The following is a 47,399-nucleotide window of genomic DNA, read 5'->3' as shown; positions in this document are numbered from 1 at the left end:
GGTATTACCTGTCCCGAATAAGGCGGCTTACCCGCCGGAATTTCAGGACAAAAGTCGGCTCTGTTATTACGCCTCTCTTTTCAATAGTATCGAGATCAACAGTTCCTTTTATAAAATCCCGCAGGCCACTACCATCCGCAAATGGCGCGAAAGCGTACCCGACCATTTTAGGTTTACCTTTAAATTATGGAAGGGCATTACTCACGAGAAGGAGTTACTGTTTAACCCGGAAGATATTACCCGTTTTATGGATGCAATTGGCGAAGCCGGCGAAAAAAAGGGCAGTTTACTGATACAGTTTCCTCCCAGCATCCGCGCAGGTCAATTTCCGCAGATTAGCCGGCTACTGGAGGCGGTCCGTGAGGCAGATGATTCCTGGAACATCGCGGTAGAACTGCGCCACTCTTCTTTGTATCAGGAACAAACCGACCAACTGCTTACCAGTCTGAATATGACAATGGTTATCCATGACCTGCCTGCCTCCGCCGCCCCGCCCGAACCGCTCGATCTCGATTTTATTTACCTCCGGTTTCACGGCCCTAACGGCGGTTATCGCGGCAGTTACGCCGACGACTTTTTAGCCGAATACGCGCAGAATATCAACCAATGGCTCGCTGAAGGCAAAAGGGTTTATACTTATTTCAACAACACCATGGGCGCAGCCGTACATAACCTGGCCACGATAAACCAACTCATACAGGACTTGTAAGTTAAGCACCATGCAAATGAGCCAGATCACCCTCTATCCTGCCCTAATTATCTTACTTGCTCAATTCTGTTTGATATAAAACTGTACCAGCGGCATTTATGGCTTTAACATTTAGCTTGTTTTTGTTGATAGCAAAATACATAAACCCATGGTCTGAAGCCTGAAAACGGCTGTAAGGTATACCTGTGCTTACCCCCGTTAGCTCAGATCCCGCGCCCGATATAAACTGGTGTGTATACCCTTCCGGTTTCAGGTGCTGTAAAGAGTGATCATGGCCGGATAAATAAACATCCACTTTATGTGTTTCAAAAACCCGGGCAAGCTTTGCACGCACCGTTAAGGTGTCATAATTTTTAATACGGGGGCCTACCGTATAATAAGGATGGTGCCCTACTACAATTTTCCATTTAACATCTGCCGATGTATTTTTTAGGGTATCGTTTATCCAGATCATTTGCTTCTCTACCTCTTGCTTTTTGTTGTCATGGAGCATTGGGTCGGTGTCTATCATCAGCATCAAAACTTTATCACCCGTCTTGCCTAACGAAAATTCCTTTGTGTAATACAGTGCCGGCATATTCCACCGGCGACTCACCTTGCTATAACGCACCTGGGCCTCTGGTTCCGAGCCATAATCATGATTGCCCAGAACAGGGTACCAGTCGCATTGTAGGGAGTGCGCCGTATAAATATTTTCAAAGGAATAATGCCATAATGGGTCGTTCTCGCTTACTACTCCTCTCGGATAAAAATTATCACCAACCGATATTACAAAATTGTTTGGATTGGCTGCAGCCCAAATCCCCATTTGTTTAGCAACCTCCTGCTGGTCGTACTCACCATTTCGGCCCCAATCGCCAATAGCTATAAAATGCACATCATATTCATCTTTCAACACTGCCTTTGACAGATCATCACTTTCCAGGTGGGTAACGCCACTACTTTCTGCTAAAGATGCTAATGGTGAAATAAGTGCCGCTCCCAGGGTGGTAAGGGCGGTGTTTTTGATGAAGTTTCTGCGTTTCATTTTCTGTTGATATGTTATAATGATTTATAAAAAATGGAGTATGTCCCGGCTAAATAAGTAAGATTATTGTACCTGTGCAAACAAGGGATTCATCCTGAAATAGCCGCCATCGGGGAAGCGGATGACATAGTCAGATTTAAAAGATTCGCTTTTTTTGTAATAATCTGTAGAGATGATCTGCGCACCCGACTGCATAGCGGCATTAAAGCTGCTTTTGTCATTTTCCCTGGCCTCTTTTGTATCGCTATCTGCCCTTGTACGGATGATGTATCCTTTTTTTACTAACGCCTGGATACCGGCCAGGTCTTTCTTAGAATTGTTCATTACATGTATGGCTGCCTCGGGCGTGCCGGGTTCTGAGTTGGTGAAAAGCACCCTACCCTTTAGCGATGGGTGGCCGGCTATATAAACAGCTGTTTTAGGCCCCCCTTCGTCCAGCAGGAAAATGAATTTACCTTTTGCCTGTTTTAATGTTGGCCAATTTTGGTGCAATACTGCTTCCTCGAGCGTTTTGTATCCGCCTCTTACCTTATCAGGTGTAATTACGTGATCAATGCCCAGGTAATCTGCTATTTCCTTATCCAGTTTATCATATATTGATGAAGTGAACTTGTCCGGAACGGTGAAGCCGCTTTTTTTCAATGGCTCATCCTTAGCATTCATGGTGATAAATACGGGATGATGACCCGGGTGCGCGTCAGACCATTTCCTTAATTCCTGCAGGCATAGCTTAAAGGTGGGGCAATTACTGCGGTAATCTATATCCTGGATATGAAAAACCTTGAAGCCGGGTTGCTTCATTAAGCCCTCTGTATCATAAGCCGGCTGGCCGGGTGCCCAGTCAAGCCCTTTCGGATGCGCGTATTTTCCACCGGCGGTATCCGCATAAACATCTATCTCCAGATCTAACAAGCCTAAATTAAGCTGTTCAGTAAGGCTGATATGGCTGTAATCTATCTTACTCATTGAAGTTGAATCTGCCTTTTGCAAGATCTTGAATAGCTTAGGGTCAATCGCTTTTTTATAGCTATTGTGTGAACCAATAACCTGTATACGGTTAATTGGAATATTATCGCCAGGTTCATTTAAGTTTGAAAGAGGCAATAGTGTGATAAGCAGTAAACCAGATAAATATCTCATATATCTTATATTAAACAGCCGGTTGTTACCCGGCTGTTGTTTCTTAATTTATTTTATTAATAACCAGGGTTTTGAACCAGGTTCGGATTAAGCCTTATTTCTGCTGCCGGTACAGGGTATATCCTGCGGGTAACACTCTTATCCATGGTTAGCACATCGTTAGGCAGCGGGTATTCTACTTCAAATTTCCCAAAACGGATCAGGTCATTACGGCGCCATGCTTCCCACGAGAACTCGCGGGCACGTTCGTCCAGCAAACCGTCTAAATCAATACCTGCAACCGCCGGGGCACCTGCACGCGCACGAATTTTGTTAACCAATACGTCGGGTGTTTGTAATTCGCCATTAACCGTTGTAGCTGTTGCGCCACGTAATATAGCTTCAGCCTTCATCATCATTACATCGGCTAACCTAAAAACAGGCACATCGTTACCATTTAATCGGGTAGCTTGTATAATGGTTGGATCCGGATAGTACTTTATAGATCTGACACCTTCTGACTGGCTGGCAATGGTGTTACCCAAATCCATAGGCTTACCAGGAACCAGGGTTAGTTTTGGCTCGATGTAAATTTGAGTTGTAGTACCCGGGTAATAAACCGGCTGGTTAGTAAAACCGCCGCTGCCATCAGGTGCAAATTGCGGGCCTGCAAGCCAGGTTTTAGTACGTGCATCTCCGGGTAAGTTAAACCTGTTATAAAATTCGGGTGTGGTGCTCATTGCTATGCTTAAGCCCACATTAAACCCATAAGCATTTACCAGATAGTAGAAGAAACCAAACCTGGTAAATTGATTGCCGGGGATTTGCTGATCATAAGGGATGGCAAATATGGTTTCGTTTATCTGCGGGCCGTTATTTGGCAAAAATATATCGCGGTATTTGGCGTCAAGGCTATAATTACTATTCTTTAAAACGCTATCGGCCATAGCAACAGCTTCGGTATATTTTGCCGTACCTGTGTACACTTGCGCATTTAGGTACATTTTTTCTAACAAAGCAAAAGCCATGGCTTTAGTAGGGCGGCCATAATACAATGTAGCATTGCTGCCATTTTTTACAGGCAACTGTGGTATAACATTTAGTAATTCGCTTTCGATAAACTGGAAAGCCTTAGCACGTGATTGTGTTGCCGGCAGGTTGGCAACCGGGAAATCGGTAATGATGGGAATGTTACCATACAGGTCCATCATAAAGTAATTGTAGAGTGCCCGCATTGCCCTTACCTCGGCAATAGAGGCGGTCTTTTTCTCTTCTGAAGATGGTGAAGCGTTTATAACACTTATGATACGGTTACATGTGTTTACACCGCCAAAGCCCCATTGCCATACACCTGTAACGTTGGCATGGTCAAACGTCCAGGTGTGATAATGTAACTGGCGGTACTGCCCACCGTCGTCAAAGTTACCATCGCGGGCGGGTAGTATGGCTTCATCTGTAGATAGCTCCTGCATTCGCCAGTAAGGCACCGCGTAGTTCGACGATAAGTTGGAGTAGATAGTCCCTAATAATGCATTATAATCTGCATCGGTTATGGGGAAATTAGATTTTACGTACTGCGATTCTACAGGCACATCTAATTTAGTACATGAATAAGCGCCGGCAAGCACTGCTAATACGGCACATAATAAAATTATCTTTTTCATCTATGTTATTGATTGATAGTTAAAATGATGCGGTTATACCTACGCTTAAAGTGCGGGTTTTAGGATAAAAATCCTTATTATCGATACCCGGGGTTAAACCGCCTATATTAATCTCGGGGTCGATACCCCTGTAATTTGTGATTATGAATATATTATTGCCAGATAAGTACAGGCGTACACTCTTTATCGTTTTTAGATTTGGCCTGATGGTATACCCTAATGTTGCGTTATCTAAACGGAGGTAAGCACCGCTCTCCAAAAAACGGTCTGACATCAGGTAAGCGTTTATATCCTTAAACGATTCGCCAAGGGTAAACCTTGGGATATTCTGGAATTTAGAATCAGCCGGGTTATTAAGGGAAGCAAGTGTTCCATTTAATATTTTGTTGCCGGTAACTCCCCGAACTAAAAAGTTAAAGTCGAAATTTTTGTAAAGGAAGGTGTTGCTCCATCCGTATATAAATTTAGGTTGTGCGCTGCCGGCGATACGCTGATCTGTACTTAGCGGTTGGCTTGCGGTTATTGACCCATCGGCTTTTTGATATGTACTTACACCATTTTCATTTTTGCCCACGTAATGCCATAAGTTATAAGTACCAACGGCATAACCAGGCTGTATGATCTGGCTACTTAATGACGATTGGCCTTTACCACCTAACTGTGCTGTTTGGATGAAGTTGATGGCAAACTTATCATTAGATAAACTTTCTACCACGTTCTTATTGTGCGACACGTTAAATGATGTACGCCATGTAAAGCTTTGAGATTTTACAGGGACAGCATTTAACACTACCTCGATACCACTATTTTTAATTCTGCCAACATTGGTTGTAAAAAATGGATAGAAGTATTGTGTTGTTGATACCTGGTAGGTATAGATCAGATCTGATGTTTTCTTGATATAATAATCAACTGAACCGGTTAAGCGGTTGTTTAGCAAACCAAAATCTAAACCGATGTTAGTAGTAGATGTGCTTTCCCACTTTAAGCCTGGGTTATCATTACGAACCGGGCCAATAGGGTTGGTGATATTTCCGTTGCTTAGAAATTTACCCCCACCCGGAGGGATACCATAAATTAACTGGGCGGTAAAAGCATCAAAACCCAAACTGTTACCAGATACACCGTATCCAGCTCTCAATTTCAGGTCGGAGATAACAGGCAGGCTCTCCATGAATTTTTCACTTATAATTCTCCATCCCGCAGAAACTGCCGGAAAATAGCCATGTCGCTGATCTAAACCAAAGGCTGATGATCCGTCTTCCCTTAACGATGCCTGTAAAAGGTATTTGTCGTTGTATTTATACTGCACACGACCATAGTAGGATATCAATCGTAAGGTTGATATATAATTTTGGTTGAACTGGATCTGCGACAGGTTGGTTGGGTTTGAAAAGAACAGGTTATTATAAGTAAGGTTATCATTAGAAAACCCTTGTGTTTGTACACCAAACCCATCATTTGTACGATCTTGCTGGTAAGAGTAACCTCCCAATAATTTAATTGAATGCAGGCCAAAATCTCTGTCGTAATTTAAATACGCCTCTGCAACGTTGGTAGTACTGTTAAAAGCACTACGATTTGCAACACCATTTGCGCCTATTGCCAAACCCGATTTGCTGTTTAAATAGGAGTTGATATTGTTTTGATCTTTTTGAGTAGACCCGCTAAGCGTAAAACGTAAACCTTTTAAAATGTCAACCTGAACAATACCGTTAATCAGGGTTTTGTTGTTATCTGTTTTTGTAAAGTTATTATCAATTAACGATAGTGGGTTTAACGGGCCACTGCCTGTACGTGTCAAATTCTCTTTATAGCTTCCGTCGGGGTTATACGGGCTAACAGTTGGCAAATAAAATAATATACCGGGAAGCACCTGGGTTTGAAACACATCGTTCTTTTTGGTAACGCTGTTTGTTAGGGTAAGGCCCAGCTTAAGCCTGTCGTCAAAAAAGCGCTGATTAATGTATCCTTTAAAAACAGTACGCTCCAGATCGGTATTTTTTAAGACACCGTTGTTTTTATAATAGTTTACGCTTGCGCCGTAGTCTGAATTTGTACCCGCCCCGCCATAAGAAAGGTTATGGTTTTGTGAGTAGCTTGTTTTTAAAGCCAGATCTTGCCAATTGGTATTAGAGCCATCGTCATCCAAGGGCTTTGCTAAAGGAGCTACGCCATTATCTGCCAAATATTTACGTAACTCATCGGCACTTAACATATCTATATTTTTAGATACTTTTTCCATTGCGCCATAAGCGCTGTAGCTAAGCCTGGTTTGCCCCGTCTTTGATTTTTTTGTTGTTACGATAATTACCCCGTTAGAGGCCCGTGAACCGTAAATTGCTGTTGAAGATGCATCCTTTAACACATCTATGCTTTCAATATCAGCCGGTGCTAAAAGATCTATTGAAGCGCCCGGTACACCATCAATTACATAAAAAGGCTCTTGAGCTGCGCCTTCACGAAAGGTAGACGGCCCTCTTAAAATAGTAGCAGGCTGTTTGTTAGGGTCGCCGCTTTTAGTAATATTTAAACCGGCAACCTTACCTTGCAAAAGCTCTGCGGGGGTGGTTAATACACCTGCATTAAAATCCTCGGCCTTTACAGAAGTAATAGCGCCGGTTACATCTTTTTTGCTTGATGTTCCGTATCCTATTACCACTACATCTTTTAATTGTTTAGCATCAGGTAACATGTTAACGTTAATTGTAGAGTTTGTGCCAACCCTAACCTCTTTTGAAGTGTACCCAATTGAAGTAAATCTTAACACAGCACTTTCACCGCTTACATTAAGCGAGTAATTACCTTTTGCGTCGGTCATAACACCTACAGTTGTGCCCGCCACTACTACAGAAACGCCGGGGAGCGGCTCATTCTTTTCATCGGTAACGGTACCTTTAATTGTTCTTCCGGTTTGCGAGAATACCGGCGACACACTAAAAATAATGGCGCACAGTAACAGCACCCATTGCCGGGAATGAATGCAGGCGCCATTTAATAAGCGTTTGTAAATTTGTTTCATAAATGATGTGATTATTTGTGATGTAGATATTTAAATTTCATTTAATGCAAAATAACAGATGCCTTGTTATCAAAACATCAACTGATTATTAGCTTATTTGCCATTATCTACCCTACAGATGAACTATCTGGCTTCAATATGAATTTAAAGTAACTAAACGTTTACGTAGGTATGTAATTGGCGAAAGGATGGTATACGATGATGCCGCTTTATTGGTTTCCTATTTATTGAGAGGGGACAATAATGATAACAGGCCTCACCTATTTTACTTATTATTGAAATTGCTTGTTTAAAGCTTAACACAAACTTAATCGGACTGATTGCTGCCCAACCCTATAGCTCATTAAATTTGCGCTGGCTAAAGCGAACCAAGCTCAGCACACTTTTTATCTATGGTATTTAAGATGTTCGTACAGTGAGGACTTTCAGCCTAAATTTTAATAATAAAATTGACATGACATTCGAAAACACCAAGAGCCCGATACTATTTACGGGCATTAAATGTACCGTACTGCTCCTTACTATAGCAGCTTGCATCAGCAACCCAGTATTTGGCCAGTCAAAGAAGATTGCTAAGCTGCCCCCAAATGCCAGCCTTACCGACGGCGTGTGGCTAAAGGGCGATCTGCACGTACATTCCCGCCACAGCAAAGAATCCTCTAACAATCCTGTTGCAAAGATCATCTCCTTTTCCAGATCAGTGGGTATGGACTACCTCTGCATCACCGACCATGATAACCACGTAGATGGTGATGTTGCACATAATACCTGGGCCGATCCGGAGTTTAAGTCAGACTCCCTGTTGCTGCTTTATGGCGCTGAATGGACAACAACCCGTGGCCATGGCAATGTGTTCTCGGCTAAACCTTACGATCATAAGCGATTATATGATGTTCGTGATCAGCGCGATACAGTGATCGGCAGAGTTAAGAACGAACTTGGCATTCACCTGTCGGCTAACCATCCGAGCGGGAAGGATCATTTTGGATATTCTTATGATATTATTGAGTCGATAGAAGTATGGAATTCTGCCGTATGGTCCAGAAATGCCAATGCCATCATGATTTGGGACGACATGCTTTCATCAGGCCGAAAACTTACCGGCAGAGGCGGGAGCGACGCGCATCACGGTAATCCGGATACGCCAGATAAGGCAACTGCGAACAGCGGCCAGGCTAAAGCAAACTATGTTGGTACGCCAACAACCTGGGTTTTTGCGGTAAAACGGACCACACAAGCGGTTGTAGACGCGCTTACAAACGGTCGGGTTTCCATCAGTGCCAACCCGTATGCGCCCCGGGTAGAATTCTACGCAGACCTGAATGTGGATGGTAAAATGGATATGATGATGGGCGATAATGCCAAAGCGACGGGTAAACCTGTAAAGTTTCGCGTTCAGTTAACGGGCAATGCTTTACCGGAGGGGAACTATACCATTAACATTGTAAAGAACGGCAGTAAATTTGGCACCTACCAGGTTACGGGCAAAACGCCTGCAGTGGAGTTTACCGATACGCCGGCAATAACGGGTCGTAGTTACTATCGCGTAACGGTAGAAGGACCGGCTACAAGCTACCCACAGGTTCCACAATCTATGGCTTTAAGTGGATCCATGGTAGGGCTATCTAACCCTATTTGCTTCAATTTCGATCCCAACTTTTGATGATTAACTGGAAAGATCCTTATTATTAAAATTAACCAGTATTGTTTAATGTCTATTTTGCGTGCCTTTTCGAGTAACCACGGCTATGGTACGGACAACACCGACCACAGGGCTAACGATTAAAACTTGTTTAGGTTTAATTTTTTGACAAATCGATCACGTCAGTCTTTCGTGAGGCAGGTGTAACTATCAAATCCGTAAGCTTGCCATTCACTATCCTACCCTGAACAGTGGTATTATAAGGCGCGTTCAGTTTAAACTCCGTATTGCCCCACTCTTTCGGCCAGGCCGGCAGCAGAATGATTTTTTTACCGTCTATCTGCATTAGCATTTCCTGCAAGCCGTTCTCACCATTACCGCCATTGTCTTCATCCGGCGCATAATCATGTCCGGTTGCCCAAAATGCCGGAAACTTAAGGGTAGGTTCCTTACGGGCCAAATTAAAAGTTACATAAGTCCTGGCAATATCTGTTAAACCAAGCATGGCAGCCTGTATCGGGTCCTGTACCCAGCATCCCTTGTCTTTAAATGCGCGCGCATTAAAAGTATTGATCGCTAATTGCAGGTCGGGCTTACTCAGTCCGTATAACCTGAACGGATAAACCGCGTATAATTCCGGATTTTCCAGGTTTCGCCCTTTAACAGTTTGGGGACCAGTATACGGCAACAATACCTGTTGACCGTCTTTCTCACCCACCGGCAGATCAGGAAGTTCACTGTAAAACCTTTTCCAGTTTTCCCGCGATTTCTCATCGGTTAAATTGGGCGGCAGGGCCATTAACCGTGCCACAACTGCATGTAAACCGGCAATATCGGGCGCCGGATCATGCGCTTTCCAGAACATTTCAATGGAATTGTCGGGATCAAGCAATAATTTCCCCCAAGCATCCCGGCCAAAATGTTTGTCAAAAAATTCCACGCCTGCTGATGCTATTGGCAAAAGCATTTCCCTGGCAAATTTTTTGTCGCCAGTATATTCATAGTAATCCAGCATCATCATGCTTAACTCCAGTATCGGGGTAAAGTAGTGTCCTGTCCAATTTTCCTCCACCTCCGGCCCCATGTAAGGCAAGCCGCCCCAAAAAGGCGACGTTTCCTGAAAATAGCAGCCACCGTGATGGTAATAACTCTCTACCTGCGCTTTATTACCCGGTAACATACCAAGGTACATTTTAAACAGGGGCTGCATTTCGTCAAAATCACCAGCCATAAGGCGCGGCCAATACATCGCGCGGGTGTTTTGCATCCAATATTGCCCACCCCATTCGCGGTAATCCGCATCTATCGCTATTACCGGGTCTCTTTCGTTCGCCTTAAATTGCGGATTATCCACGACGAAAATGGAGCCATTAAACTTAACAGGATAAGCTCCCCTGCCGGCGCAAGCTGTAATATAGCGTTGCAGGATATACCCTTGTGTAGTTGTTTTAGCAACATCGTCGCCATTTACAAATATCCAGCTGCGGAGCCAGAATTTACTCCACCATTGCTGATGGGCCAACCTTTCTTGTTCAAGGGGCTGGGCGTCTATTCCAGTAATTTCGCTATTCAGTTTGGCGCGCCATTGGTCTGGGGTCAGGTTCTTTGTAGTTAAAGGATAAACCGAGATTAACTGACTACTAACAGCTTTAATTGTTTGCAGGGTAGTATCATCCCTGGTCGCCAGCCCTTTTCCTTTAATAATTCCGCCAAAAATAATGCCATGCAAGTGCTGGTCGGCATAATCCGGATTTTGATGATACCAGGTAATTTTATTGGCTTGTTTTGGTAAGATGATATCACCCCTGCCAACCCGCCAGTTATCCAGCGTGACTTTTACTGAAACAGGCTTTACACTTTTTGATTCGACCCTTATAACCGGGTGGTTCGCATCCACCCAAACTCTCAATTGAACGGCATTGGCACCGGTACCTTCCTTAACCAATATCTCGCTGTTATGCAGCTTTAGTACTTGCCGGAAGGGGCTTCCCTGTTGTGCCATCGGATTTGGGCTTACGGATATCCGCACTTTTCCCAATTTCATTAACACGCCACCATCTTTTATCCAGTTGTTCTTTTCCGTAGCCGCGGCTGCTCCCCAGGCATCGGTCTTCCCTATAAAAAAGCAAAGGTCGCCGTTGGGTTCAACCCATAAGTTGAGGCCAATATCTCCGTTGCCGATTGGCATCGATTGCATTGATGTTGGCCCGGGTGTGTTCCAATTTACATTATATGCATTCAAAAAGGGAACGATATTAAATTCCTTCTTTTTTACCTGTGCATTGGCCGTTACCTGTAGCAACACGCCTGTCAATAAGGCGAATAAGGCATTTGAAAATTTATTATTCATTTATTACAAGTATTTCCTTTTTAACAGGCGGGTATTTATAGGTTTAATTTTTGATAAGCTAATAAAAAAAGACCGATAACAATATAGCGCACTTCATTTTTAGCTATTAGAAATTATTTTAAGCGATATTAACGAGAACTCATTAATAAACTATTAATTATTGCTTAATTCATACAAATAGCTGCAAGTTAATGGAGTTTGAATAAAATATAATAGGGAGCAGCTTATTGATCAGCTTTAATAATTAAGATGCCAGGATTCGCATCATTTTGGTGATTTACAAACATTTGTACAAATGTTATTATAAAAACAAAAACCGCCTCTAAATCTCTTTAAAGGCGGTTCTCTTGGTATCGTTAGGACGGGAGTACAATTCTCGAACCATTTTTTGCAGGATTTAAAAAAATTTGGCTGCTAAAATTGGACCTGTGTTTATCTGTTCAGGTGAGGCTCAACCATGCACTTCATATTCGATATAAAAATTTTTCTTATCAACAACAGGTTTAAACGGAAGTTTTGCCCATGATTGCTTCGCCGCGCCATTGGGGTCACAATCAGCATCAAAGCCTTTTTCCATTCTTAAAACCCGGTTAAAGGTTTTTTCCTTTAGTTTCTTATACAAGTTTACGGCTGGCATTTTCCAGCCCTTCTTTTTGGTAATATTCGGATCTGTTTCATCAACGGGGATCATAGCAACCAAGTCGGGATGCGTTATTTTATCGTCAAGATATTTCTTTAACGTGGCATTATGGCTGCAATGGTGGCCCACTTTGTACAAAACCGTATTGTTTAGTAAATAATCTAATGAAAAGCCCGGTTTTACTTTGTCCTTGTCCCATTGAATATTTTCCCATGACAACCAGTTACCCGTTTGTGCATCTCCCACAAAAAGCAGCACCTTACCCGATTCTACCAGTTCAAAAGCCATTACCAAACTGCTGTTATTAGTGTATGAATCCAGATACAGCGAAAGCCTTCCCGCCTGGTCGAGCCACTCATCATCAATTTTCCGCCAACTGTCTTGTAAGAAATAGGCACTGTTTAAAAACTCCGGTTTGGTCAAATTCTTTTCAAATTTTTTGTCGAAAGGAAAATTCCTTTCATTCGATCCAACCTCATTACCGCTGTAATTGGTTAATGCCGCAAGGTAACCATCCGCAAGGTTGCTTATAGCGGTAAGCTTGATATCATAAGTTTCATCTTTGCTGGGGTTAATATCAAACAACAATTTTCCGCCCCTTGGCGGGCCAAGTACGTACACTTTAACCGAGTTTGCTGATAAGCCCGGCAAATCCAGCACATTCCCCGGCGACAGGTAGTTTACATTTTTACCGATCTTCTTTAAATTATCAAGCCCCATTTTCGGAATAACGGGCACTTTGGTTTTCTTTCCTTCAAGCGGCTTATCTGCATCTTCTGCGTTATAAAAACCCAGCATATCATTTATCTTTTCTGCGGCCAGGGAATGGTTATCGTTATCGTTCTTGGTAAGCCGGCTGCTTATGGCCTGAAGTTTTTCTGTCAGGTCACGCTGCCCGGCGGCAATTTTACCGGCATCAACGTCTTTTGGATCGTCGAGCCACGACAGCCAAACGTTATCAATACCTGTTTGTTCAAAAATATCGGCCGCATGGACGTATCCCGAAAAATGGTCATTATGCTGGTGGGTACCCACTACTACGTCCAACGCTTTTTCATTTAGATCGCCTTTAATAAATTCAGCAATGGTTTGAAGCCTTTTTATAGACTTATCTGAATTCCGGAAAGATCCACAGTCAATTAATACCGCGCTTTCTTTATTATCCTCTTTAAACTTTAAAAGAAAACAGTCTCCAAGCTCTCCCACCTGGAACATTTTTATGTTTACGTTAACGTTGCTCATGATAGGTTTAATGAAAATGTAAATTAGCGAAGTTAATGGTACCGAAGCCATTATCGTCATCATACATTGAATCTGAGAACGACAAGGCTGCATCATCGCCTCCCTGCTGATATCTTAACTGTTTTAAAAATCTGTCCTGGCTGGCAATATTTTTAGTGACCAGGTAGTTCACTTTAAACTCATCGGCCATGTTAAAAATAAGGGTGCACCCACCCCTAAATTTCATTTCATCCATGATAGGCTCCTTTGTATCTTCATCAACCCTGCCGGTTTCAATTAAAATTGTGGTAGATTGGGTGATGGTTACAACTACCTGCTCGAGTATCATACCCTCGCGCCCCGAACGATAAGCTGGCCGCACTTTATGAATCTCGATAGGCATTGGTTCGCCGGGATTTTTTTGCCTCATTAATTTTCTGTTTTCATCTTGATTGCCGGAATCATAATAATCAACGGATGTGGAGCTTAAACCAAGTTTCGGTAGCAGACTTTCAAGTTCTTTTTTCCCTAAAACCTGTTCTTCATCTTTACAATCATTATTATCATCTGTCTGAACCTTACCAAGCAGAAAATCATGTAAGGCCGCCTGTATTTTTTTAGATTCGTGATAGATAGCTTCCCGGTTGCTTAAGTTATACAGTGTACGTACCCTTCCCCTTAAAAAGTTCGCCACTTTAACTAAAGCTTTTTTATCCGCCTGTGCAAAATTATCGGGGGTACACCATTGCAGGCTTTCTTCCGAAAACGTATTTACATGATCGGGGAATATGCCCCAACTACGGAAAGCATCAATTAATGCTATGCGGTAATTGTTATCATCTGCGGGCGCAAAGTCAATATCGGCCGTAACTAATGCCCGCAGATATTCGCCAAAAGTGATATCAAGCGGCGGGCAATAATCCAGCGCCCGTATGGCTATCCGCATCAGGTGCTGCGCTATTGCGCATACTTCCTGGGCTAGCCGTGTAGCCAGGTCTAACTGCAAAACGCCTTGCGGCAATACACCCGAGCCATTTGTAGCTATCCGGATTAGGTCCTGCGTTTTGTAGTTATACACTTTAATCAGCGCATCGAAAAAGGTAGAAACCAGTACAGATCCGCGGTCATGGGCCTCTGTTTTAGTTTGGTAGAGGGTTGGATCGGCCTTACTGCGTTTCCAGTTGCCATTTTCGTCGCGGCCGCCGATAGCGCTGCGTAAGGCCCCCCTGCCATGCGATAAGGCGCTGCCCAACTGTGTGGCCAGCTCGCCCAGGTAGGTAAATTTATCAAAACTACCGTCCGATTGTGCAAACTGGTTAATCACCAATTCATTAATGGTAAATCTTTGCAGCAGGGCAATAATATCTGCAAATGCTTCATGAAAAGCCGGAACATCGGGGTTGGTATTTTCCAAAAAACGGGGGTGTATACTATCCAGCAATGCATGGGTAACCTCGTGCGAGATAATATCAGGCGAGAGGCAGGCAAACACTGCACCGTTGGGGAAGTTAGTTCCTTGTATTTGTTGTGCCGCCTGGAAATATCCAAATAAAATAGATTTCTTTTCGGTGCTGTAATAAGCATTGGCATCTCTGAACGCGTGCGGGTATAAACGTATCCTTTTTACATAGTGCTCCTGTATCTTACCACTTTCATGGGTAACGCGCGAATTCCAGATCAACTTTCGCCCTAACGACTGCTCAAAATATTCGAGCGTTTTCATCGCTATGGTATACACAAACTGCTGGTGAAACTGGGGGTTGCCTTCGCTTGGCGTTAACCCGTTTTGCGACAATACCTCCCTCGAATCAAGGTTTATCGGCTCATAGTAGCAATTGCTGGGCGGGTCAATGTCTATCACTTCAAAGTATTCGCCGGCAGGGCCTAAATTTTCCGGGGCATTTAAATCCTCCCATAATATCCTGTAGGTGGTTTGGTTAAACTTCATGGTATCCAACTGGGTTGAAAACCCGGGGTCAAGCGTGTATCCCCGTAAATACCGGTAAGCTAATTTAGCAGCCATAATTTTAATTTTGACAGGTTAAACAATAATTACTCTCTTACATCAGCAGAAATATAGCCGAAATACAGGCTATCCTTATGTGTAGTCCTGGAACTTTCGGGCGTAATGATGTCAAACGCGGTGAGTCCTTTTGACTGAAACACAGGAGAAGAAAAAATCCTGGTTTTGATACCTTGCAGTTTAAACAACGGCGTTAAATTGTTTTGTGCAATAATTTTAGTGTCTATCCCTTTACTGAATGCAGCTTTAAAACCAAATTGCGCATCGGCAATGTCTATATCGGCGGCCTGTACATTGGCAGTTGCTTTTAACTCCAGCGAACTGTTGGATGTGCTTGATATTACAATGGTGGCAGTTTCTGTGTTTACCAGCTCTGTAATAATCACCCAGTTTTTGTTCCACTTACCCTGGCCGTAAAGGTCAATCACTTTGTTACCAATGGTTATGGTATCGTCTATCAGGTCTGACATCGCTTTATCGGCTTTAAAATAAACGGCGTTTTCTGACGAAAAATCCAATATAAAACCAACATCGCCCTGTGCCAGCTTGCTGCCCTCCGGTGATACTGTACCTGATAATTTGGATGTAATAGCTACAGCGCCTTTAGAGCTATATTCCAGATCATTTGATGAAGTGTCTGTACGTACCTGAAACGGCATAGTAAAGTTATTAAGGTTTGAAATTTTAGTAAACAAGTTCCCGTTCAGAACACCTATATCGCCTAACTGAAGGGGTACGCCTGGCTGCCAGGCTGCATAATAGCCAAAATGATCCTTCATTTCGTTTGTGTAACGTTCTTGTGCGCCTTTCATATGATTTTGATTTAAGATTATTTGATTTATAGTTAATTATCAATTACTTAAACAGGTAAATTATACTATAAAATTATGATAATTATCAGACCAAAATAAGGGTGTTTTAACGGTATTTTAACGTTTTAACCTCCTTGCCACAAATGTCAGTTACTTTCGGGGGCATGGTGACGGCTGGTGAATATGGCAGGACCCTAATCCCCAAAAAAAAAGATTGTACAACAACGGCTTTTCAAAAAGCCTCAAAAACAACAAAGCCTGCAAATCAATGATCTACAGGCTTTGGATGGTATCGTCGGGATGGCAGGATGCATCCAAAACGCTCTAATGTATTGATTATCAAATGCTTTAATTACACCATATAAACAAGGGTGTGATTTAGGGCATTTTCTGAACTTCTAAGGAACTATTGCGCACGTATTGGCTTTTAATTTGCTGTCAATGCTTATCAAAAATAAGGAAAAAAAAGGATTTTGAGGAATTCATTTTCAAATTGAATTTCATAAAATGTTGTTTGATTGTCTTATTATATTACCCAAAACGTAATAGATTTTTCCTAAATTGTGATATTAAGTATATCAACATCAAAAGATAAATTCAAAGACCTGGAAGGTAAAATAGTTACCGTTACGGGAAGGTGATCGATTACAAGGAAAACCTGAAATTGTAGTAACCGATGAGCAGCAATTAAAGATAAACGAATAAGGCTTCTACGGTTGCCGCGTGGTCTGTATGCGAGTTACTAATACGCGATGGCGCATTACAAAAAAATCTTATATTATCTGTGAAGTCATGAAATTGCTTACGCTAATTCATCCGGGTAATCTTTTCGTCTGCTTGTGCAGCCAAATCTGCGACGTGTCCAATCAAAAAATGTTCGAACATTGTCCATAATTGCTCACGATCAATAGGCAGTATTTCCTCATTTAAAAGATTATCCAAGAAACCTTCTGCATCCCAAAGTTTTCGGGTCGGCTCGGGATGGAGTAGTTCCATACGATTTATGACGTAATCAAAGACATTGTTCGCCACTGCTATAAATTCGGCTCGATCATCACCACTTAATGGTAGTGATGTGATTTTCACAATTGTTTCTGGGTCATAGACTATCGGCGGTTCGTCACTTTCATTGTCAGCCATTTCCTCTAAATTCTTTTCTAAAAGATAGGTGGGATAAAATATGACAGATTCATCATAGTGACTAAGGCAATGTTTGAAGTAATCCAATTCGTCTTCAGGGTCAAAAACCATATGATGTTCGCGCTCGACACGTGCTACTTGAATATCCCATTCAATCAAAGGGATTTTATTCTGATTGACGAATTTAAGCTTTGCTAATTCTAATTCAGGCATAGTGGCGTTTATTAAATCCGACCATTTATTAAACCTAAGCATTTTTGCTAAGAGGTGTTGCGCATTCATCAGACTAAAATCTTCATTGTCTATTTCGTAGTCCTCGAAAATAGCGTCGATATCAAAAAATTTGGGTACATATTTCGAGTATGAATCGCCGTTCTCATCTAAAGCAGTTTTTTGGGTTTTGTAATCGCGAAAGAGATTTTTTGCCTGAAGCTTGAAAAAATCGATGTGGTTCATAATATATCCTTATGTTAACCAAGCTGATTATCTGAAAATTTGCGCCCGTAATCTGTAGTTCGATAATAAGCTTGGCATAAGTTTATATTATCTAAATGTTGGACGATGGGATCTTTGCACGGACGAGCACGCTTACCAACAAGCACATCCAAAAGTAAATTGATTTTTTCTGAAAATCAATAGCCATTTTTTAATAAATGTTAAATTTGAATCATGGGTGCCGCCAACAGCAAATAGCCTGGCACTAAAACTTCATTTTAGCGTTCCTCTTTAAAGGCGCTACTAACTGATTTGGATTTTGTAAATTGCCTAACTAAACCTGTTAAGCATGATCGATCCGTTACCAATGTTCAAATCAGCCGGGCTAGTTGTTTCAGCCGGTCAGATACAGTACAATTTTGTAACGCCTGATATTGCGCACGGTCGAAATGAATTTTTCGATCTGGCGTTTCAGCTATTAAGGGAATTTCCCAAAGACCTGCTACAGCTTAAAGAACCTGCAGAATTTTTCGATTTCTGCTACCATGTAGGGATCAGGAAATCGATCAATCTGTATATGATTCCTAACGAATTATTTAAGGGAACACCAGAACAGGATGTTGAGGCTTTTCAGGGTTATTCCGCCCTTTTTAACAAAGACCTTGTTAAAGTATTTCTTATTGATAAGGAGATCAAAAACCATAGGAATATCGGGGCATTAATTCAAAAGCTTCCGTTTGGGTATTTTGTATTCCTGGGTGATCCGGGAGCTGAAAATGCTGGCTATTATGATAAATCAAAATCCTTTACAAATGGACATGAATTGATAGCATTAATAGAAAAGGACATGGTTGCTATCAACGTAGAAATCGAAAGGGATTACGGTTTTAAAATTGAGGAATTTGATTTTAAAACAAATCCAAAAGCAGATCAACTGAATCCCTATCATCATACACTTTATGCTAAAAGCAACTATTTTACCTTAAACCAAATCCTCGCTAATTTTTGGCTGAAAAAGCCAGCTGAAACCAAAAAGGAAGATATCGAGCTGCTTAGCCAAAAACGTGTTGGCATTCAGTTAAATCAAATTAAAGTCATTGATGGCCTGCATCAGATAATTAAAGATAAAAAACCGGTAACTCCGTTTGAGCCATACTATCCATCCATGGTTATTATTGCCCCCTTTCATTTTCCGCGTTATGGAAAACTATTGACCAAAAAGTTTAACAGTAAATTGGAAAAGATGCTGTTCCGGGTTTCCCAAACAGAACAATTGCTTGACTATAGCTATGGCGTAGAGGAAGATATTGCGACTTTTTTGAAACGTGAACAGATAGGGCAGGTATTGGGTATCATCACAAAGCGATTACTCCTGCTGGATTACCTGGCATATTTACACGCGCAGTTTACCTATTCCCCTGTATTTAGATTGCCGGTGGCGGGAAAATCACTGAATATGGATTTATCCCATTTTCAGCAATCCTTCCAAAACAAAAAAAGCGCGATTTTAAAAATCGGCGGTATTGGAGAATTGATGCGGGAGCGTATGGTAACTGATGAATTAAAAGATTTTTTATTGGAAAGAAACGGACAATTGGTGTTCGTAAGTGACTTACCTATGGAATGGTTAAGACTTGGAAAATATCCCTTATGCCTGACCCATGATATTTGCCGGATACCCGAGTTTAACTTTAACAGCCTCATCAATAATTTCATACATAGTCAGCGATTAACCTTCAGAATTAAGCCGGATATATTAAAGAAAACGCTGATCATCCACTGTGCAAGTGATGACGAAGATGACATGCATGAGATCTTTGAGATGTTCAAAGCTTTGCAGCCCGCACTCGGGTATGTTAGCGTTATCTGTAATACGGTTCAGGATGTCGCGGATGCTGTGAAAAAGCACGAACCACACTTATTGATTTTTGACTGCCATGGTGACGCCGATCCAAAAACGCTCTCCAGTTACCTGGTAATTGATGATAAAAATGATATTCTTTTAACAGGTGATGATATTATTAAACGTGGTATTAGTGCGCCGATTGTTTTCATCTCCGCCTGCAGAACAATGCCTAATTATGGATATGTGAAATTTCTTTCAGACGCGTTCTTTCAGGCGGGGGCATTTGCTGTTACGGCGACCTTTTTGCCTATAAAAATGGGAGACGCTGCGGCCCTACTAATACGATTGTTAAATAATCTAAAGCAACAGGAAACAAAGACGATATTTTCTAATTGGCTGGCCTTTGTTTCCCATGCATTGAGGAGTACGTTAATATTTGAAACAATCCGAAAAGAGAGGGAACGCAATAATCTGCCGGAAGATTTAGATGATAAGGAAATCGCTAATTTCTTGTTGGAAATGATGGTTTTTGAGAGACGAGAAGAAGTCTTTGAGAAATTGAAGCAATATTTACAAGTAATAAATCCGGCCATCAATACCGTATTTGAAAACTTAGAACATGAATGGCTTTCGTACACAACACTTGGAAGAGCGGATCTTATCTATTTTGAAAATTGGATTTTTAAACATCAAACGGAGAATTTCGGATCCACACATTAAATGATGATCAGCAAATTTTATTTAGCTAAGGGGTTGGCTATTTTCAAAACTTTATTCAGGTAATTCAGAACCCGGAGATAATATATAGGTATGACAGACAAGGCAATTCAGGCGATCATCGATCACTTTAACCGAAAAAAATCCCAAGCGTATATTGCATCGCATCCTATCGGGGAAAATGTTGAATATGGTGTAGTATGGAAAGATATTAACTTCAACAAATTGGGTGATGTCTCGCCTTACCGGTTCTATTTTATTAAAAATGACAAAGAAAAATGTATTGGCGCAGTACTTGATATGAACAGGGATCTGCATTGGTATATTACTCCTGTTGCGCGTAAAAAAGGTTTTTTAACTAAAGCATTAAGAAAGATAATTCTACCGCACCTGGCCAGGATCAGGAAAGAGCAAACTATAAGCATTAACAGGGATGACATTGGAGATGAGAATTTTGAGGCATCGTTAAAAACGGCAAAGCTGTCCGGGTTTAAATTGGTTGGAGAAATGGCGGATAAAATTGAATTCAGCCAACGGCTGGCCAAATACAGGAAAGTACCATTGGGCGAAACCTATCCTGGAATAAGTTATGAACAGATGGTGAAACAAAGGGAGAAAATGAACCTGGTAATCGGAAATTTGTGGCAAATAAAATCAGAGGTAGAAATGAAGTTGGGAGAATCAAACCTGACCCATGAGTTAGATCGTTATATCGACAAGTTGGAATTATTCAGGGGGTTAAAGCTGGATGACGCGGTTTATGATTTTGAGCAAAAACTGAAACGTAAAAACCCATAAGCAATAGGAAGCTTGAATTTGCAAGAGGGATAGCAGCGGCATCCTGCGAAGCAGATACAGCGTATAGCCCGGCCGGCAGGGCTTGCCATAATTTCACTAATGCTTAGCTCTACATTAGACAAAGCGGAACAGCGGGGATTATACATTATATAAGGGCCTTTAGATTATTAAATTTCTTATTGAATCTGTGCAGAATAAATATCGATCTTATTTGAACATATGAAAAAAATGAAAATATTAAATACGGTTATTTTCGCCTTTGTTATAACTTCATTAGTGGCCACTGCTTTGGTGATCCTGTTGGTCAATTGCAAACTTTGGAAGGAAACGACGCTCTTATTAACCGCTGATGGATTGCTCAATTATTTAAAGGCTTATGGAGAGTTCAAAGACTTGTTTGTAGTCACCATCGCCGCCACTGCCGCCTATGTCGGCCTGCAAAGCTTACAGGAAACCGTTTTCGCGAACCGGGAGCGCTTAAAGCAGGAACGTTTTAATGAATGGAAAGGAAAAATGGACATCCGCTTACTGGAAGCGGAAAAACATAACCCACGATTACGCTTATTATTCATGGAGCATAGAGTTAAATATTTTAATTGGCTCGATGATCATAACTTTAGCATCAGTAATAAACAGGAACTTGCGTTGAGTTTCGCCATCTTTAGTCATCTTGTTCGCACGTTGGAAGATCAAAATGAACGTACTATTAAGATGGGGCAAATATACCCGGATGCCGATTATTCATACAGCTTTGACGGGTTGCGGTTTATGTTTATTGGTGGCCCTGATCATATGTATCCAGAGTTAGAGATTGATCTTAAGAAATTTTACATCGAATTACTACCGGCCGATAGGCTGATTGACTTAGAAACTTTTAAAGCAGCAAAAATTAACAGCTTTCCCAATTTTGCATGAAAACTTTTGGTGATATACAGGACTGCATGACAGCCATAACATCCGTATTGGTTTCTTATCCTAATATTTCTGTTATGGTAGGTAACCGGGACATAAATAAATGGCAACAATTGTTGGTTGCCTCATCGGGTTTTGAGGGCTATTTGACCTCTGCGCCCACTTTCAATTTGTTGAATGTACTGGCATCAGCTGCCGTTGAAAGAAGGCAGAATCTAATGCCCGGCACTTCAAATACTATACTCAATAACCTGGAGCAATGGTTAAGATTCTTTCCGCAACTATTAAAAGACCGGCCTTTTAAAGGCAAGATCAAAAATTTAGATAAGGATAATTTTCTGTCCACTATGAGTGAACTCTCACTTGCGGCCTTATTGCTGAACCAGGGTTTCAAAGTAAAGTTTGAACATAAATTTAGGTTGGTACTGGATGGCGGTAACCGAGATGTCGATCTGACCATCGAGGACAATAACGGTATAATCGTCCATATAGAGGTTTATGGCCCTACCATCGCTGCCGAAAACGGCTTTCTTGCACCGACCGAACACCATGAACCGTTTCAGCACAAAGTGGACCTAAAGGTAAAGGATAAATTCGGTGCCGGTCGCGTGGCTGGCTTAAATGGAAAAGTACTCCTGGCAGTTGATACGACCAAGGTAGACGCGTTCAGTATCGCTGACCGGCTATTTGGGGCTAATCGGGAGAAATTATACCAGCAAATGGCGGCAAATCTACCAGTAGCGGTTGATGGGATATTATTTTTTCAAACACACGTTACTTTGAATCCGGGTTTTATTTTTGAAAAGTTAATATTGAAAGCATGAGTTCCGAAGAGATAAAAGACCAGCATTTTTTACCGGCATGTTACCTGGATGGTTTTACCAATAAAACCGGTAAGCTTTATGCTCTGGACCTCACCTGGTTTATCAAAAGGGGCAGCAAACCGGTTATCAAATCTTTCTCTCCGGGATCGATCTGCCATGAAGAGCACTTTTATACGCTAACGGAAGAAATGGCTAGGTATAACGTTAATGGTGTTGAGGATAAATACGCGGTCGAAAAGGGTTTTTACACTTACGAAAACATTTATAAAAGTTTGGTGGCAAAAGTGGCAGGAGGCAAACCTTTGAAGCGACACGATGCCGAAATACTGATCCGTACACTGATCGATCTGAAGTTCCGCAACAAGTTTTACCGCGACCATTTTATTGGCGGGCGGCAAATCGAATTGGTAGACGGTACTTTTGATCAGATCAAAACGGCCATTCTTAATGATCCGGCATATCTCGCGGCTTTCGGCGATGTTGACCCCCAATTGCTATTACAATTAAATGAAGATGTTAGACAACGGTATTTGAATGATCCGGAATTTAAAAAGCATACGCACCTTTCATCGATATACCGTAAAGATGATGCCTATGGTTTGGTTGTAGAAGGTTTGGTAAATAAACTATTATGGGTTCCCTGGAGGATTTATAGATCAGCCAACCTATTTCTGGGCACGGACAATCCCGGTTTTTCAATGGATGAACATTCTAAGCTTCATAATACCTATTTTAAAAAGAAATTTATCTTTCATTTCCCGCTCAATGACTCATTGTGTCTAGTGATCGCGGACCCCTTTCCGGATATGCAATTTTTAACAGATCAAACAGTGAAGCATTATTTGACCGAAACAATGGACGAATCAGTCGTCCATGATATTAATAAAATGTCACTATTTCATTTCACCAATCTGCTTTACAGTCCGGACAGGTCTTTGTTAGAGGATATTATCCCACTTATCAAACGAAAAGAGAGCTAACCAGATCTATTCTTACAACTGGATTACGCCATATCAGCTTCAAAGATAACGTGGATTTCATCGGTGAGCCCGGAACTAAGTGTTTGCCATTATTTCCAAATGCTCCGCTCTCCACTTGTCAAAGCGGAACCGCATTGCTTATATTTACAATAAGCGGGGCATTTACTTTATTTGGGGTCTATGGGATTAGTAACTTTCTTACTGAAGCTGTTCAGGATCAAACTTGGATCTATCGGTACGCCGGAAATCTTTTTGGCGATGGTGATGGACAAATGCAGTAGAATAATGATGAGCAGCCGCCCAATCAGTTTCAGGGAAATATGGAGGTGAAAATTTTTGCATTGGATTGATAACGTGCAGAAAACTTGATGAGGTTTTTGTTTTTTATCGTTTTTCATGATCTATTTTACTTGTGTTATGCAAGTATGGGAATCATGATGCCGACTTATCCTGCTGGCGGGATAAGACCTTATCGAGCCTTATAGTGTTGCTGAATATAGGTATCCGCTAATTTTTCATATCGCTGGCTGGTCTGAGAAAAATCCAACTTTGACTTTAACTCCAGGCCAATTTTAACTGCAATCGCGTGGCAAAGTTCATCCAGGCTTTTCAACGGTAAAATGCCATGTTTGCTCAAGGCTTCCACAATCCCGCGTACTGCCCCCTTTTTTCGTTCGCTTAGCGAAGCCCTGCCAGAACGCGTCAGGCCCAAACTCTCCATCATTTCGGCGATAAAAATATCCTGATCCTCATTAAATAAATGATTGCGATCCTGTACCGCCAGTTTTTTTGTCGGTTTGTTCGCAGGTTTTATCGGTGCCTGAAATTCCACGTCGCGTACGTTTCGCATAAATTCAGCTTCCAAATCCAAAAATTCTTTAAAGTGCGTGCTGTAGCGGTCATCATAACTTCCAAATTCACGGTCGTTATCCGTAAACCGGCTAAGTTTTAACTCTCTTTGTTTTAAATCTTTGAGACGGCTCTGTATATAGAGAATCTTGTTATTTGGTACAGCATCATCCAATACACCCTGCAACCTGTCGATCCCGCGATGAAAAATATGATGAAAGTTCTCTTTGTGATTTTGTATAAAAAGATCAAATGGAAGAAAGTAACTTTCGTGCTGAACAAGGGTATTTGTGAGGGTGTCTGACATGGCATTATATAATTCCTTATCAGGAACCATGGTGCTAAGCAGTGACTGAACTGCAAAAAAGCTGTTATCATTGTTAGCAAATTCGAGACGGTGTGTTCCCATCACATCCATATAAATCTGTACGATGACCCATATCATATCCTTAATAATTATCGCTTCTTTTAATTCTTTAAAATTCCCTTCCGCTGCATGTCCAAAAAAAGAGTTAGTAATGACCATGCGGTCGGTATGTTCTGTATCCTTATCGTCTTTTAGCGCAGCGAACAGGAACTTATTTTTAAAGCGGTTGAAGCGTTCCCGGTAATGTTCGAATTGACCGATCAAAAATTGTTTAATTTCCTCCTGAGGAACGTCTTCATTATAGGCTGTTTCTTCAATTTCTAAAGTAAGGGCATCTACTTCAATGGCTGCGGCATTTCGGGTATTGGCAGCGATTTGCGCCCAGTCAAGTTCTTTTACCTGATCGGTCCATATCAATCGTCCTACTTTAATTTCATCCAGCCAGTCGGCCAGTTGATCCAGGGCATAAATTAATGTCAGAATATTGCCGGTGCATCCCGGATAATTTTCAGCTACGAGTAAAAGTGGCCCATCCATTGTAGATGGCATTATCGACATTAAATCCAGGTCAAAATTCCGGAATCGGGTCAACTTTTGCGTTAGTTCATTGGTGTCTATTGGTTGCGGGACCACATTATTCAGAAAGGATAGTTCGTTAAACGCGGCGGAAACGAGTTTTTCTTCCAGTTCCACCCTATCCAGCATAAAACGAACCTTTATCTCCATATCCATAAGAAATAATAAAGGTTCTGTAAATTCCGCCACAATGCTTTGCAATTTACTTGCTAAGAACAAGTATTCATAAGTCACAACCTTTTGCAGTTGAACGAATTGCCAATCCCGAATCGCATAATAATTGGCCTCATCGGTCGTAACTTCTTTTTTAAAATTTTCAAAATAACGGCAACTGACACCGTTTAAGAAATCCTCAAAGGTATATTTTGGAATGGTATCCTCCAGTGGCCGCATGGCCTCAGAAAGTAATTTTTGAAATTGTCCCAGGAAAACGCCTTCTTCCAAAACCGCTGATTCGTCAACACTCAACAAATAGGTCCTGCTGGCAAAATAGCTTAACAAAGTTTCCTCTCCACTGTTATCAGCATAATAAGGATGTTCAAAATCTTCTAATTGCTTTTCTACACCTTGATCTGCCCGATCCAGGATAAGTAAACGGTCAAAATCATCTAAGCCCGCCGCCTGATCTTCGAGCACCTTAAAAGCCGTAATTGCGCGTTGCTTGCCGCTTTCGTAGATTTTTTTAAAAATTGGCTTTAATTCGGAATGGATCGGTTTTGAATGCATAGGATAATATTACGCAGAACAAGGATGAATTCCAACAGCGAAGTTAGCACCTGATCATAAAAAGGCCGGACAAGCCGGCCTTAAAAATTTGCATACCCGGCAACAATTGCTTGTATGCCACCAAAATTACTTTTTGAGTTTTGCCTTCAGATTATCGAATATCTGCAGCAGTATAAAAACTGCAGACACCACATAATAAAACGTCGTCATAATAACTTGCTTTAAAGGGTTCGGAATTCGATTGTGGTTTACGATGACCAAAACTACCGGATGGTATGATGGCGTGTGCGATTTGTTGTGCTTACATACAATGATAAACAGTTTAAACTGAATTAAAAAATGGTAACGCCGCCACGTGCGTTTGGAAGTTACAAGCTAATTTATGGCTCAGGTTCATTAAAATATGCAAATTACCCTAACTCTTTTATCTACGGTTTGCGGTCAAGTAATAACAATTCGCTATCCCCCTGTTTTTTGAGAAATCCCTGCATCGCTTCAGACACAGGTGGCTCTACCAAAAAGTTACCGAATCTCTGACGGAACATCCGCCAGCGCTGCTCAAGATGGCCTTTACGTCGCTCACGGGGACACAACCAAATCCATTGCAAACCCCATTTTTGTATTTCGGGATCGTCTGAGCGGTTCCGAAAAGCGCAAGCGCCTATGATCTCGCCAAACTCACCAGTAAATAAATATCCTTGAACGTCGGGATCCTCGCGGCCGCTATTAGGGCTTTTCCACTGAGTAAAGTCATAATGAAATTCACGTTTAAAGGCAAGCGCACGGTTGTACATTTCGCTATGCTTCCATGCAGGTGAATCGCAAGTTACCAACTCAGCAAATGGACCCTTTTCGGCACGTTCTAAGAGCATCGCAGGAAGCGCCTGTGGCTGTAGCCACGTCATACGCTTTTTATGCTCTTTGCGGTGGAGCATACTGGATTCCGGGTCACCCTTGTGATAATTATGGCCGCAACCTGGGCATGACACTTCTACCGGCGCGCGCTGAGGTTTATATTTTGGGGCGCGAATCATCAAAAGGAAAGGTTTATCCTCCGCATCCAGGCCAAGGGTTAAGGTAAATCCGGAATTTAATTTCAATGGATCGCCATATTCCTCATAGCGCAGTGACTTGTCGGTATATAAAACAACATCCTCTTGCTTATGACGGGTGCGTTTGTACCAAAATATTTCCAGTTCAGCGACTGAAAAGAGTTTGCGATTACGTGGTAATATGGATGGCAACATAATATCAACGTAGCGGGCGGTATCTACAGCAAGTCCAACCCGTTCTAACTGGATCAGCAGGTAAACATAATATTCGGGGCGCAGCGCATCAAAGCGCATGGCACCGCTGGATATCGCCCTCGGACGAAAATAAACTTCTTCAAAGCTAATCCCCATGTGTTCAACAAGGGGCATAATGCGAAAGCCGCCGCTATCCACGCGGCTATCCATGGCGATCAGCATGTCTTCTATGTCTGAATAAAACAGCCACCCACGTTTAAGGCTTTCGCAAAATTTTTGTTCCGCCCAGTGATATCGCGGGCGGCGCGGTTCGGTCTGTAGTGCTTCCCATAAATATTGAAGCGTTTGCTCATCTGTGGTGATTTCCATGATCATATTTGTTATTGGTCTATACACCTAAGATAAATTTTTGTGAAAACGTCCTAATTTATTACGTTAAGTGATTGCTGGGGAGCTTCAAACGGAAGATATAGCAGCAAGCAAATTCCGCAGGGTAGCGCCATAATTATAAAAATAATATTTTCTGACGGAAACTTGCTGGTTTCAGATAAAGATAATGGCATTTATAAGCGGTTAACTCCCACCGGAGTGATCACATGACCACCTAAGCTGCCGATCGATGCTCCGCCTGTATGCAAGGCATTTTTTACGGCTAAAAAGCCCTCATCATACAGATCCTGTACCGCCTCGTCGTACCAGCCCTTTAATTGATGTGGAAGGTTAGCATTTACTGATGTAACTAAGATGTTAATCTAGAGGTTAGGACATTTTATCTAATTGGTATTGTTTGACACTGACAGCATGAAGTAGTCGCCTTATTTCTCACATAAAAATTGTAAATACAAGTATATTATTGCATAATTACTTTATAACTTGTACAATTAGACCTTCAAATGTGTCCTGCCTATCAGGGAACTGTCCAAAATAAATTCGTAGTCTATTATACGAGTATGTTTATTATTGGCTTGAAGTTTTCTGTAATGAGAAAAATAGGAATAGAATAATGATGAATGCAGAGGAAATAGAAAATTTAATACTCAATGAGCATGATTTTGAAGAACAACTCAAAATTTACACGACTTACTACAGCATATTGGAAAACGGGGAAAGGATTTATTCCAAAGGCCCGAAAGATGTAAAACTGTTTTGCAAATGCCGAACCTGTCAGAAGGAGTTACCTGATTTTGACGCTAAATTCGAGATCTTTAATAAATATTTGATGGTAGAATTACAGCCTATACTTGATAAACTATCATCGCTAACTGATTATAAAGAGAAGCTGGTTTACTACGACAAACACTTCGATGTCAATGGCAGCAGGATATTTCCGGAACTAAATATAAGTTTGTCCATAAAGCCCCAACATGAACACGAGAATAAGGTTTTTAATCTATTTCAATACGACCGCTTCTTAGAAAACTATTTTTTAGTAGAACATTCGTCCATGAAAAAATACTATCAAATGGATTTCAAAGCGAGGCTAAAAGTATTCAATCATAAAAAACTACATGCCACATACCCTGAGTTGTCGGCAGTTAAAGAGATCGAGCTTCTAAATAAACATTTTGAAGGACACTGGAATTCCAAGACCACTGCATTATATTTTAAATTAATAGATGGCTTTACCATAGACTATTCTCAAGCAGAGTGGCCCTTTGAGGAATGCTTAGAAATTGTTGAAGCTAATGAGGGGGTTAAATTTCTACGTTATCTGGAAAATGTAAAACGAATTGATACCAGTTTTAGTAAAACATTCCATCAGGTCATACAACAATCTCATGAGGCTTATGAAAGTTATAGCGTCGTAACCTGGAAGTTAATCAATGGCTGTATTCAGGAAATTAAAGATAAGCTATATGAACTAAACAATGATGATAGTAGGATCGCTTACCTGAAAACGACTCTATTAAGCTTCAAGATTAATGGTTTTGAAGATTATTTCAAAGAAGTTGAAGATGACTTGGGGGATGACATCCGCGTTAATTCAGGTTTAGAATCCGTGGGAAACGTAGTCAGGATCATAGATTCTCAAAAATCGACACTCCTTTACGAAGGCATTGCTGGCATAATTAAGGGCAGAAATACGATAGTACTGGAAATTTCAGAGCACGTGGTTGGCGTGTACCCAACTATCAATTTTACCGATATTATGAATGCGGTAGATTATCGCACGAAAAGCACGTTTTGGATTGGCTCATCAAAATTCAGTGGTTCACCAAAGCAGTTTCTAAAAGCTTTTCCAGATGCTGAGAAATCCTATAATTCGGGGATGGAAAAAATACAAAAAGGCATTTATCAAAGAAATGCCTTAGATGACCTACGATTGAGTTTAGAGTTGTTACTAAAGCAAATTTTGGGCAACAGCAAATCATTAGAAAACCAACGACCCGCAATAACGGAATTTTTCAAAAATAACAATGTATCACTACAGATCGCTAATATGTTTTGGACACTGATTGATCAATATTCAAAATACCATAATGATAGCGTTAAACATAATGACAACATTCAGCATTCAGAAGTCGATCTCGTTTTTAACTTGACGACGATATTTATCAAACAGATTATCCAATACGCGTAGTGATAGTAACGAAACTCTGAATTAAGGTATTATGAAAAAAAGCCATGCACCTGATCCCATCAAATTAAATTACTACGAAGTAGAGTTAGGAAAAAGTCGTGGGAAAACATTTGAAGAAAGGCTTGAACTCTTAAGGAAGATTGGTGCAGATGCGGTTAAAGATTTTCCCGAAAGGTATAAAAGCCTCGGTGGTTGGTTTAAGAAATATGATCAGTTAAACCTGCTTTCCTTCTGCTTTTATTATTTTATGATGTCGCCGGCAGGATATGACGAAGAGGCCGTAACCGGCGGGTTGGAATTTCCTCCGTATTACCTGGAATTATTACAGGCCTTTGCCTTGACAATTCCAAGAACGCTGGCCGACCGTCCGTTGTCTAATGAGGTCGAAACGTTTAAAAAAGATTTCAAAGAAATCGGTGAGTTGATCAAACTACGCCATTACCATTTCCCATCTTCAATAAAGACCGAAGATGATCTTTATTACCACCAATTGCGGATAGATATGATGTCCCATACTATCGCGGTACGAAACTGGTCTTATGAGCATAAAATGAAGAAGGTTACATTGGATCTTGCCAGGGGTGTAAAAATCCCCTTTATCGCTAAACATGGTTTCGACCCGGAGGCCTTACTGGACTTACTATACGCCATGACTGATGAGGTTGAGAAAAAAGTTAACATACACCGCCAGAAAACCGCGGAGATCATGCGACCAGATAATTATAAGGATGTGATCGACACATTTGAATCCCTATTTCCGGGAATGAAAAGTGATGGTGCTCAAAAGGAGTTTTTATGGACGCATAATAATATGCAATTGAGGAACCTGCAAGGTTTTCTCTTACTGCATTCCGACCGTTTTTTGCCTGAGTTATTTTCGTTTCATTTTTTGACGCTTGAAGAAATGTCCGGCGGTAAATTAAGTTATGATCAGATTAAATTCATATTTAAGGAATTAAGCCTAAGTTTTGATGACCTCAAAGACCATAACCCAGAATATTTCCTGCTGACTAACCCAGTACATGACCGCCCATTTATCAATGTAGCGAATGAAGGGATATTTAGCTCGTTATGGACGGTGCTGCCCCACCTAAGCATCGGACTTTTGGAGAAATTCTGTGCCACTGACGAGGATCTCCGGCATAAGTACAACGAGGTAAGGGCTAAATATTTGGAGGATGAGGTGCACCAATTGTTTGGAAAATCGTTCCCCGGCGCACAACTATTCACCGGTAGCAAATTTGAAGCGGTTGATGGAAAGGAATATGAGAATGACCTCTTAGTTATTATGGATTCGTTTGCTCTTGTTGTAGAGTCCAAATCCGGGCAAGTCAGTCCCCCTGCCAAACGGGCTGCACCTGACCGTCTATTAAAAACATTACAGGAGTTGATCGAAGATCCATCTGAGCAGGCTTTACGGTTCATTAGTTACCTAAGAGATCATCCGGAAAGCTTAGAATTGGACACCAAAAAAGGTCCTAAAAATAAATTCGATGCCGGTAAGCTTAAATATTTTATTCCTTTGGGAGTTACCCTTTCCCATCTCGGTATGATGGGCGCCAATCTCAAACAACTTATCCGGGGCGGAGTAACCAAAAAGACAATTGAAGAGCTGGCCCCATCAATCAATCTTACCGATCTGCAAATTGTATTTGACCTATTGCCGCTCACCGCTGAAAAGGTACATTACTTGCAAAGAAGGCGGGAGCTGGAGGCTAATATTCAGTGGGCAGGAGATGAGCTCGATCTGTTGGCCTGGTATTTTGACAACGGCTTTAATTTAGGACCCGATGAAAAGAAATATAGTTTTTTTAATGTTTCCTTGAAATCCAAAGAGCTGGATAACTATATCATTGGCTCCTCTAATAGAGAGGATGTAGAAAAGCCTGAATTAATTAAAACTAAATGGTGGAAAGATCTGCTTAATCATTTAGAAAAAAGGCGGGTTCAATCTTGGCTAGAGAACTCGTACATCTTGCTGAATATTCCTATTGAAGGTCAGGAAGTTTTTGAAGAGCAAATAGACCTCATTAAAAAGAAAATGGAAAATGGAACGGCCGATTATCCGCATAACTGGAGCCTGATGGGTTCATCGGAAGAAAACCGGCGGTTTCTGATTGCGGGTTATCTCTATAGCGACAAGGTAGCCTATGAACGGCGTGAGGTCATGGAAGATATCATTTTTCATGAGCAGAACGATGAAGCCAAAGGTATAATGGTGATAGGCAGGAACATCGATCAATCCCATTATCCCTATAGTTTGTTGGGATGCAGATTATCAGCCGAGTTATTTGACAACCGGTATCTTCAGATGGTTAGGCCTGAAAATGGACGTTAACATGATAAGATATCTTGGCGGCGACAATGGGCTATAAAGGTATAGGCCTAATATCTAAATTGAGTAATAAGATCTAATAAACGGTGAAACTAATGGTTATTTTTGTTAAATGAACCTAACTGTCAACCCAACAGATCTATTAAAGGAATATTTCTTTAAAGCACTTCTAATTCAACAATCTACCAAAATGATAGATGAGAATTGGGGAGAGAATATTTTGAGAAGTATTTCGAATTTTATATTCACAGATCCCTTTAATGTTGCAGTTCAAACGGATCAAGATCAGGTAGCCTTTTTTAATACACTTCTTGGAACATCGCAAGATACTATCCGGTGGAATATAAAGAAGAATTCGCAGTGCTCATTAGATATCACTGAGCAAAACAAAGCAGAAATTATTCCGGATGTCCTCTCGCAGGTTTATTGTCTTCTAAGCATATCGTTGTTTGAAAATCTTGTCACTCTGCTAAAGAAATTATGCTCATTAGAAAAGAAAAGTACAAGTTTTCAGATCATAAATGAGTTTTACGATTATTTTAAGAATGAATTAACGCAATTTGATCAAAAGAAGATTGATAAAACAAATACGATTTTAACTATTCATAACTTGCGGATTTTTCGTAATTGTATAACACACGCTAGTCCCACTAAGCGAGAAATTGAAAAAGAATTTGATCAATATAACTTAAGGATTCGAGAGGGAAATCAGGCCTATAGCAAAATACAAGATTTAGGGCAACTCCCAAGACAGTTATTGTACTATAATTTTGACCCAAATCAAAACAGGATTTTTCTATCCCCGAAGGCATTTAAAAAGTTATTAGACTTCTATTCCCAACTGGCGTACATTGCCTATTTATGTTACTGTGACAAATTTAAACATGAAATAGAAATTCAATAATTATAATTGCAACCTAATCCGGTTCTTTCGGATCCTTAAGGTATTCGCTTTTGTCGACCCCTAAAACAGGCAGGAAATCGAATTCCTTGACAATTGCCCGCTTGGTTAAGATATAACCATCACCATCATAATAATATTCATCGCAGGAAAAAATGCCGGAAGGGACAGGAAACTTTGCGAACGGATTATGCCAAAGACTAATGCGTGCTTGGTCCATGGTTAATATATTCATCCCCTTACAGAATAATATGGCGGATACTGAAGTGTTAACCGGCCTGCCGTCTGCAAAAAAGAAACCCTTCAGTCCGCCGTAATCCAGGCGGATCCTTTCGGGGGCATTATAACCCCAGAGTACCTCGTTGAATTCTTCTTCCTTAAGGAACATGTCCTTGTTATCCAGCGCGATGATGTACGGCGCATCGCTGATCCCATAGCGCGCGGGCTTTTTATCATTCAGCGCGTTCATGGCGGGTCTGATATGGTCGATAGCCCTGGCTGAGCCCATGATCATTCCCAGGCTCCCTTTGATCCCAGAATCAGATTTGCGCATCAAGCTAATTTCCAGCTCCCAGTCGTTATTTTCAAAGGGATGCTTCATTTCAAAAAGCTCTGCATTGCTGAGGCCGTCACTTTTTGCTTCCAGGCTACGGATAAAATTGACTAGGCCCTTTTTGGAGATGCTACGTGCGGAGACCACATTGAACGAGAGATTGATGAAGTAAGGAAAATATTCGATTTCCCGGATGATATTTTCAACTGCCTTTTTACGTTTTTCCTCTTCTATCTTTTCAAAGGAATTACCGGAAAGCGTACATTCAACATAGCCGGTAAAACCGCAAGAATGGCTTGCCCGGAAGTCTGGGGTAGTACGAAGCATGCCCGGCGGGTGCTTAACGAGTTCAAAGCCGGTTTTGCCCAGTAAAGTATAAACGATCAGCTCAAAGACCGCCGCCGCATGTTTTTTATTGTCATCAGAGCTAAGCTGGCTGATAAATTCCGCGTCGCCCGCCATGGCCAGGCTCCATTCATTGAGCAGTTTCCGCACCTGGCCGCAGCGCCGCCAAGCCGAACGGTTCAAAAAATGAAACGTTGATTCATCGCCCGCAGCGGAAGAGGAATCGGTTCGTATACGGTCATCAAATAGCATATTAATTCTCCTTTCCAGGGGTTTGAAACAGGTGTTTATGGGCAATGATGTCCTTCATATCCAGGATCGACATACCGGAAACCAGCGTTTTATCCGGCGCAAATTCCGGGTTCAGCACAGGTATCAGGTCATCGCCATAAAAACCCATCAGGTAAAAATCAACTTCCTTATCAGTCTCGATGATCTGCAGCGTGGAGGGCCCGTCGACAAAGCCGCAGGCGGCCCAGTTTTCGTGCAGCTGGTCAAACTTAAACGGATCGGTCACCAGCGGAACAATGTTGCCAAACAGGATGATCTTGCCGTCCTTATCCTGCAACAATCCTAAGGGCGCGTAGTCATTATCCAGGTTGTTTTCTTTCGTCAGCAGTTGATTACTGAAGCGCACTTTCACATATTCAACAATGGGAATGACGGTTTCCCCGGTGATCTTTATACTGTCCAGGTAATCCACGTTACCGAAGGTCCCGGTGACGGAAAGCATGCCCATGATACCGGGCTCCTTATTCATTTGTGCGACTTCCCCGTCGATCTCGGCGGCAGAGAAGCGGTGAATGTCCTTGCCGATCTTCAGGTAAGCTGAGCTGCCGTCCTCCAGCAGCATGTTGATGCAATATTCACCGGTATTATACTGGTGGCTTTTGTTCCAGCTGATAACCGCGCCGGAATGATTGGCGGCGGATTTTAAGGCGCCGGTGATGAAGCCTTGTCCTGTTTTCAGCAATTCGACCCATTTTAAAAAGTCGAAATTGATCAGTTGGGAGGGTTCGACCTCCGGCCTTACCGCGCGGCCGATCATCCGGTCAACCGGCCTCAGGCACTCCCGGTGCACATTGCCCGCAGCAGGACGCAAACCAACCTCGTCAATTTCGATGGTATAGCCATCGTTGGAGCTGATCACTTTACCGCAATGCAGGCAGCGCATAAAATCCTGGTTCTCATCGATCATGTCCTGGATCAGCTCCCGTTGCGCAATGGCCGCCGGGGTAGATTCCACCTCAGCAATACTTTCATTGGCCGGCCAAAGTATGATCTTGATCCCTTCATATTTCGCCTGGTGTTCTTCCAGGTAACGGTGCATGCCCTCCATGGTTGCCGCACGGGCAAAAACCGGAAAGTCGTTTTTGTCGTCCGCGCCGCCCATTTCTACCGCGCCATCCTTGAACAGCAGTTTTTTATGCCCTTCATCGTCAAACCGGAAGTTCTCGGCTATGACCAGGACTTTCGGATCGCCGGTCATATCGAGCAGGGCGATCTCTTTGCCGCCCGAATAATTGCTTTTCACACGGTAAACCGCCCGCAGTTCATCCCGGAGCACGGTAGTAGCCGGGTTGCCGTCGGAGTGGTCAATCGTTGTCTGGACAGATTCCGCCTTCAGTACAAACACGAGCTGCCCGTCATCATGCCCGACGCCGGTGATCGGCGCGCCCTGCGGGCTTTGTCCGGATGCGGCTGAGGTCATGGAGCATACATATTTAACAAGCTCGGCTACCGAAGCATACTTATTGGTATTTTCCGCCAGGAAGCGTTTCAGGTTGCGGGCGAAGGGACTGCCCATGCCTTCCTTGCCGTCAGAAACGGATTCTTCATTCCCAGAGGTCAGCACCCACCTGGAGGAACGCTCGTCCAGCGACTCGTAAATTTGCCCGGCGTTACGGCCCCTGGTGCGGGTTATAAAGGTTCCCGAAAAACAAGAATCCGCGATCAGTAAAATATGTTTGGAAGGATAAACCTCTATAAAATCCTTGATATCCGAGTTGGAGATCAGGTCGGCAGGTTTGGCATCCGCTTCATGCGGCACCCAATAGCCTTTGCCGGTCATCGGGCTCATAAAGCCGTGGCCCGCAAAATAGATCACCAGGTTGTCCTCAGGCAAAAGCTGTCCGGTCGCAAAGGTCAGGTGCTGGATGATATTTTCCCGCGTGGCTTCCTGGTTAAACAGCGGCTTGTCCAGCAGCTGGAAATCGTAACGGGAGATCAGGAGTTCCGTCACATCCTTGGCATCCTGCACAGCGTTTTTCAGGTCCGGCCAGTTCACCGACTGGTATTCATCGATGGCAATGACGATCAGATAGTTTTGCCGTGTTTTATTCATTTCAGGTGCAGAAATAGCGTCTATAATATTAAGCAATCTCTTTGGATTGGACAAGTGAACAGGCCGCAGCAAATCGCTAACTTTATACAAAAATTCAACATGCCGGTACATTACATCGATAACGATCTGATCGTGGCGCGGTATCTCAAGCCATCGGAAAGGAAATACAAGCCGGTGCTTTCAAAACTGCTCCGGTCCAGGTTCGGCACCGGCGAACAGACCACGGCCACCGTGACCGAGGCGCTTTGGTTTGCCTTTGAATGGTACTGCGACCTGTTTATGGAGCTGATCAGCAGTCAGCAGGAAGTCGCTTTCTACCAATCCTTATTCGGGCTGCATGAGTTTTCCTCCAAGCTGCACAGTATCACACCGAACAAATCCCCCGTTCCGCACCTGATGTCCGACGCCGATTTCGCCGTTTACCGCAGGTCGCTCAAGCTTTGTCTGGAACAGGCCTGCGATCTTAAGCTGATCCGCAATAAGCAGTATCCTACGCCTGCCTATCTAAAACGCAAAGAAGGCATCATCGATGAACTGCTTTTTGCCGGCGATAAGATCTATGAAGTGATCGAATCGCTTTCTTTGCAGCATTTGATAGAGGACAGCGTTGATCTGCATTTTAAGGAGAATGGCGACTATTACTTTCACAATAAACACCATTATGGCAGGGTCATGTTCGAGATCAATAAAGAATCCGGTGATCATCTGTCCCATGCCGTTATCGGAAAGAACGAGTTGAGCGATTTTAAGGAGGCGATCAACACCTGCTTAAAGGTCGACTTCGACCAGGGGATCGGAACGATACTGGCCATGCAAGAGAACAATGAAAAACATGGCGGGAAGATGGCGATGGAAGAATGGTATGCCTATCCCTCCAATTTCGCGGCGTTATTCGACGTGGACTACGCTGATGCCGCGCGTTTTTACCAGGGACTAACCCTATCCAAAACTAACAAGATGACCCTGAGGGAGGCCGTCCAAAAGCCGCATAAGCTGAATAAATATCTCTACAGGCCTTTCCTGATCTGGAATGTCGATGGCGTTGACCGGACGATCGTGGGCCTGAGTATTATCCAGGAAAGCCTGGTTTCCCTGTATGGCAATGCTATCGCCTGGAAAAAGTACCCGGAGGAATGGGAATCCCCTTGTTTTAAGGATTATGTCAACCGAAAAGCGCATTACAACGATAAAATACTGGAAGATGAGGCGGAAAGAATGTTGGTACAGGAGCATATCCTTTATGACCGGAACCTCACCTTCCTGAGTAAATGGAACAAGCAAAACCTCGGCATTGACCATGAAGAATGCGGCGAAATTGACTTCCTGTTCATCGTGGGAACGGTTTTGTATCTGGCAGACAGCAAACATTTGCTGTCCCGATACGATATGAGTAGCTACCGGAATGATTATGCGGCTTTCGAAACGAACAAGAAGGCCTACAATAAAACCGCCGCTAAAAAATTGATGTATTTACATGCCCACCTTCCCGCGATCGAGGAACATTTCCAGGTGAAGCTGAATGATCCGCTCTTCCGCCTGGAGATCAGCGCGGTGGAAGCCATATTTATTGTCAATACGCCGACTTTTATGATGTACAACAATACCTACCGGCTCTACACGCTCAGGGACTTTGAGCGGCTATTAAAGGGCACTTTTGAAGATAAAGTGTATACCGTGCCGCTGGTTGAGGGAAAACCGGAAACCATCGCTATCCGGTATCCCTATTTTAAAAAGCCTAGCTATACGGTGTTTGATAGAGATGTTGGCTGAGAAATTTTGGCTCGTTTATCCCCCCAAAAAAAATGCAAAAAACGCTAATCCGAGGCTTTCAGTCCCGGTAAGCCCCATAACCGAACATACCATCCCATTTTCAACGCTTAAGCAACCAAAAGCGAAAATAACGGAAGCTGTCAAGGGTGAGTGCCTACCTTAATAAACAAATACCACGGCACTCATTTATATACCCTTTACTGGTTTCGTTGTGCAGGCTATCTTTGCGTCTTGCGGTGAGAATATGATAAAATTTATTAACACAGTCTTCGCAGGTATGCTGAGGAACGAAAGCATTCCTACGCTGTTCAGCGAGGCTGGTGACGAAATGGAACCCGGCGCGATAGCGCGTGGTGCAATGTAGGAACCTGCCGCAGCGATTATAGCAGCTCTTTAGGTTTGCTGTAATACTTTAAATTAAAGTTTAGCTGCGTGAATTTGCTTAGAAGTATTTATCAAGCCTGGATAAGTATCAGCAGTAGGTGTCAACTTATAGTGCCTGTTAAAAGCTTCCTGTCTTACTTTGAAATAATCAGCCAGTTTTCTAATAACTTCTTTAGACAGTCCCTTTTTATAGTTTAATATATCAGACACATAACCTTTACTAATGCCCAGTATATCAACTAAATGCTGCGGTTTCAAATGATGATCCTGCATAAAGGAACGCAGCAAAGCAATAGGATCGCTTTCTTTAAACGTGTTGTTTTCTTCATCGAATTTTTCAATCAATAACGTTAAAAGATCAACTTCATCCTGTATTGCGCTGTTAATACCACCAGAGAGCAAGCCTTCTAATTGGTTACAATACTCTTCATATTGGCTTTTATTTTTTATGACGGTATATTTTAAAACTGTTGTTTCCATCTTTAATAGAGATTAATTGTATACTGTTCACCCTGTTTGCAAACTTTATCGTATTCCGCATGAGTTCCCATCCAGCAAACAAAAAGATGTACCTGCTTTGTTCCAAATACGTATTTGCAGATCATCCGGTAATTGTTGCCGCCAATATCAAATACCACCCTATTACTGCTTTTCCCTAACAGATCAGCAGTGTTATAAGTGAATTTCATATCGCCGGGCTGTTGCCAGTCAGCAAGCCTTAACTTTTCAGTCCAGTCTTCCAAAGAAGATTTACTACGTGGTTGAAGCTTCGCAAACTCTTCCAGCGTTTGTTTTTTAATCAGATGAATTTTCATCTTATGCAAATTTAAATAAAAGTTCACAAAATGTGAACTTTTAAAATGAAATATTTATTATTTGTTTTATGGTATGGATTATTGGTTGGCTTTTTCCCAAGCTTCATCCATTCGCTTTCTTACTAACTTACTATCTGCATGGTTATTCATATAATTCCAAGCTTTGACATATTGGTCAGCCTGTTGATTGTATTCCTTTATCCTCCAAAGATCCAATCCTCTCTGTGCCAGAGCAAATAAGAAGACTAATCCCATTAACAGTATTCCCCAAGGAATAAGGCGACCGAAGACAATTTTATAGTATTGGCCCTGGTTGGTTTCCGGGAATAATAGGAAACGATATTGCTTTACAGTCTGCTTTGTTAAATTCAATTGCTGGATTCGTTGTGATAGCTTATCAATCAGTAAATTGTCTCTGTTCTTTTTAAGTTCATGAAGTTGAGCGCTTATATCACACAACTCCTTTTTATAGTCAGGTATCCTTATTTCAGGAATTTTAACTTCTTTCTTTTCAAGACCGTTGATGGTCACGATCACTTGTTGCAATACTTCCTCTATTGCTTCAAGCTTTTCAAGTGTATCATTCATATCCTTCTTCCTTTCTTAAGTTTACGTTTTGTTCTTAATAACTCAAATGGTGTTTGGGCGTCCTGTTCGTGGTCGGGTTCCAACAGTTTGGCTAATAAAGATGCTCCGTGAGTATCACTAAATGAGTTGCGGTTAGCAAGTGTTATGTCCTTTACTGACGCAATCTGTTGCCGCTGCCCATGTTGTTTATTAAACTCGATAAGCTGATTTAACTTGCCATAACTCAGGCTTCTGTCTATTTCAGAACCTTTGAATTTAGTAATGCCCTTGCTAAAGCTGATTCCTTGTACAATGTCAGTTCCGCTTAAATACTTATAATGAGTTTGTATTCCTTGCTTAAGAAGTGCTGCTTCTAATTGCTGCCAGTTTTGGGCAACTTTACCTACCGCTTTGATGGCATCGTACATTTCATATTTGATTTGATCCGAACCTTTCAGGCGTTGCCTGTTTACCTGGGCTTTACCTTCCGCTAAATGATAACCATATTTAAGGGTAATCTCCTTGCAAACCTTCGCATTAACTACTTTCTGGTAACGGTCAGTGATGGTCTGACCATCATTACCCACGCGATTGTAAACCAAGTGTAAATGCGGATGCTGCCTGTCTGTATGCTGCACAATCAGATATTGCGTATCTCTAATTTTCATTTTGTGCATATACTCCTTTGCCCGCTCAACCATGATCGCATCATTAAGCTTCGCTTTATCTTCGGCACTCCAACTTAAAACGATATGGCCAACAGCTTGTCCCAAGTTCGGATTTAGCTTTCGCTGAAAATTAAAGTCGCTGGTAATATCCTTAACGCTTGTTGTACGCACTCCGCTTGCATCTAATATGCTCGCTTCCTCGCGCTGCAAATTGTAGGCTATGCAACCGGCAAAACTTCTACCTGTAATCACTTTCCCTATCATCGCCAATTATTTTTTTAAGCAACTCATTTATTTCAGCCATTAGTAACCTGCAATTTCTTTGGACGCTAAGCAACCCGTTTAAGTGAGCCAGGTGTGTGAGCTGATTAAGGTTATTTGCCATGCCCGCCAACACGCGCATATCGGCCGCTTCCTCAGTGGTCAACCGGGATACGATTTTCGCCTTCTGTGCCGACTTTCTAAAAAAATCGCTGATTGAGGTTCCGGCGTTCTTGGCTTTCGTGGCAATAGTAAATTGCTCCAAATCCGTTAACCTTATCATGTAAATATGGCATCGCTTTATCTTCTTTTGTGGTCTTCCGCCTTTACTGCGGATTGCTTTTTCTGTGTTAATTTTCTGGTCTTCCATCACTACCTCTTTTAAATTCTTTTCGATTTTTCCTTCTGCAACCAACGGGCGCGGAAGGCAAGTTTGCCGTTTAGCCGCTAAGGCGAAACGAGTTTTTGTATAGCAAAAACACAAACTTGCTCTTTACTATCGGTTATGCCTGTTTCAGGCGTTCTCTTAAGATTTTCATATCAGTACTAACCTTCTTTTTCTTGACCTTGGAGTAAATCTGCGTTGTCCGTATGCTCGAATGACCAAGCATTTTTGATACACTTTCCATGGGTACGCCATTTTCCAAAGTCACGGTAGTCGCAAACGTGTGCCTTGCGATATGATAGGTTAAAGCGAAATTCAGGTTCGCCATTTTGCTGATAACTTTAAGGTAGCGATTGGTAGCCTGGTTTGAATAGATAGGAAAGACGGTACCGGTATAAGATGCCATTGGATGACCTCTATATTTTTTGATTAGTTCGATAGCTTCGGGCAACAATAAAACATAAAATTTCTTGCCGGAAAAATTGGCTGTTTTCTGCCTCACCATTTCGATCCACTTTTCGCCTTCTATATCGGTTACTAAGTGTTCACTACTCAAGTTGCATACATCGGCAAAAGCCAAGCCGGTATAACAGCTAAAAACAAAAGTGTCTCTAACTATCTCTTGTCCATGAATATCGAAATTCAAAGCTTTAATAGTTTCCAACTCCTCCAATTCCAAACACTGCCTATCCTTGTGGATCATGTGCCGCTCGAAACGAAGGAAGGGGTCTTTAACAATCCAATCGTTTTTAAGTGCAATGTTGATCATTTTGCGTAGCCGCTCGATGTGTTTCATTACGGTGTTATTGGTACAAGGCCGCTGGCCTTTATCGGGTTCACGTTGGCGTAAATAGATCTCAAAATCTATGATAAACTTGTAATCGAGTTGAGAAAGGTAAATGTCAGTGCGTTTTTTTCTTTTTAGCAAAAACTCCTTAACATACCGCTCGGTACTATAGTAGTTTTTCATTGTACCTGGTTCCAAAAGCTTTTTAACCTCAGTGTTATGGTAGTTCATTAGGAAAAGCAAAGTCGTTTGCTCTTCCTCACCACCACTTTCCAGAAAAGTCTTGATGCTATCCGCAGTTAGAACTTCTTTATTGTATCGAAGATTGTCGTAAGCGGAGTTAATTTCTGTGCGTGTCTGCCGGATCTTTTCCTGTATCTCTTTTAATTCCTTATCGGCTCCAATTACTTTTTGAAACTTGTGATCCCAGGATATTAACTTGAGGCGGCGTTTCAAAGAAATGTCGACGAACTTCTTGTTAATGGTGATTCGCACATACAAGGGGGCGATCCCTTTATTTGCTTTATCCTTTTTTAGAAAAAAAAGGATACTGAATGAATTTGTTGTTTTCATACGCGGTTTTACTTATTTGATATTATCCCCGTCGACGCAAATACATTTTGCGAGAAACGGATTAAAACACGAAATCAGTTACAAGCAACCACGGGTTGCGAGTAAAAACGCATTGAACAATTTTACAAATTAAAAAGAGGGTGCGATATAGGGCATGTAGAAGTTTGTATTAATATGGATTACTTTGAACTATAATTTTGCAAAATCCATAAAAAAACCCTCTAAATCATACAATTTAGAGGGTTTTGATACTATTTGGTATCGCTTGTTGTCGGGATGGCAGGATTCGAACCTGCGGCCTCCACATCCCAAATGTGGCGCGATACCGGGCTACGCTACATCCCGATTGGGATTGCAAAGGTAGCTTTTTTGTATAGCTGTGCAAACTTTTTTTAAAAGAATTTACAAGCACAACCCTAACAAATTCATTTGCACAAACTTAGCTTCAAAATATTTTTTTTCGTGCTACAAAACCGGGCTTTAGATACTACATATGCAGTATAGATCCTTTTTTAAATTATTGTTATTCCAATGACTGTTAATTACGATTTAGCCAATCTAACACGTAATCGGCATCTTTCTCCCAGCCGGGCTGCCCTAATACAAAGTGGTTACGATTTTCAAATTCCTTATAATTTAAAACCGAACCATTTTGTACATATCTTTTATAGTTACGATTGTTTAAATGTGCGGGGATAATGTTATCCGTACTGCCTGATGTAAGCAGTAAAGGTGCATGTGGTTTTTTATAATCTACTTTTGCAGCACTTGTTAAACCTCCCCTTGCAACAGTTTTTGATTCGGGAATAGTAAACTTTTCATATGCTTCTTTCTGTTCGTTAAGCGGCATGGTGTTAACAAAAGCGTACTGCCAGTCTTTAAACGACATTAGGTATGTTTTTTTGAGAGAGGTAAAAAGCCCTAATGACTTCCATCCAGCCTTTAGAAAAGAGAATTCATATGGGAATACGCCAAGTGTAGGTACTGAGTGTATAGCTACCCCCGCAGCAGCCAAATCGCGGTTTACTATGATCTGAGTAATTAGCCCGCCTAACGAGTGGCCTATGACAATAGGTTTTTCGGGAAATGAACTTACGATGCTTGCATAATGATCTATTACCTCTTCTAAAGTTAAGGCAGCCAGATCGGTATCATTGGGTTGCCTGTTACGCAGTTGTTCTGCTGTACCATTCTTAAAGGGCCATGCAGGCGCTACGGTGGTATAACCCTTGTTTTCAAAATAGGTACGCCATTCATCCCAGCAGGCATTGGTCACAAATGCGCCGGTTACAAATACAATGTTTTTTGTTTGAATAGTTTTCATGGAGGGATTATTTAAGTTGGGGTAATGTAAATAGTAATCGACTCACGTATTGCACTGTAAATCAAGACTAAATATAATCACTCCCCCGCATAAATATGATGAACAGCAGAAATAAAATACTGCAAGCAATCCCTTTACAAAACGCAAACGCGCTAAGCGTACTTTTCTTTTAAATGCTTAACAGATAAGTTTACCATCTTTCGCAAAACGCCTTCGTCAATATCAGTTAACTTTTTAATATGGATACAGCCACCTGAAATTTTATATTTACCAAAGGTTTGCAGAAACACTTGCTTATCGCCAGGGCTTAGTGAGATATATAGTGAAAACGCTTTTGCGCGTGGTGAAAAGGCAACTAAAGGTGCATCACCTTCGCGCCCACTTTCATATTTGTAATGATAAGTGCCAAAACCAACAATTGCATCTCCCCACATTTTAGCTTCATAACCGCTTTCTTCCTGCATAATAGCTACCAGGCGATGGCCATCATTACGTTTGGTTTCATCGGTAAACTGATTTAAAAATACATCCACACTTTCAGTGGTTTCTACGGTTTTGTTTTTTGCCATGACATAAGTTTACTTGTACAAGTTAGGGATATTAAGCAAAAAAGCTATCCAATAGGACAGCTTTTTTAATGGTTGCAGTGAGTTATATCAATCCCAATTAAAGCTAACCTCCCTATTATTCAGTTTCCACTTTTCAGGGAATTGATTTGTAAGCCAATCGAGCGGTTCGCCATTGGGTTGTATCTTGGCGGCATTTGCAAAGGCTTGTTTTATAGCCGCCTTTTGTTCGGCACCTAAAAAGTCTAACTCGGCCGATATAAATAACGGCGAACCGCTTTCTGCCAGCAGCTGCATCCATTGTTTATTTTTATCCCAGGGCACATCTTTGGTAAGGCCAACGCAATCGCCATCGGCGGCATAAAAGATATTATTTTGTGGCATGCGGAATCCTAAAGTATTAACGCCCATCTTTTTAGTACGTGCCCATTCCTTCCCGCTGGTGTCGTCACCAATACGGTTAAGTTCAAATACCCCGGCAGATAAATGGCTCAGGGTATTACAGCCAATTATGTACATATCTTCTGCCGCCTCTCTAATAGCGCCATATAGCGTGTTTATGATCTCGGCATTGGTTTTAGTTTGATCCTGAAACTTCCAGCCGGGAACCGTAAAGTTGTCTTTCATTTGAAAACCCCATTTACCAAAAATATCCCATGTGCTGTAATCGTGTTTTACCATGTGATAGCCCCATTGTTTATATAGGCATATGTTGCGTTTAACCCGGGCTATATTTTCGGGAATGGTTGGGTCAAGTATTAGTTCCCTATCATCATTACGGCCGGGAATTTTTGGGGCAAGTAACGATTCTTTATCATCCAGGCGGGCAATTAAAGGGCGTGTCCACAAGCCGGGGCGCATGCCATGGCTTTTTATCTCGTCAGCCATTTTATGCATGTCCTTAAATTTATCGTTTACTATCGAAAAATCGTCGGCCTTCTGCCAGCCATCATCAATTACCGAAAACGGGCGATTATTGGTATCCGTAACCAACTCGGCCATAGCCGTCGTTTGTTCTTTTATGGTTTGATAAGAGTTTTTGCCGTAAACCACATACCAGTCATTTATGCCATAAACCGGTTGCTTAGGCAAACGTGGTTTGTCGCACATTACTTTGCAAAAGTTGGTTAATGCACTGTAAGGCGTTTCGTTTAATTTGCTAAGGGATGTTACAATATCTGCTGCGTGCAGGGTGCGTTGCCCCAGTTTTACGCCCATACCGCCTGAATGGGTATCCATGGTCAGTTCCATGCTATCCGGCTTAACCTCCCACCAACAAATGGTATTGGCACCCGTTTTTACGCCAAAGCAAGCGGTTTGCTTATCATCATGCAGTAAAACATACCATGGGTTTTTAGCAGTAGCCTGGGGGGCTTTCCATGCCAGATCACCATATGTACGTTCCCAGTGATCGCCCAAAATCTTTGAATATTTGGCAGTTTGATATTTCCATTTAAACCTCAGTGCCTGCAATTCGTTAACCGGCGACTGTACGTATACCGACTGTGCGATGCCCCTTGTTTTAATTTCAATTTTTATATCCTGGTAAGTAAATACCGCCCCACCTTTACCCACAAGCTTTACCCATTCACCCCCCACCTGTGCCCAGGCCTCATCCGGATGATTAATAAGGGAGTTGCCAATATGGGCTGCAAAAGTTAACCGGCTGTACATAACCGAGGCAAAGCCAGCGGCAGATAGTTTAATGAAGTTGCGTCTTAACATAGGTTATTGTTATAATGGCTAAAATAACAATAACATTTTTTGTACAAACTACTTGTAGTAATAATTCAATATCCGGTATGAATAAAGTGGTAACAAAAAAGCCTGCAGATCAAAAGATTGCAGGCTTTTTATTTAGCTGATAAGTTACAGTATCAAATTATATCTTCCTGATTTTAATTAAGTCAATTGCTGTTAGAAATATAATTTTAAAATCAAGCATCAACGACCAATTTTCCAAATACCAAATATCATGTTCAACACGCCTTTCCATTAGGATAAGCTTATCCGTTTCACCTCTATAACCATTTACCTGTGCCCAACCTGTTATACCTGGTTTCAAATAATTTCGCACCATGTATTTATCTACAATCATTTTATACTCAAGCGTGTGCTTTAGCATGTGCGGCCTGGGGCCTACAATGCTCATATTTCCAAGCAGAGCATTAAAAAATTGAGGTAGTTCATCAAGGCTTGTTTCCCTAAGGAAACCGCCAACCCGGGAAATCCGTTCATCATACCTGGTAGCTTGTAATGTGTCTGATTGCAAATTCACCTTCATAGTTCTAAACTTATAACATATAAAAGTTTTGTCGTCCTTTCCGCTTCTTTTCTGTTTAAAAAACACCGGCCCTTTGCTATCTAATTTAATAAGTAAAGCTATTATTGGTAACAACCAACTTAATAAAAATATAATTACCATTAAGCTAAACAGGATATCAACTAATCGTTTTTGAAAGCGATGGTCAATATTTTCAAGGGGCTCTACCCGATTAGAAATTACCGGGAACCCACCAATATAATTTACTTTAAAAGGCGCTGTTAAAGATTGGCTAAAATCAGGCACTAACTTCAACCTTACACAATTTAGC

General features: G+C 41.8%; 35 protein-coding genes and 1 tRNA gene. 11 read left to right on the top strand and 25 right to left on the bottom strand.

Going from position 1 to position 47,399, the window contains the following annotated elements:
• A partial coding sequence (locus JWQ85_RS12650; protein ID WP_299468467.1) for a DUF72 domain-containing protein occupies positions 1 to 709 on the top strand: 709 nt, incomplete at its 5' end.
• 52 nt (positions 710 to 761) lie between these two features.
• Here JWQ85_RS12650 and JWQ85_RS12645 read toward each other — a convergent pair.
• From JWQ85_RS12645 to JWQ85_RS12630, 4 genes are all read right to left on the bottom strand, one after another.
• Positions 762 to 1,736: a metallophosphoesterase gene (locus JWQ85_RS12645; RefSeq protein ID WP_299468465.1), complete on the bottom strand. Its 975-nt coding sequence runs from the start codon at positions 1,734 to 1,736 to the stop codon at positions 762 to 764.
• A 63-nt stretch (positions 1,737 to 1,799) separates the two neighbouring features.
• Complete coding sequence (locus JWQ85_RS12640) at positions 1,800 to 2,876, bottom strand: phosphatidylinositol-specific phospholipase C1-like protein (RefSeq protein ID WP_299468463.1); 1,077 nt, start codon at positions 2,874 to 2,876, stop codon at positions 1,800 to 1,802.
• Between the two features lie 56 nt (positions 2,877 to 2,932).
• Entirely contained in the window at positions 2,933 to 4,519 is a 1,587-nt protein-coding gene (locus JWQ85_RS12635) for a RagB/SusD family nutrient uptake outer membrane protein (protein WP_299468461.1), read from the bottom strand.
• Between the two features lie 19 nt (positions 4,520 to 4,538).
• Positions 4,539 to 7,541, bottom strand: a complete 3,003-nt coding sequence (locus tag JWQ85_RS12630; RefSeq protein ID WP_299468459.1) for a SusC/RagA family TonB-linked outer membrane protein — start codon at positions 7,539 to 7,541, stop codon at positions 4,539 to 4,541.
• 454 nt (positions 7,542 to 7,995) lie between these two features.
• Here JWQ85_RS12630 and JWQ85_RS12625 point away from each other — a divergent pair, with 454 nt between their 5' ends.
• Positions 7,996 to 9,204 carry a CehA/McbA family metallohydrolase gene (locus tag JWQ85_RS12625; protein WP_299468457.1) on the top strand — a complete coding sequence of 403 codons (1,209 nt, stop codon included), beginning with the start codon at positions 7,996 to 7,998 and terminating at the stop codon, positions 9,202 to 9,204.
• A gap of 136 nt (positions 9,205 to 9,340) precedes the next feature.
• Here the strand turns inward: JWQ85_RS12625 and JWQ85_RS12620 are convergent, their stop codons facing one another.
• The 5 genes from JWQ85_RS12620 to JWQ85_RS12600 form a co-directional block, all read right to left on the bottom strand.
• Positions 9,341 to 11,533 (bottom strand): DUF5703 domain-containing protein, encoded by a 2,193-nt coding sequence (locus JWQ85_RS12620; RefSeq protein WP_299468455.1) that lies wholly within the window; start codon positions 11,531 to 11,533, stop codon positions 9,341 to 9,343.
• Between the two features lie 451 nt (positions 11,534 to 11,984).
• On the bottom strand, positions 11,985 to 13,415 hold the full coding sequence (locus tag JWQ85_RS12615; RefSeq protein ID WP_299468453.1) for an MBL fold metallo-hydrolase: 1,431 nt from the start codon (positions 13,413 to 13,415) through the stop codon (positions 11,985 to 11,987).
• Between the two features lie 7 nt (positions 13,416 to 13,422).
• Positions 13,423 to 15,417: a hypothetical protein gene (locus tag JWQ85_RS12610; protein ID WP_299468451.1), complete on the bottom strand. Its 1,995-nt coding sequence runs from the start codon at positions 15,415 to 15,417 to the stop codon at positions 13,423 to 13,425.
• Between the two features lie 29 nt (positions 15,418 to 15,446).
• Entirely contained in the window at positions 15,447 to 16,229 is a 783-nt protein-coding gene (locus JWQ85_RS12605; protein WP_299468449.1) for a hypothetical protein, read from the bottom strand.
• 807 nt (positions 16,230 to 17,036) lie between these two features.
• On the bottom strand, positions 17,037 to 17,825 hold the full coding sequence (locus JWQ85_RS12600; protein WP_299468447.1) for a hypothetical protein: 789 nt from the start codon (positions 17,823 to 17,825) through the stop codon (positions 17,037 to 17,039).
• Between the two features lie 328 nt (positions 17,826 to 18,153).
• Here JWQ85_RS12600 and JWQ85_RS12595 point away from each other — a divergent pair, with 328 nt between their 5' ends.
• The 5 genes from JWQ85_RS12595 (at position 18,154) to JWQ85_RS12575 (ending at position 23,881) form a co-directional block, all read left to right on the top strand.
• Positions 18,154 to 20,370, top strand: a complete 2,217-nt coding sequence (locus JWQ85_RS12595) for a CHAT domain-containing protein (protein WP_299468445.1) — start codon at positions 18,154 to 18,156, stop codon at positions 20,368 to 20,370.
• A gap of 90 nt (positions 20,371 to 20,460) precedes the next feature.
• Entirely contained in the window at positions 20,461 to 21,165 is a 705-nt protein-coding gene (locus tag JWQ85_RS12590; protein ID WP_299468443.1) for a hypothetical protein, read from the top strand.
• Positions 21,166 to 21,393: 228 nt separating this feature from the next.
• Positions 21,394 to 22,080, top strand: a complete 687-nt coding sequence (locus tag JWQ85_RS12585) for a hypothetical protein (RefSeq protein ID WP_299468441.1) — start codon at positions 21,394 to 21,396, stop codon at positions 22,078 to 22,080.
• Complete coding sequence (locus JWQ85_RS12580) at positions 22,077 to 22,901, top strand: hypothetical protein (RefSeq protein WP_299468439.1); 825 nt, start codon at positions 22,077 to 22,079, stop codon at positions 22,899 to 22,901. Before JWQ85_RS12585 ends, JWQ85_RS12580 begins: the two co-directional genes overlap by 4 nt.
• Positions 22,898 to 23,881: a DUF4238 domain-containing protein gene (locus tag JWQ85_RS12575; protein WP_299468437.1), complete on the top strand. Its 984-nt coding sequence runs from the start codon at positions 22,898 to 22,900 to the stop codon at positions 23,879 to 23,881. Before JWQ85_RS12580 ends, JWQ85_RS12575 begins: the two co-directional genes overlap by 4 nt.
• 167 nt (positions 23,882 to 24,048) lie before the next feature.
• Here JWQ85_RS12575 and JWQ85_RS12570 read toward each other — a convergent pair whose 3' ends face one another.
• The 3 genes from JWQ85_RS12570 to JWQ85_RS12560 form a co-directional block, all read right to left on the bottom strand.
• A complete protein-coding gene (locus JWQ85_RS12570; RefSeq protein ID WP_299468435.1) occupies positions 24,049 to 24,279 on the bottom strand; it encodes a hypothetical protein in 231 nt (76 codons plus the stop codon).
• A 71-nt stretch (positions 24,280 to 24,350) separates the two neighbouring features.
• Positions 24,351 to 26,399, bottom strand: a complete 2,049-nt coding sequence (locus JWQ85_RS12565) for a hypothetical protein (protein WP_299468433.1) — start codon at positions 26,397 to 26,399, stop codon at positions 24,351 to 24,353.
• A gap of 428 nt (positions 26,400 to 26,827) precedes the next feature.
• A complete protein-coding gene (locus JWQ85_RS12560) occupies positions 26,828 to 28,015 on the bottom strand; it encodes a hypothetical protein (protein ID WP_299468431.1) in 1,188 nt (395 codons plus the stop codon).
• A gap of 634 nt (positions 28,016 to 28,649) precedes the next feature.
• Between JWQ85_RS12560 and JWQ85_RS12555 the strand changes: the two genes are divergently transcribed.
• The 3 genes from JWQ85_RS12555 (at position 28,650) to JWQ85_RS12545 (ending at position 33,466) form a co-directional block, all read left to right on the top strand.
• Positions 28,650 to 30,227 (top strand): hypothetical protein, encoded by a 1,578-nt coding sequence (locus JWQ85_RS12555; protein ID WP_299468429.1) that lies wholly within the window; start codon positions 28,650 to 28,652, stop codon positions 30,225 to 30,227.
• A 31-nt stretch (positions 30,228 to 30,258) separates the two neighbouring features.
• Positions 30,259 to 32,565: a hypothetical protein gene (locus tag JWQ85_RS12550; protein ID WP_299468427.1), complete on the top strand. Its 2,307-nt coding sequence runs from the start codon at positions 30,259 to 30,261 to the stop codon at positions 32,563 to 32,565.
• Positions 32,566 to 32,674: 109 nt separating this feature from the next.
• Positions 32,675 to 33,466 carry a hypothetical protein gene (locus JWQ85_RS12545; RefSeq protein WP_299468425.1) on the top strand — a complete coding sequence of 264 codons (792 nt, stop codon included), beginning with the start codon at positions 32,675 to 32,677 and terminating at the stop codon, positions 33,464 to 33,466.
• A gap of 13 nt (positions 33,467 to 33,479) precedes the next feature.
• Here the strand turns inward: JWQ85_RS12545 and JWQ85_RS12540 are convergent, their stop codons facing one another.
• Together JWQ85_RS12540 and JWQ85_RS12535 are read right to left on the bottom strand one after the other, a co-directional pair.
• Positions 33,480 to 34,613: a hypothetical protein gene (locus tag JWQ85_RS12540; protein ID WP_299468423.1), complete on the bottom strand. Its 1,134-nt coding sequence runs from the start codon at positions 34,611 to 34,613 to the stop codon at positions 33,480 to 33,482.
• Between the two features lies 1 nt (position 34,614).
• Entirely contained in the window at positions 34,615 to 36,705 is a 2,091-nt protein-coding gene (locus tag JWQ85_RS12535) for a caspase family protein (RefSeq protein ID WP_299468421.1), read from the bottom strand.
• Between the two features lie 99 nt (positions 36,706 to 36,804).
• On the opposite strand from JWQ85_RS12535, the gene JWQ85_RS12530 reads away from it, so the two are divergent.
• The gene (locus JWQ85_RS12530; protein ID WP_299468419.1) at positions 36,805 to 38,475 is read left to right on the top strand and encodes a hypothetical protein; all 1,671 of its coding nucleotides are present in this window, start codon (positions 36,805 to 36,807) and stop codon (positions 38,473 to 38,475) included.
• A gap of 417 nt (positions 38,476 to 38,892) precedes the next feature.
• On the opposite strand, the gene JWQ85_RS12525 is transcribed toward JWQ85_RS12530, so the two are convergent.
• The 11 genes from JWQ85_RS12525 to JWQ85_RS12475 form a co-directional block, all read right to left on the bottom strand.
• Positions 38,893 to 39,339 carry a helix-turn-helix domain-containing protein gene (locus JWQ85_RS12525; RefSeq protein WP_299468417.1) on the bottom strand — a complete coding sequence of 149 codons (447 nt, stop codon included), beginning with the start codon at positions 39,337 to 39,339 and terminating at the stop codon, positions 38,893 to 38,895.
• Positions 39,340 to 39,341: 2 nt separating this feature from the next.
• Positions 39,342 to 39,674 (bottom strand): type II toxin-antitoxin system HigB family toxin, encoded by a 333-nt coding sequence (locus tag JWQ85_RS12520; protein WP_299468415.1) that lies wholly within the window; start codon positions 39,672 to 39,674, stop codon positions 39,342 to 39,344.
• 78 nt (positions 39,675 to 39,752) lie between these two features.
• Positions 39,753 to 40,262, bottom strand: coding sequence for a hypothetical protein (locus JWQ85_RS12515; RefSeq protein WP_299468413.1), 510 nt, complete (start codon positions 40,260 to 40,262; stop codon positions 39,753 to 39,755).
• Positions 40,259 to 41,173 (bottom strand): relaxase/mobilization nuclease domain-containing protein, encoded by a 915-nt coding sequence (locus tag JWQ85_RS12510; RefSeq protein ID WP_299468411.1) that lies wholly within the window; start codon positions 41,171 to 41,173, stop codon positions 40,259 to 40,261. The genes JWQ85_RS12515 and JWQ85_RS12510 overlap by 4 nt, the downstream gene beginning before the upstream one ends.
• Positions 41,148 to 41,540 (bottom strand): plasmid mobilization relaxosome protein MobC, encoded by a 393-nt coding sequence (gene mobC / locus JWQ85_RS12505; protein WP_299468409.1) that lies wholly within the window; start codon positions 41,538 to 41,540, stop codon positions 41,148 to 41,150. Before mobC ends, JWQ85_RS12510 begins: the two co-directional genes overlap by 26 nt.
• 133 nt (positions 41,541 to 41,673) lie before the next feature.
• Complete coding sequence (locus JWQ85_RS12500) at positions 41,674 to 42,915, bottom strand: site-specific integrase (RefSeq protein WP_299468407.1); 1,242 nt, start codon at positions 42,913 to 42,915, stop codon at positions 41,674 to 41,676.
• Positions 42,916 to 43,186: 271 nt separating this feature from the next.
• Positions 43,187 to 43,260, bottom strand: a tRNA-Pro gene (locus tag JWQ85_RS12495).
• A 193-nt stretch (positions 43,261 to 43,453) separates the two neighbouring features.
• Positions 43,454 to 44,239 carry an alpha/beta hydrolase gene (locus tag JWQ85_RS12490; protein WP_299468405.1) on the bottom strand — a complete coding sequence of 262 codons (786 nt, stop codon included), beginning with the start codon at positions 44,237 to 44,239 and terminating at the stop codon, positions 43,454 to 43,456.
• Positions 44,240 to 44,391: 152 nt separating this feature from the next.
• Positions 44,392 to 44,808, bottom strand: coding sequence for a DUF1801 domain-containing protein (locus JWQ85_RS12485; protein ID WP_299468403.1), 417 nt, complete (start codon positions 44,806 to 44,808; stop codon positions 44,392 to 44,394).
• An 87-nt stretch (positions 44,809 to 44,895) separates the two neighbouring features.
• Positions 44,896 to 46,530 carry a hypothetical protein gene (locus JWQ85_RS12480; RefSeq protein ID WP_299468401.1) on the bottom strand — a complete coding sequence of 545 codons (1,635 nt, stop codon included), beginning with the start codon at positions 46,528 to 46,530 and terminating at the stop codon, positions 44,896 to 44,898.
• Positions 46,531 to 46,687: 157 nt separating this feature from the next.
• On the bottom strand, positions 46,688 to 47,399 hold a 712-nt coding region (locus JWQ85_RS12475; RefSeq protein ID WP_299468399.1), incomplete at its 5' end, for an exopolysaccharide biosynthesis polyprenyl glycosylphosphotransferase.

The organism is Mucilaginibacter sp. (assembly GCF_028288105.1).
In the GTDB taxonomy this organism is placed as follows: domain Bacteria; phylum Bacteroidota; class Bacteroidia; order Sphingobacteriales; family Sphingobacteriaceae; genus Mucilaginibacter.
This window is presented reverse-complemented; position numbering and strand designations above follow the sequence as displayed.

Bases quoted from the DNA above. Each gene is read 5' to 3' on its own strand.
- JWQ85_RS12645 (WP_299468465.1), bottom strand. From the start codon at position 1,736: ATGAAACGCAGAAACTTCATCAAAAACACCGCCCTTACCACCCTGGGA.
- JWQ85_RS12600 (WP_299468447.1), bottom strand. From the start codon at position 17,825: ATGAACCACATCGATTTTTTCAAGCTTCAGGCAAAAAATCTCTTTCGC.
- JWQ85_RS12620 (WP_299468455.1), bottom strand. From the start codon at position 11,533: ATGAATAATAAATTTTCAAATGCCTTATTCGCCTTATTGACAGGCGTG.
- JWQ85_RS12500 (WP_299468407.1), bottom strand. From the start codon at position 42,915: ATGAAAACAACAAATTCATTCAGTATCCTTTTTTTTCTAAAAAAGGAT.
- JWQ85_RS12585 (WP_299468441.1), top strand. From the start codon at position 21,394: ATGAAAATATTAAATACGGTTATTTTCGCCTTTGTTATAACTTCATTA.
- JWQ85_RS12535 (WP_299468421.1), bottom strand. From the start codon at position 36,705: ATGAATAAAACACGGCAAAACTATCTGATCGTCATTGCCATCGATGAA.
- JWQ85_RS12590 (WP_299468443.1), top strand. From the start codon at position 20,461: ATGACAGACAAGGCAATTCAGGCGATCATCGATCACTTTAACCGAAAA.
- JWQ85_RS12625 (WP_299468457.1), top strand. From the start codon at position 7,996: ATGACATTCGAAAACACCAAGAGCCCGATACTATTTACGGGCATTAAA.
- JWQ85_RS12520 (WP_299468415.1), bottom strand. From the start codon at position 39,674: ATGAAAATTCATCTGATTAAAAAACAAACGCTGGAAGAGTTTGCGAAG.
- JWQ85_RS12570 (WP_299468435.1), bottom strand. From the start codon at position 24,279: ATGAAAAACGATAAAAAACAAAAACCTCATCAAGTTTTCTGCACGTTA.
- JWQ85_RS12550 (WP_299468427.1), top strand. From the start codon at position 30,259: ATGAAAAAAAGCCATGCACCTGATCCCATCAAATTAAATTACTACGAA.
- mobC (WP_299468409.1), bottom strand. From the start codon at position 41,540: ATGGAAGACCAGAAAATTAACACAGAAAAAGCAATCCGCAGTAAAGGC.
- JWQ85_RS12510 (WP_299468411.1), bottom strand. From the start codon at position 41,173: ATGATAGGGAAAGTGATTACAGGTAGAAGTTTTGCCGGTTGCATAGCC.
- JWQ85_RS12490 (WP_299468405.1), bottom strand. From the start codon at position 44,239: ATGAAAACTATTCAAACAAAAAACATTGTATTTGTAACCGGCGCATTT.
- JWQ85_RS12610 (WP_299468451.1), bottom strand. From the start codon at position 15,417: ATGGCTGCTAAATTAGCTTACCGGTATTTACGGGGATACACGCTTGAC.
- JWQ85_RS12635 (WP_299468461.1), bottom strand. From the start codon at position 4,519: ATGAAAAAGATAATTTTATTATGTGCCGTATTAGCAGTGCTTGCCGGC.
- JWQ85_RS12485 (WP_299468403.1), bottom strand. From the start codon at position 44,808: ATGGCAAAAAACAAAACCGTAGAAACCACTGAAAGTGTGGATGTATTT.
- JWQ85_RS12580 (WP_299468439.1), top strand. From the start codon at position 22,077: ATGAAAACTTTTGGTGATATACAGGACTGCATGACAGCCATAACATCC.
- JWQ85_RS12545 (WP_299468425.1), top strand. From the start codon at position 32,675: ATGAACCTAACTGTCAACCCAACAGATCTATTAAAGGAATATTTCTTT.
- JWQ85_RS12605 (WP_299468449.1), bottom strand. From the start codon at position 16,229: ATGAAAGGCGCACAAGAACGTTACACAAACGAAATGAAGGATCATTTT.
- JWQ85_RS12640 (WP_299468463.1), bottom strand. From the start codon at position 2,876: ATGAGATATTTATCTGGTTTACTGCTTATCACACTATTGCCTCTTTCA.
- JWQ85_RS12565 (WP_299468433.1), bottom strand. From the start codon at position 26,399: ATGCATTCAAAACCGATCCATTCCGAATTAAAGCCAATTTTTAAAAAA.
- JWQ85_RS12615 (WP_299468453.1), bottom strand. From the start codon at position 13,415: ATGAGCAACGTTAACGTAAACATAAAAATGTTCCAGGTGGGAGAGCTT.
- JWQ85_RS12595 (WP_299468445.1), top strand. From the start codon at position 18,154: ATGATCGATCCGTTACCAATGTTCAAATCAGCCGGGCTAGTTGTTTCA.
- JWQ85_RS12525 (WP_299468417.1), bottom strand. From the start codon at position 39,339: ATGGAAACAACAGTTTTAAAATATACCGTCATAAAAAATAAAAGCCAA.
- JWQ85_RS12575 (WP_299468437.1), top strand. From the start codon at position 22,898: ATGAGTTCCGAAGAGATAAAAGACCAGCATTTTTTACCGGCATGTTAC.
- JWQ85_RS12560 (WP_299468431.1), bottom strand. From the start codon at position 28,015: ATGGAAATCACCACAGATGAGCAAACGCTTCAATATTTATGGGAAGCA.
- JWQ85_RS12480 (WP_299468401.1), bottom strand. From the start codon at position 46,530: ATGTTAAGACGCAACTTCATTAAACTATCTGCCGCTGGCTTTGCCTCG.
- JWQ85_RS12630 (WP_299468459.1), bottom strand. From the start codon at position 7,541: ATGAAACAAATTTACAAACGCTTATTAAATGGCGCCTGCATTCATTCC.
- JWQ85_RS12555 (WP_299468429.1), top strand. From the start codon at position 28,650: ATGATGAATGCAGAGGAAATAGAAAATTTAATACTCAATGAGCATGAT.
- JWQ85_RS12540 (WP_299468423.1), bottom strand. From the start codon at position 34,613: ATGCTATTTGATGACCGTATACGAACCGATTCCTCTTCCGCTGCGGGC.
- JWQ85_RS12530 (WP_299468419.1), top strand. From the start codon at position 36,805: ATGCCGGTACATTACATCGATAACGATCTGATCGTGGCGCGGTATCTC.
- JWQ85_RS12515 (WP_299468413.1), bottom strand. From the start codon at position 40,262: ATGAATGATACACTTGAAAAGCTTGAAGCAATAGAGGAAGTATTGCAA.